The following is a 57,091-nucleotide window of genomic DNA, read 5'->3' on the forward strand; positions in this document are numbered from 1 at the left end:
CTGTTGTCCCCTTTCAGTTTCCCTCCAAGGTTAGCCAAGTGATACTAGGTCTTTTAGGGTTGACCTAACAGCTTGCAATCACCGTTTTTCCTTGCCCCCTTATGGGCGCACAAAACCTCCACCAAAACCACAAGAACCACCGTAACTCATATTTTCTCCTCCTTTTGGTTTGAAAACTAATAGGTAGTTGATCATTTTAACTGGTTCGTATTATACATTATGTATATATCCCTTTTTTGAGCATGTCTACATAAAAATAAGTAAAAGCACTCGTTTAAAGAGTGCTTTAAAATGGATACCAAAAGTTTTGAAATACGTTTAATTTTAAATATACCGCAACAATAAATATGAAAATACCGGCAAATAAAGCGATGAAATCTTCACGTTTCGCCTTACTTGTATAAAACCATGTACGTTTATCCTTCTTTCCAAATCCTCTTAAATCCATTGCATTTGAAACCGTATCTATTCTTTCTAGAGAATGAATGATTAGTGGCCAGAAAATTAAAACACGGTTCTTCATACGAACCCATAAACTTGCTTCTCCTTTTTCAAAAGCCACTCCTCTCGCTTCTTGCGCGTGTTTAATAATTTTATACTCAGACTGGATGTCAGGAATATAACGTAGTGCAATATTTATTGCATAAGTAATCTTATAATGAATACCAAGTTTACTTAAGCTACTTACAAATTCGCTTGGATCTGTCGTGTAAATAAAAAGAAGTGTAAATGGTAATAACGTAAAATACTTTAATGAAAGTGTAGCTGCATAAAATAATGTTTCATATGTAATCGTTGCATATCCAACATGTAAAAACGCGGTATATGATTCAGTTAATTCAGATCCATGAGTTGGTGTAATCAATAAAATCATGACAGAGTTTAATAAACTAAATGTAAATATGACACTAAAAACAATTAAAATTTTACGAAATGGAATTTTAGCAATGCTGAGCCCGATACACCCAATAATAAATAATATTAGCAACACCCGAAAATCAAAAAACAAAAAAGTAAGCGTCATACAAAAAATAAATAAAAACAATTTCACTATCCCATCCATACGATGAAAATATGTACTATGCACCTTCCTCCCTCCTATTACTGTCTAAATAAAGCTCCATAAATTTTTCTGGACATGCAATCCCACTAAATTTAACAAGCTTGGTTAAAGAACTCTCTCTTAAGTTGGCTCTTTGTAACGTTTCTTGATCGCCTAATACATCAAACACTGTATTATCCGCAATAATTTTCCCTTCATGTAGAACTACTGCACGGTCTGTATATTCTAGCGCGAGATTCATATCGTGAGTGATAAAAACAAATGAAATTCCCTTTTTAGCTAGGTTTTTAATAAAAGACATAAATTGTTTATAGTGATAATAATCTTGTCCCGCTGTCGGTTCATCTAATATGATAAGTTTAGGATTTGTTGTTAATACAGATGCGATTGTTAATCTCTTTTTTTGCCCATAGCTTAGTGCTTGAATTGGCCAATTACGAAATGGATATAAACCACAAATTTTTAAAGTTCCTTCTACTCTATTCTTAATTTCTTCCTTAGAAAAATTATGTAATGTTAATGTAAATGAAACTTCTTCAAAAACAGTAGGCTGTGTAATCATATGATTTGGATTTTGCATCACGTAAGATATGATTTCCCCACGTTTACGAATAGACCAAGAACTAATATCTTCACCTTTTAACAAGATTTTCCCATTTTTCATTTTGTTTATGCCTATAAGACTATGAGCTAATGTTGATTTCCCTGCTCCATTATGTCCTAACAGTGCCACAATTTCTCCTTCATATATTGAAAGGTTTACATTTTCTAATACTTTTTGTTTATTAGAGTATGAAAATGATAAATTCTCCACTTTAAGTAATTCCTTGTTTTTAGTATTCCCTTTTAATATGACTTGTTTCTCCATCCACTCTTTTATAACGTTGCTTACCTTTTCTTTTTGAAGGTTTTCCATTGGATATATTACGTCATTATTACTATCAAAATGTAATCTCTTTAATGCTTCGATGTAAATAGGCTCTCTTAAGCCGATACGTGGTAATATATTTGACGCTAAGATTTCTTTTGGTGTTCCTATCGCAATGACTTTACCTTCATCAATTAATATAACTTTGTCTAAATCCAGGTTTAAAATTTCTTCTATTCTATGTTCGATAATAACAATCGTTTTATTATATTGTTCATGTATATCTTTCATAAGTTTTATCGTATGTAAGGCGCTTAGTGGATCTAAATTAGCTAACGGTTCATCGAACAATAATATATCCGCATTTGTTGTTAATAAACCCGCTAGAGAAACTGTTTGCTTTTGACCTCCTGATAATTCATGTGGACTTTGTTTATGAAACGTATGCATCTTCACCTTTCTTAATGAGTCCGAAACAATCTTTTTCATGTCATCTTGCTTTACACATTCATTTTCTAAATAAAAAGCTACATCTTCCTCTACTGTCAGACCAATAAATTGAGCATCTTGATCTTGCAAAATTGTTCCTACCTGTTTACTTTGTTCAAAAATACTTCCTTCCCTCGGATCTTTACCGGCAATTAAAACGTTACCTGTACTATTCCCTTCGTAAGAAAATGGGATTAGCCCATTTATACAATGAGCTAATGTCGACTTTCCTGAGCCACTTCGTCCAGCAATTAGCACTTTTTCCCCAGGGTATATATGAAAGGTAATATCACTTAAAGTAGGCTGCACAGCATGCCCATATTGAAAGGTGAATTGTTCAAACGAAATAATTGGTTGCATGTTAACATCCCTACTTTTCAATTTTTAAATGTGTATGTTTCTTATTGGATTTCGCCAAACCAATTGTAAGTGGCAATCCAAGTACTAAGAAAACGATGACATCGGAAATTGTTGCTCCTAATACTTGTATAACAATTTTGTCAAATGGTTCTCCCATCACAATAATATCGAATGCCCCAGCAAATATAATAGCAATGACAATACCAACTAGCCCAGTAATTGCTAAATAAGAAATATCCCCCTTGTTAAATGACCCGTTTTTCACACTAAAACCAACTCTTTTTTGAATAAGCCCCATTGAAAAACCAATAATACCTGAACTAATAACCCAGCCCCACCAAATACCCCAGCCAGCAATCGTATCTGTTACGGTATGACCGATAAGTCCGATTAACAGTCCTGCCACTGGACCAAATAATGCTCCAAAAACAGTTAATATAGCTAATGCTGGTTTAATAAATGTATTCGGTGCAATAGAAAATCCCCAAAGTCCTAATATCCCGTATAATGCTGCTCCAATACCGATTGCTACTACTAACTTTGTTGATAATTTGTTCATGACAATTCCCCTCTCATATTAGTCAACTTTTATTACTCTATATTTAATTTAAAAATGAATTATGCATCGACACTCCCTTTCTATACAACAAAAAAATGACCTCTTACATAAGAGGTCATTTTCTTTCACATTCAAGAATCCTCTTATCTTTCAAAAAACACATCGTGTCCTCTGCGGAATTAGCACCTTCCTATAAAATTGCATAGGGGTTGCTGAGGTTTCTTAGGGCCGTTCCCTCCACCTCTCTGGATAAGTATTAATTTGTAATTCGTATTATGGCACTAAAGAATGCAAATTTCAACACTTTTCTTACTATTTTTATTTTTTTGTTAAATAGATCATTTAAATCATTGTATTCTTATCGGAATTATGAAATAATAAATTCAAAATCGTTTCGGGAGGAATGCATTATGAAAGTTATTGGTTTGATTGGAGGATTAAGTTGGGAATCTACATCATTATACTATAAACATATTAATACACTTACACTCTCTCAATACGATCAAAATGCAAAGTTAGTTTTATATAGTATGGACTTTGGTGAAGTAACTACTTTATTACAAAACCATCAATATGAAGAAGTGAAAAATGAACTAGTTACAGTTGCAAAGAAAGTTGAAAAATCTGGGGCTGAATGTTTATTAATGTGTTCAAATACCGTACATCTATTTGCCGAGGAAGTAGAACAAGCAATATCTATCCCGCTTCTTCACATTGGTGATGTAAGTGCTAAAGAAATGGTAGAACAGAGTATAAAACGTATCGGACTATTAGGAACAAAACAAACGATGGAGCAAGATTTCTATAAATCACGATTAGCGAAATATAACATTGAGACAATTATCCCAAATGAAGAGGAAAGAACCTTTATCCACCATGTCATATTAGATGAATTAAGTAGAGGGATCATTTCAGAAACATCTAAAGAAAAGTTATTACAAATTACAAAATCATTAATTCAAAACGGCGCTGAAGGTATATTATTAGGCTGTACTGAAATACCTTTACTTATCTCCCAAAATGATCTTACTGTTCCCGTTTTTGATACTGCTTTTTTACACGCAAATACTGCTGTGCAATTTGCTGGATAAGAATATACAAGCATAAAGGTGAGAACCTCTATGCTTGTATACAGTTACGACTATTTATCCCGCTATTTATGGGTAGTAAAATCCCTACCGATTAAAGTTTTACTTTATTTAAAAGAGATTCAATAACTGCAATTGCTTCTTTTGAACCACCACATTCTAAAAAGCTATCATTAAGTTTTCTTATACCATGTTTATACTTTTCATTTGAAAGAACATCTGTTACGGCCTCTTTTAAAGTGTGCACATTAACATGTTCTTTCAATAGTCTATGTGCCGCTTCAAGCTCAGTTAATCTTTGCGCTATCATTGGCTGGTCTTTATCATGCGGTATTATTACAAATGGGACATTATAATGAATGGCATCGTGTACGCTATTCATACCGCCATGTGTAATAAAAACATCTGCTTCATTTAATATTTCTGATTGAGGTACGTATGGAGCAATTATAAAATTATCTGGTGCTTTCTTAATTTTAGAAATATCATTTCTATCACCAATTGCCATTACAACTATCCCATCAAAATCTGAAAAAGTATCAATACAAGTATTAAAGAATGGTTCGAGTCCTTCAAGCAGTGTTCCCATTGAAATATAAATAACTTTCTTTTCTTTAAGTGATTCCAGTGGAAACTTTATATTTGTTTTACGCTTTGAAATACTCGGTCCAATAAAAATGTTATTTTCTCCGAACGATTCGTTATTAGGTTGGAAATAGCGACTTGTGTATACGAGACAAACATCACCCTTATTATTCATAAATTGAAGATTATTCTTTGGTTTTACTCCAAATTTATGTTCCATCTGATTTAGTAATTTTTCAGAGATTTCCTCTGGTTGGAATGGCATATCTGCATTTGGATGAAAAGGTAATGTCTTCAAAAATTCTGGCGGAATTAAAAATATAGGTGAGGACACTACACCTGGAACTTGTAAATACTCCTTTACTAACTCTCCTGCGCCAAATATATCATAAATTACGAAATCAAAATTTATACTTTCACATAATTGTTTCGTAATTTCTAATATATATAAAGAAGTTTGAACATGCACATGAAAGAAAGCATTTAACCCAGATGAGGTTTCAGCATCAATAGAAATCTCTTTTAATAGATCCGGATGAATATGTACAGTAGCTCCTAAATCTTCAATTCTATCCTTAAAGTTTGCCGTTGTAATATAATGTACGTTATCCCCTCGTTTAGTAAAAGCTTTTACTAAATTTAATGTAGGGTTTACATGTCCCTCTGCTGGAAAATTAACCACTAAAATATTTAGCACTTATTCCTCACTCCTTACATTTCATTGTTTTAATTAAGCATACTGTTATTTGTACAAGTAATCTTCCCCTAATAGTCCTAATATGCTTGCTACATTATATTGATAAATAATTTTCAGTCATCAACATAAAAAAAGCATCTACCTATGTAGATGCCTAACCTTGATAAGGAGTGTTCTGTGAGGTTAGAACAAGCTTTTCTGCTTGTCCTATGCTATTAATATATGATTGATTTTATAAAACGTGAATAGTTAATAGAATTATTTTATCCATTTTATATGATCAAATGGATAAAATACCATTTCTTTTACCTATTATATTTGACTCATCAATAAGTCCAAGTGTATTCCTACTATCTTTACTATGATTACGATTATCACCTAACACAAATAATTTATGCGTAGGAACTTTTATTTCTCTAAAATTTGAAAAACGATTGGATACTTGTGACATATCTAAATGTATATACGACTCATCACGCTTTTTACCGTTAATAAATACCTCATCCTTTTTTAGTTGTATTTTATCCCCCGATAATCCAATAATTCGTTTCACATAGTAAGTAGGCTCGTCTTCTTTTTTTATAATGACAACATCTCCATGATGAAAAGACGATAAACAGACATTTACCTTATTAACAAGTATATAATCTTTTTCATTCAAAGTAGGTTGCATCGAAATTCCTTCTACCATACAAAATAAAAAGGACTTATTAATAAAAATAACCCCTATTATAATTAATATGTAGCTACATATGTTCCTCCAATATTTTAGAATAAACAGCTTCATATATACCTCATTTCTAATCTATCCCCAGATAAAAACGCCTCTAGTTTACAGGAATGCTAGAGACGTTTCGTACATTTTAATTCTCTTTAGAGGCATCTGTTTTTGGCGCTTCACCAGTTAACCGCTTATTTTTCAAATCAAAATAAGCATCTAAAACTTCTTTTCCAATATCGGAGTTAATGCCCGATTTATCATTTTCAACCCACGGTACTACAACAGAAAATGCTACTTCTGGATCATCATATGGCGCATATCCAGCTAATGTTAAGTTATAACATTCTCTACGATCGCCTTTCGCATTTCGCCCAATTGCATTTTCTCCACCATATACAGTTTGTGCGGTCCCTGTTTTACCAGCTGGTTTATATGGTGCTTTTTGGAACGCTCTTACTCCTGTTCCATCTCCTTCTTGAAATACTTTTCTAAATCCTTCTTTTACTTGATTAATATATTCTTGTTTCATATCGATTCTATTTAAAACAACGGGTTCTATTGATTGTACTACTTTACCAACCTCATCTTTTTGAACGGTTTGTTCTCTAATCTCTTGAACAATTTGTGGTTTCATTCGATATCCTCCATTTGCGATAGTCGAAATATATTGTGCAAGCTGAAGTGGTGTATACGTATCATATTGCCCAATAGAATAATCTAATAAGAAACCAGGCTGATTATCTTTTTTTCCAATTTGCCCTGCAGTTTCATTTGGTAAATCAATACCAGTTTGTACACCTAGTCCAAATTGCCTGAAATAATACCTCATTTTATCAAAATATTCTTGTTTAATATCTAGTGAACTATTTTTTACATAATCCACGCCAGCAATTTTTAATGCTATATTAAACATATAAACGTTTGAAGAAACTTGTAACGCTCTTAGATCGTCTATATCACCAAAATTTTTCCAAGACTTCTTTTCCTTAGTTCCTTTAAACTTCATAGGTGCATCATAAAAATGTGTTCCAGGAGTTATTGCATTTGTTTCAAACCCTGTTAACACTGTCGCACCTTTAACCGTTGATCCAAGCTCATATGAACTTGTCAGCGTGCCTAAAGCATAATCTTCTACTTCCATTTTCCCGTCTTTTTCTACAAGCCTTTTCCCAGCCATTGATAATACTTGGCCATTTTTAGGATTCATCATCACTACGAAAGCACGGTCTAACATTGATTCTGATCCTTTATATTGTTTTAATATTTTTTCTATGCTCTCCTCTACTTTTTTTTGCAATTCCATATCTATTGTTAAAGTTAAATTTTTACCGCTTTTTCCTTCCGAAACCGTTTCCGTTCTAATAGTATTTCCTTGTTTATCAGCAATGCTTCTTACTTCTTTTTTTGTACCATGAAGTACATCTTCGTATTGCTGTTCGATATAACTTTTGCCGACCCTATCATTTCGGCTATAATCACGCACTAAATAATAATCTAATCGTTCACGTGGCAATCCTTCATCAGCATTTGAAACGTTACCAAGGACAGAACGGAATAATCCATCATTTACATAGATTCTCTCCCAATCAACTGATGCGTCTACTCCTGGAAGGTTCGCTAAATTTTCACTAATCACCGCATATTCCTGTTCACTAACGTCCTTTTTAATAATTTGAGGTGCCATTTGAAAACCTGAGGTCATTTTACTTTTAATAGCTAACACTTCTATATCTTTAGCCGTTAGTTCTTGAAGATTTTTATCTGTAACGCGTTTCCTTTTTAAATCTTCTATTTTTTTGTCTAGCTCTTTTCCGGTAATATCCTTATCTCGGAACTTATCTATTTCTTTTTTTGATACTAAGTCTTGAGCCAGTTCTGGATTCAATTGCATCCAAAAGTCTTTCTTATCAGTCTCAGTTAACTTATCTATATCTTCTTGTGGCATTTCAATAATATCTGCAAGTTGTCTTGCTGATTTTAATATTTCTTCTTGTTTTACACCTTTCACCTTTGTATATGTAATCGTACGTAAAGACTTATTATCAACTACTGGATTTCCTTCACGATCAAATATTTTCCCACGTGGTACAGAAAGGCCCACGGTTGCATTTTCTCTCTTCTCTAATTCATTTTTATATGTTTCTCCATCAAAAATTTGCACTTTCCCTAACTGAATAATAATGCCAGAGAATAATAAAAATACACAAAGGAATAAAATATTTAACCGGAGAGGTACTACTCTACCACTTTTCTTCTCTTGCTTTTTCACCTTGTCATAATCTCCTCCTTACAATATTTCAAATAATAATCACATTTCTATATTAAAAGTAATGTACAATTTCTATACATTGCTTTGTACAAATATTAATATAATGTTTAAAACTTAATAGAAATTAAAACAAAGGTAAAGAAAAGGTAAAGTTTACTAAATTAAATATAAAAAATACCCAATAACAAAAAGCTTAGTTTTCACTAATCGCTTTGTTATTGGGTATTAATTGATTTAAGAATTACTACTAGTGCGTATTGCTATACATTTGTCGTCACAATTAGAAAGAGATTGTTTACTTAGTACTTTCGGTAAGTAAATAGTTACTGTTGTCCCGACACCAACCTCGCTCATGATACTAATTGTCCCTTGATGACTTTCAATAATTTTATAACTTAACATTAATCCAATACCAGTCCCTTTTTCTTTCGTACTATAAAAAGGTTCACCTAATCTCTTAATTCTTTCTTCAGGTATTCCTATTCCTTCATCTATTACATGAATGATGACACCATCATCATTTATTTCTTTTATGTGAATTGAAATTTCCCCACCATTTGGCATAGCTTCGATTGAATTTTGCAAAATATTAATAAATACTTGTTTCAATTGATTTTCTGAGCATTCAATAATTATATCTTTGTCATCCGTAAATAGTTCAACTTGAATATTTGTCATAATTGCTTTTGTATTCATTAACGATACGACATTTTTAAAAATTTGATAAATATTTTTCTTTTCTGTATTTATCTCATCTGTTTTAGCAATTGCCAGAAATTCTTGCAGGATCGCTTCTATCCTTTCAATTTCAGAGAGCATAAGATCAAAATATTTTTCTTGATCTTCTTTATTAATTTGAAATAACTGTATAAAACCTTTAATTACAGTTAAAGGATTTCTTACTTCATGAGCCACGCCAGCTGCTAATTGACCAATTGCTGCAAGCGTATCTGATTTATTTAGCAATTCTTCTGTCTTTTTTCGCTCTGTAATGTCGCGTACAATAATCATAATTTTATCATGTAATAATGGTAAGCACCTAGCCTCAAAGAAATCAATACTTCCATTAAGTGTGAGTGGATATTCTACAATTACATTCGTTCCTTTTTCCTTCACTTGATTAATGGCTTCCTGAAACTGCTGTGCTACTGAAGATGGTAATACTTCGTAAAACTTTTTTCCCATAAAAGCTTCTGCGGGTACGTAAAACTTTGTAGGAGATCCTGCCTTGTAATCTATAATTGTGCCATCATCTTCTGTTAAGAAACATAAATCTGGTAAAGCTTTAAAAATTAATTCCAGTTCAGATGTTTGTTGTTTTAACTGCTCTTCTATCGCTTTTAAATGTGTAATATCTACACCAACAGCCCAATAACTATATCCTGTTACAGGAAACTGTTCTGATATATTCGACCACATTATTGTTTTGATTTCACCATTTTTACATGTTAAGTGCATTTCCCAATCTCTGAAATTTTTTCCACAAGTTAAAAATTTCTTTTGTATTTGATGGCGATAATTATAATCAGGATACAATAATTGCAGTGCATTTGGATTTCCAATTATTTCTTCAGCGGTATAACCTGTTACAATTTCACATTCTCGATTCCACAAAACAAAATCTCCATTATAATCAAGCGCATCGACCATAACAGGCATGTTTTGTAAAATCGTATGTAGTTCCTCCTCTTTCCGAGAAAGCAACGTTGTACTTTTACTTTGAAATACTTTTATTGCGCCATCTAAAATTAAACTTGAGAGCATTTCAAAGTATTTTTGACAACTGAAAATTTCACTTTTTTTGGACCATACAACAAAAGATCCTAAATGTTGATTGTATAAGAAAATGGGGATTTCAATCTTTGGAAGTTTACTCTTTTTTATCTCATTCATTCCGAATGAAAAAACACATTCTTTTTCAGCATCAAGAAGTTGATGTGATATATTAGTTAATTTATAAAATTGTTCTGCCATGGTTTCTATTGTACTCACATCAATAAGTTCCATTAGCCGCGAATTCATTCCTTTTTCACCTCAATATGTAAAATTAATACAAATCTAAAATTCATACTTCTCCATTATACGAAGAAAGCTAGTGTAGGTATATAGCTGTAGAATAATTATTCGAACAAATTTTATTTTTCAATTAAAATAAGAAAAGAATATATATACTGAATATACCTTTAATTAGTATATATTTCGTTGATTCCTCACTTATTGTCTAGTAACTTGAATTCCTCCTTACATTCACTGAATTTTCACTTGAGAGTCATACACGTTACTAATAGCGGTATAAACATGCAATAAGTATAAAGTTCATAAAATATTCACAATTTTTATGAAAAATATAAACATTTATTCCAATATATTCTATATAATAAAATGTAATAAGGCTTCTATGAATCTCATAGAATACCTTACCCCTAATAAAAAAGAAAAAAGAATCCATTTGGATTCTTTTTTCTTTTTTAATTACATTACATATTTATATAAAGCATGTGCCACACCATGTTCTTCATTTGATAACGTTTCGTATTTACACATTGCTTTTATTTCTTCTACTGCATTCCCCATTGCAATTGATATGTTCGCTTTTTCCATCATAGAAACATCGTTTAGCCCATCACCTATCGCTACAGTGTTTTCAACCGGAATATTAAGATGTTCTGCTAAAGTATATAATCCATTCCCTTTTTGAGCATCTCGATGATTAATCTCTAAATTGTGCCAATATGAAGATGTAATTGCTAAATTTGTATTATGAAGAAATGTTTCTTTGAGTTTTTTTAATTTCTCAATTTCATAAGAAAATGGTAATAGTTTATGCACATGTATATCTGTTTCTACAATTGGTTTACAACTTTCCGCACTATGAAACGCTGTATGCTCAAGATATAATGCTGCGATTGTTTCTAACTCTTTCAAGTCGAAATTTTCTTTTGAATTCTTCACATGCTCAATTTCATTACGTACACTCTCTACTCCATAATCCGGTACATACACACCTTTATCAGTATAGAGCTGATAATATAAACCATTCTCTTCAAGATATTCTACAATTTCAAGTGCCTGCATATTTTGAATTGGATATCTCTTCATCATTTTTTTATCTTTATATATAAGAGCACCATTTTCCGCAATGATTGGACACTCTAAATCAACTTCTAACAATAATCGCTCAATGTCAACAATTGAACGTCCTGTACAAATTGCTACAACATGGCCAGCTTCTTGACATGTTCGAATTGCTTCTGCATTTTCTTTACTTATCATTTTATTCCCCGAAAGAAGAGTTCCATCTAAATCAATTGCGATTAATTTCATTATTTCTTCACCACTTTCTATAAATACACGAGTTCTAATTAATTATTAGGTATCGTTTTCATACAATCCTCGTGAGGTACTTCTTATTTATAATTTATGAAAAGCGTTTCAGGTCAAGAAATAATTAAAAATAAAATCCAAAGCTTTTCTTTTTAAAAAAGCTTTGGATTTTAAACTATGAATTATAACTAATGTATTTTGTCTCACACATGTACACATTTTTTTCTTCAGTTGGGATATATACTTTAAACTTTTCTAACCGTTTTCCATAGACATGAATCGTAATAACGCTTTCATTTTTGCTAATTTCAAGAATATGACAATCCGCTGGTGGAATTACTTTATCTGTTTCTCCTTCTCCCAAATAAAGATTTCCTGTATGTGTTAAATAAACAAGTGAATTTCCAAGTTGTTTCGTTTGTATAAAGTTCTGCACCATAATCCTTCCTGAAAAAACGCCTTCTACTCCCCATGTGCCGTCATGATCATGTAAAGGTGTAGATTGTCCATCTTTCCATACGAGAGCTAGTACTTCAAAACGTTTGAGCGGATCTTCATACAATAAATGTCGTGCATATTGAGTCAAATTGGCCTTCTGTTTATCTAACGGAAGCCATGTTTTCTTTTCTAAAAGTTCTTCTAGTAACTTTTCAATGCCACACACTATTTCTTCTTCAAATAAATCGTTTTCCATAAGATCTGTAACACCTTTAATAAACTTTTGAAATGATTTACTTCCATTACAAGTCAACATAAGAATCCTCCTCTACGTTTTATACAATTCCATATTAAGGTGATTACCGAAAACTCACAATTGAGAAACAAAAAACAAGATGCAAATGTATGCACCTTGTTAAGATTTTTATTTAGCTTTCAATCGAATAGGTAAGTATTTTAATGTTTGTTCATTTTCCAATATACATTTTTCTAAACAGAAAGATGGAGATAGCTCTATTTTTTCAAAAGCATTTATAAAGGTAGTTAATGCAATCTCAGCCTCTAAACGTGCAAGTGGTGCTCCTAAGCAAAAGTGAGGACCTTTCCCAAAGGTTAAATGCTTTTCATTTCCTGTTCGATGTACATTAAATTGAGAGGCTTGTGAAAATTTTTTCTCGTCTAAATTCGCTGCACTAACCCACGCAACAATCATCTGATCCTTTTTCATTAAAGAACCAAATATATTTGTATCCTCTGTAATCCTCCGGGCTAATGTAACAGGAAAGCGATAGCGTAATACTTCCTCAATCGCTTTTGAAATTAAGTTAGGTTCTTTTCTTAACTCTTCATAAATTCCAGGTGAATCTACTAAAAAGCAATAAAAGCTATTAATAATTAAATTTGTAGTGGTTTCATTCCCAGCTGCTAGTAAACCTAATGAAAAGGTTACAATTTCTTCATCGGTTAATCTTTCGCCTTCATATTCAGCTCGGATTAAATCAGAAATGATATCATCGGTTAAATGATATCTCTTTTCCTGAACAATCGGTAGAAGGTATGCTTTGAATTCATTTAATGCTATCCCTTTCTCAGCATCCAGATCATTAAACTTTTCTTTACTATACGGCATAAATAAAATATCAGACCATTCTTTAATTTTTTTACGATCTGTTGTTGGGACTCCTAATAAATCAGAAATAACGGTAACAGGTAAAGGTGCAGCAAACTGTTCAACGATATTAACTTCACTACATTTTTCGATATGTTGTACAAGTTCATCTGCGATAGCCTGTATTCGAGGTTTCCACTGTTCTAAACTTCTTGGAGTAAATGCCTTAGAAACAATGGAACGTACATTGCGATGTTCTGGTGGATCTGTAGAGTTTATATTTATTCTAGTTTCTAAAGGAGGGATTGAGAATTGTCTGCGCTCCCTTCTACTTGAAAATAAGCGATAATCTGATAAAACACGATTTACATCATCATATAAAAAAACATTCCATACATCCTGCTCTTCATCATAATGAACTGGGTGATTATCCCTCATCAAACGATACCATTCATATGGATTCCATAATTCTTCTTTTGTTTTCAGCTTTGAAATTTCATGAACTAAAATAACATTTTCAGGTGAAGCCATAGTTCTTTCCTCCCTTTTCTTTTACAATAAAAGTGATAGGTCGGCAGTTCAAAGTTGTATAAACTATCATATGTTATTTTAACATATACTAAAGGGGATTTTTCATTAGAGAACTTGAGAAATATATAAGGGGGATTTTTATGTACGTTGATATTTTACTACTAGCAGAATTAACGACCGGACCAAAACATGGATATGAAATCAAAAAAAATGTTCAAAATCGTTTAGGTGAGAATTTTGAATTAAATCACAACATGCTTTACCCTGCCCTTCGGCGCTTTGAAAATATGGGTGCTATAACGAAAAAAATACATAAACAAGTTGGAAAACCAAACCGAAATATGTACGATATAACAGAAACAGGAGAAGAAATTTTTTCTGAAATGTTACGAGAGTTTCCCGAAAAACTTGCGACAAATAATGCAGAATTTCTTGTTCGTATCGCGCTATTTGAAAAACTTGAATATGAAGCTAGAAAAGAGATTTTGACTGTACGTCAAAACGTACTACATAGTCAACTTACCGCTATTCAGTCTCTAGAAGTTACCTCAGCCTTTATTACTGAAGTCATTGAATTTAGTAAATCACGAATTGAACATGAATTGAGTTGGATTACATCACTTATGAAGAAAATATGAAAAAATAACAAAAAAAGTTAAAATTAATGAATGAAAATGATATTTATTATCAATACTATCATTAATAAAAGGGCAACCACGATTTGGCTACCCTTAAAGAATTTACACTTCTGGATCAAATGTTTTGCAATCTGTTTCTTCCGTTGTAGATGCATGTTTACCTTTATGACTTACTACGTAAATTGCCTCTGCACTACATTTATTACCGTTCGCCCAAAATTTACAGTTGTTTACTTCACATAAAACGTCTTGTGCCATAGTATCACACCTCCTTGTTCTATTATCATTAACAAAATTCGGAGGTATGATACTATTTGTCATCCATTTTTCATTCCCTTTTTAGCTTTCTTAATGGTTCAATATCTCCGCGTACAATAGCATCAATATTTCCAGTTATTTTTTCAATATCAAAATGCCACCATTGAATTTGCAATAATTCTTGAATTATTTCATTTGAAAATCTCTCTTTTATTTTATTTGCAGGGTTTCCACCAACAATTGTATATGGTGCGACGTCTCTAGTCACAACAGATTTAGCTGCAATGATTGCACCATCCCCTATTTTTATTCCGGGCATAATTGTTGTATCCATACCAATCCAAACGTCATTTCCTATAACTGTATCACCTTTATAAGGTAAATCAGACAAACTAGGTGTATACTTCTCCCACCCATTTCCAAATATATTAAATGGATATGCCGAAAATCCATCCATCCGATGATTGGCTCCGTTCATAATAAAGTTAACTCCAGATGCAATACAACAAAACTTTCCAATAGTAAGGCGATCTCCAAGAAATTCATAATGATGTAATACTCGATCTTCAAATGTTTCTCCATCTTTCGCATCATAATAAGAATAGTCACCAACAAGTATATTAGGTTTTGTTATTATATTTTTTATAAATTGAACGTTTTGATTGCCTTCAATAGGGTATTTAACATTTGGATTAGGATTCATTTTGTATAGCACTTCCTTTACCACTTATTTCACTTTCTACCGCTATTACTGGCTTTAAATTGTATATAGGTAAAATAAACAATAATCCAATTATAAAAAGTAAAGCCGTCCCTTCATACATCATACTTAATGAAAACATCTCTTTTAATGAGCCAGCTATACTCATCGTTACTACCATTGAACCGGTAAAAAGCGGACTTAAAATACCATTTACACGACCTATAAAATCGGTATCGCTATTTTGAATAATAAGCGTATTAATACCAATTTGGATACAAGGAAGAGCTAAACCACTAAAAAGCTGCGCTGTAAGTGTCACCCATAAATTTGTAGAATATCCTATAATGCCAATACCAATTGCTTGACCAAGCATACCGATAATTAACATCTTTTGCGGAGCAACGTTTTTCGCAAATACCATTGCTAATGCTCCGCCAACAATCATTCCCGCACCATTTACTGTTAGTAGCCACTGTAAACTCTCTTTTGATAATCCTAACTGCTCAGTCACAATAAATATACCTAATGGCTGAATTAATCCTATACCTAGTCCTGCAGCCATAAAACAAAGCCCTAGCAAAGTTAATGCTTTTTTCTTTTTGACATACTTAATACCATCCTTCATCTCCTGCAACAGAGTGATATCCTTCTTTTCTACGTCGTTTTCAAGATCTTTCGGAAGGAATAACAATACAACTGCCGCAAGTAAAAACGAAATACCTGTTATGATGATTGAAATATAAATTCCAAAACTATGAAAGATAAATGTCCCTAGTATTGGTCCTAATACCATAAATATTGCAAATATCGTTTGATATATAGACATTGCTAATTGAATTTGTTCCGTTGATAAATGTTGTTTAAACAACTTCATTCCAGATGGTTGTGAAAACTGTGAAAGGATTGCAGAGATGAGTGTCACAAAAAACACAATTTTCCACGTTCCAAACATAAGCGTAATTAATACAGCGAATACTGAAATGGAACTTAACGTTTCACACCATATCATTGTCTTCCTTGGCTTCCACCTATCAGCAAAAGTACCGCCAATAAATGAAAAAATAAAAATTGGAGCGAATTCAGCAACTGAAATCATCGAAATAGCAAAAGCATCACCTTTTGTCATTTCCATTACATATAGTAATACCGCAAAGTTTCGAACCCATATTCCTATTTGTAAAAATAATGCTGATGCTAAAATCCCTTGAACAAACCGATTTTTTAATACTTGTGATACCCCATTGTTTTGTTTCGTTACTACATTTGTCGACATAAAAAAGCCTCCTATTTCATGTTCTGAACAGGAGGCAGCACAAATCATATAAAAAGACTATATATTCGCAGAGCGAAATACATCCCTTTTCTATAAATGTACAGACTAACCCTATTCAGAAGAATATTTCGTTTTTTAACGAAGATCTCTTACAAATAGAATTAGTTGATCATTGGGATGTTTTCACCCTTCCGTTTCGAATTTAAATAACACATACATACTCTATGTAAATCATTTTCGATGTATGCATGTCTCCTTTTAACTATTCTAGAAAGTTAAAGGCAATTCCTCTAAAGAACGCATTAAATAGTTACCTTGCCATTTAATTTCTTCACGATTCCCTTTTATTTGTAGTTCAGGCATTCGATTAAACAAAGTAGTAATAGCAATCTTTGCTTCTAACCTCGCAAGTGGAGCGCCTAAACAGAAATGGCTACCATGACCAAAGGCAATATGACGATTATTTTCCCGAGTAATATCGAATACTTCTGGGTTTTCAAATACAGTTTCATCACGATTTGCAGAAGCTAAGGCAATGACAACCATATCTCCTTTTTCGATTGTTCGGTCGTGAATTTGAAAAGGTTCCGCTGCCCATCTTGCAGTTGTAACCTCAACTGGAGAATAATAACGCAATCCTTCCTCAATAGCCGAATCAATTAGTTTTGGATTATCTTTTAATAACTGTAATTGATTTGGATTTTCAAGAAGTGCTAATACCGTATTTGTAATTAAATTCACTGTCGTCTCGTGTCCTGCTACAATTAATAGCATTATCATTGAATATAGTTCCCGAGCGCTAAGTTTATGCCCTTCACTCTCTGCAAGTATTAAAGCACTCACTAAGTCTTCTTTTGGCTCTTTTCGTTTAATATCAACTAAATATTGAAGATATGTAATAAACTCAGATAGTTGTTTTTCGGTCTCTTTTATTTCTTCAGGTGTTTCTGGTGATGCAATAACAGCATGAGACCAAATTCTAAATTTCGCTTGATCTTCTTTTGGAATACCGAGCATCTCACTTATTACAATAATCGGTAATGGAAATGAATAATCATCCACAAGATTTAATGTACCTTTTCGCTCTATATCACTTATCAAATCATCTGCTATTTTCTCAATTCTTTTGTCTAATTGTGCAATCATCTTCGGTGTAAAAGCTTTTTGAACTAAAGATCGTAAACGACTGTGGTTAGGTGGATCTGAATTTAGCATATGTGTTGTTAAGTGGTCACTATTATCAACGGAAAGATACATGTTCTTTATATCTTGAGAAAACACATTTGTCCAATCTTTTTTTAAACGATTATCTTTTAAAAGTGGCAGAGCATCTTCATATCTAGTAATGAGCCATTCTTTACCGATTTCAACTTGGTTTACAAATAATATAGGTTGTTTTTTTCGCGATTCTTTATAAATTTCATACGCATCTTCTTTAAACTGAGCTGAAGCTAAATTAATGCCATCCTCTATGCTTAACCCAACTTTGTTTTTCATTGACATTGTATTCCCTCACTCTCATTTGTTTTTGAAAATCAACCCAACATATGCATTATACTCTAATAAAAAAGTGAAAATTGTAAATTTTTAATCAAAATCTTACTTCGTATATTGAAAAATAAAAAAGTGAGAGAGTAAAATCGTTTCACTCTCCCACTTCTCTTTATGCGAAGCACATAAAATTACTAATTTGTTGATAGCGATAACTTACTTTACGACGACGACCACCTTGCCACGTGTAACCTGACACTCCATTTCTTCTCACTTCAGTCGGGAAGAACCATAAATCTCTTCCGAAAGGACCAGGACGATGTAAGCGTAAATAGCCCCATCTTCCTAGACAGTTACACATCCATGATTTCATATTACCTGGTTGTGCTGGAGAAGCAAATGTAGACGGTAACGACGGCGCTTGTGACGGAGGTGGTGACGTTGGAGCATCTTCTGCATCATCTGGTCTGTAATCTTCTTGTTCAATATCTCTCACTTCATTTGTAGGTTCATACCCGTAGTCATGTGGATTATAATACATCGCTTGATCATATGGATAATTTTGTTGGTTATACATATTAACAAATCACCTTCTTTTCATTCATTACCTTTACCATTCATATGTGATATGCCCTCTCTGGGAAGCTTATGTATAGCCCAAATTCAACTTAAAAAGCTCGTATTATTAAAAATACGAGCCTTTCAAAAATAGAATGTGTTTATTATTTCCTTAACTTCACACTATAAAAACGCATTTCATCTAACGAACCTTCAAATTCAAATACTTCTTGTTTAATTAATTGTTTCAAGCGATATTCTAAGAAAGTATCTCCAACTAACTGTTCAACAAGACCAAGTGCTTCACCAATTACTCTAGGAGCTTTAAGGAACTCTCGATCAGCACCCACACTTTTCGCGCATTCAATTATAAATTGATCAAAATAATCTTCCTGTACAGAATGCACTTCATTTTCTTTCCAAACTCTTAAACATTCTATGCTTTCCGATAATCTATCCCACTCATTTTCAAACTTCATGCGCTTCTCTTCAGTTAAATAAGGTAGCTTTATAAAACTTTTTTGGAATAGAGCTAAACTTTCAGGTGGTAATTCTCCCGTTCCACGAATATCATACTCTTGTTTTAATATTTCTCTACTTGCTTCAGACGTATTAATAACTCGAATGTTTTTCTTATCCTTTAATTGTGCCATTACAAAACTTAGGCCTACATGTTCATGTGCATTATCAGCCTTCCAAATTGTAATAGGCGTTTCAACAGGAATAGTATGTAGTTCTTCTATAGTTGCTATAAATCTTGATAAATATTCTTCTTCAAAATAACTATCATAAGCAGTTAAGTTATTTATTAACCACTTCTGTCTTACTAGTTGCCCCTCATTCGTATGCAACCTATATATCGGTCCAATTGAAAAGAATTCCGAAAAAGCAACAACACTCTCTTCAAATAATTCTTCTTGACTTAACATATATTTTAAGCAACCAGCCGTTGAATCATCAAAAGCAATATGTACGTGCGTACTTTCTTTTACATTCCCTTTATAAGTAGGATTACTCGTTAATTGTTTCGGAATATCCATCAAATTTTTAATTGTATCTTCACTATAGTTTTCTTCTAATAAGTTTAACTGTATGAGAATACTTTGAAGTAAATCTTTAGCCTCATCTTCGTACATATCCTCTACAGCATTTTTAATTTTATCTATCACACAAATCCCTCTATTCATTTCAAAAATAACGTAGATTATAGTGTATCATTTTAGTATAGTTCTTTAAAGTCAAATCCAGATTGCTACAGCAATCTGGATTTTCAACAAAAGCTCTCCTTATATTTTTGAATTGCTAAGTATTTTACTTTGAAAATCTTTGTATCTAAATGTATAATTATATAAAAACAAAGATATAGGAGCTATATTTATGGAGAAAGTACTTACTAATTATAAACATTACTTAAAAAATTGGAGATTTATATTTATTTGCATACTACCTGCTATTGCCTTATTCGTTACTTTCTATGTCATCTTCGAACTACTGTTTCATCAAAATTTCTACTTATCTAACTTAATTTCTGCTATCATATTATTTTTAATATTTATTAACGTTAAAGATAAATTTAACATTAAAGGCTAAAGAACACTATTTCAAAATAGCCCTTTATTATTGCATCCTACTATAAAATAAGACTCGTAGTAGATTTTCATAAAAAATAAGAGCACCCTGCAATTGGATGCTCTTATGTGATTAGAGGTTTTTTCTGAGTATTAAGTAGGACACGAAGATCTTGTCCTACTATATAATATATGCTTGTACTTATTATTTCGTGCATGTATTAAGAACCATGTTCAGGTACTTAATATATGCATAGTCATTGCTATAAAATCTACTCAAATATTTACTGTACGATTATCATATTTATAAATTAAAAAACATCCCTAATGGATGTTTTTTATCTAACATTTTAAGCTTCCATAAACTTAGCCGGTACACCAATTTTTTCAACTACAGAAGATATATTAGTAGGATTAATCATTACATTTTCAATACATACTAATTTATTTTCTAATATCCCATTCTCTGTAGTAATAAGTTCTTTAAACCGATCTAAAGTCATTGAGAATTTATGTTCACTTCCACCATTCATACTAACTTTTACATACTTCATAGTGTCACCGCCTTTCATAATAATTTACATTTCGACAAGAAGGCGCTTACATCCTTTTTATTTACTCTTAGATTTCTCACGTTTACATATATGTTGAGAAAAGAAACTACTATTATTCACTCACAAAATTATCGCTAATAGGAAAGATAAAGATAAAAATGCACAAAGTGGAATATATAAACCGGTATCCATTCTTGCAAAGTGCGTATCTTTTTGTCGTTTAAAGATACCAAAATAGTTAAACTCACCAATCACTCTAATAGAAAAGACAATCATACAAATCCAGGAACCGACTTGAATAATAACATTAGGAACTGCAAAATGAACAATATTTGCTTGTTGCAACAAAATTATTGCTGCCATACTTAATAATAATGCAATGAACAATGTCATTCGGGCGCGAGGTGTAAACGCCTTTTCCCCTGATTTAGTTGGAATAACACTATTTGTCCCCCAATTACCTCCGAAAGCCCAATATACATGTAAAAAGCTAACTAAGAATAATATGCAAGCAGATATATATGTAATGATAAGCATTTTATCCTCCCCTTATTTTAGTTCCTATCTATAAAATATGCTATTCCCCTCCGCAATAGCAACCTTCATTTCATTACATAAAAAAACCGTAATGATTTATCAATATTAAGATAAGTCATTACGGGGTTATTAAACTTCATTATGCATTATACCTATTTCTTCGGCGTTCCATCCTTGTTTGACCTTGAACTGCATTTTCTTTGTATGGATCTATTTTCTCTGTCATTTCATACGTTGCAACTGGTTCTTCGTACTTATATTCATGGATTTTTTCTGGCATTTTACTTTTAGATTCTTTCCCACCAAACTTAAATAGTTTCATCTTTAATTTCGGTAATCTTGGAAGACGAATCTTAAATGATAATCTTTTGCGTTTCTTTTTTGGTCCAAGTAGATTTATATTTTCTTTATTATTATCTTTCTCTTTGCGGTGAATGAACATCGCAAGTAATCCTCCTATTACAAGTCCTCCAATTAATAGTAATATATATACATAATGGCTTGTCATTAAACTCGTTATGCGTTCAAGTATGACTAACGACTGTACTTCTTTTATATCCCATAGTAAAGCGGCCCATAATGAGAATAAGCCCAAAGTAAGTCCATATGTACGAAAACGGAATAAACATGGAATTAACGCGACACATGCAGCAATTTTCGCATTTGCTATGATTGAGCTTGTTGAAATATCTTGATGCCAAATAACTAACAGTAATGTTATAAATGGCGCATACGCTATCCAACTGCATATACGTGAATACATCTTTTTAGCAAAATAACTACCGAAACTAGTAAAAAATAAAAGCCCTCCAATATATATAGATTGTTCTAGAGGGATTTGCTTTGTAAGTCCTGCAATTGGAAAGAGGCCGCTCAGTAGCATTAAGAGCACATCTAATTTCTTCACAATTCCCCATTCCTTTCAAATTTTTTCAATTAATAAAAATCGTTTTTCCATATGAAATAGTTTTTGTATTTCTAAAAAACATATTAATCCTGTCTGCACATAAAGTAAATATGTAAACGAAAAGATACTTGACAAAGGATATCCTTATTTACATGAAAAAATGACAAATCCTGATCGATATAACGAGCAGGATTTGTTTACTAGTATTTAAAGTAGAATAATTGAATCTTTCTTTTCTACTTTTACTACATCTACATCCAATTCATCATCAAATTCTTTAAACTCTCTTGCATCTATGTCAGTAATATAACTCTTTATTACCTTTTCCATATGCATGGAATATGTCATGTGTACATTCTTTTTCGAAAGCATACTAGAATTACAGCACATGTAATGTATCATTTTAGCGATATAATCCCTTTCTACAGGTTTTACACCTAATGGTAGAATTTCAAGTATATATCGCTGAAAAATCCCACTACAATTAAGTGAATATTCACCAGTGCTATAATACATCCCTTTTTGATCTGCATATAAGCCAATGCTATCTAGAGCATCATCACATTCTATTACACCGTAACTTGGTACATCAAAACCTGTATTTATTCTAATAATATTTAAATTTGGAACCTTTAACACCTCTGGAACAATATCAGGTAAAATATCTGTATTAATTTCTTTATTTTGTAACTTTTTTATCCAATACCTTCTCAAATTTGCATCTACAATGAAGTAAACTTGTTCATTTTGTTCTTTTGCATATTGTACAATTTCCATTAATGTTTCGGAAACATATTGTTTAAAAAGAGCTCCCATATCATTTCTCTTTGATGGTTGTGGTAAAAATGCATTATGTTTATTTATATTTAATAATACGTAATCAATCGTTTGCCATTCTGTATTCCCATATAATTTATATAAAATTTCTTTTCCTTTTATTTTTGAAAGAATAGGTAAGAAATCAAATTTCGATATTCGTTCAATTGATAAATTCACATATATACAAGGTAAATTTATCTTATTCCAACTACGCTTCAAAAATCCTTTTTGCTCTAATAAACTAAAAACACTATTTACAATTGTTTTACGCGATACACTTTGGCCTATAAATAAATTAATAAATGTTGAAATACGGTTTGCTCGTGCAAATCCCTCTCTAATGATTTGTTTTGGATCAATTTTTTCTCGTCCATTACAATTTTTCAATGCGATTAATGCTAATGTCGCATCACTGCGCTCGCCCGCGGTAGCATAGACAGCTTTCGTAACATCATCTACAAGATTTGTTTTATATTTTTGGCAATATTGCATTTTATATGGATTTTGTAACACCTTTTCAATATTGTATCTCACAACCTTTAATAACACTGGAAAATCTGTATTCAATACGTAAGTATTTTCACCAACTTTAGTCAAAATAATTTCACTATCAAGTAATGCTTGTTCTATTTCCAGCATTATATTTTCAGACCAAACCTCTAATGTTAATGTCTCTAATCCTTTTGGTGCAAATAAAGGAAATAATTCATTTTTGTTATTTGTTGCTACCTTTTTACATTCTGGAAGTATTGTGAAATAAGAGAATTTACGCTGAAATTCTTTAAATAAATACTCTCTTTCCTTTACTTTTATACCCGGTTCTATTTTAGTACCTTGAACTTTATAAATTCTCTCATTGTATGGAAATAACACCCTTTTATTTTCCCCTACAATATAATCTTTCGGATATTGGAGAATATGGTCTAAATCCACCTCTCCCCCTATTTGAAAATCATCTTTTAAATTTCTAAATATTTTAATCCATTTCATACCGGTTGTAGCTTGTTGTATTTTTAGTTTTACAAACCGTATTTTTTTATTATTTGACGCAAACTCTGAGGTAGAAATCAATATCATGCCTCGTTTCCGTCTTAAAAGTAAAGGAATATCTGGATGATTATATTCTTGATAAAATCTCCGAATCCCTATTGAAATATTTAATAATGGAGCGTTCTCACCACCGCGGGTTATGCATTGAAATCGATATACATAGGAGAAAAAATCTTGTGTTTTTTCATCTTTTATCGGCTCTGACATCGCCTCACAAATATTTTGTGATCTCAGAGGAGAAAAATAGAATTCTTCTTCATTTGTATTTTCTAAATATATAGGACGCTCACAAAAAATATGTGAGATTAAAGCGGGTATCCACTTAGAATACGTTTCATTATCATGTAGTACTGGCAAATTAGAAATCAAATCGGATTGCCATTCATATTTTGGTGGTTCTACTAATCTATTTGGCTTCCAATCATGAATAATCTCATACCAACTTTGAAAAATATAATCGAGCTGCTCTTGTTTAATAGGTTCTTTTGATACAATCCATGGTGTATTTTCATTTAATACGTACGGATTATGCTGAATAAACAATATATCTGAAAACATATCATACAATCTTTCATTCAAACGTTTCAACTTACTCGTTAATAAAAATGTCTTATAATGTATCTCTACGATGTCCAGCCATTCAATAGGAAAGTATATAAATGATACCTTTTCATTTAAAAGGGGTTCTACTATATTTTCAAATGTTAGCAGCCTTAATTTTTTCATAAAATGATTCCTTCCTTTCTTCAGTTGTCTTGATTATCAAAAAGCTAGAACAATAGTTACTTAATCTAATCCATTTAAATCAAGTATTTAAAAGAAAAGTAAAAACTATTTATCTGAATAAAACATTATCAAATCGACTCTTTTAACAATTAAAAGTAATTATCATATACAGCACCTCATTATATTTATATTTTAATACATCTAAATTATACAATTTATATAATGTATTGTACTTATCATTTACAAAAAATTTACAAAAAACTAAAAAAGAACACCTTAAATCGGCGCTCTCTTTACAAATATTAAGCGTTATGTAATTGAACATATAGATAACAGTAATCCTCCAAATGAAATTGTTCCTAGTAAACCTACTACAAATCCTGTTAAACAAATACAATCAGCAAGACAAATAGAAGACTGCGATAACGGAACGAATGACCTACTTGTACCCGAACCATATTGTTTTATCTTCTCATAATTCATATCTAACATTAAATGTAGACATGTTACACCATCCTCAATAGTATGTACAGATTCTTTTTCTAATCGCTCCAATAATTTACTATCAAAAGCAACTGCTAGAGGGTACTGCTTATCCGATTTCATATTTTGATAAATTAGTTGCAAACGAGATAATATATTATTTTTCTTCTTTTCAGATGTTACTGTACATTTCATATTATTAAATTCATTTAATAACAGTGATAATTCATCTCTTTTTCCGTATAAATCTTTAGCTATTTTTCTCTTTAGTTTATACGAATGGAAAATAGATTTTAGTTCAACCATATTCATACACTTCCTAATTACATAGTATTTACCCTATTATTTTGTAGATAAACAGTACTTTTTAATCTTATTTAAAATACACTTAAGCAACTTATTTTACTATCGATTAACATTACATTAACCTTACACGGTTGTAATAAAATCATTAGCTAGAAGGAATCAATGCCCAAACTAGACAGATATTTAATGATAAAACCATAAGAAAAAAACAATGATTAGATTTTAAATCTAGTCATTGCTTTATCCATCACATCTTGATTACATCTATATATCTTATTGTTACTCTTTCACTTGAATGATTGAATATATCCATTAATAATGGCTATATTCTTTGTCGGCACGTACATATAACTAATGTTTTTTAATTGATAAAGTGAAACTTTAATCAGCTCTCACCAATCGGGCTTTTATGGGCAGTCCGCCACCTAACTTCTCTTTGCTCTCGCTGAATTTTTTTGGGGATGTTACTGCCCGCAACTAGCAAGATAGATGTTATCAATATTCATACGTTACAATAGTACCGGTAGTATCAGTAAAACCATCAAAACAGTTAGAGCAACCACCACAGCCGCCACAACCGCCACAGCCTCCGCAACCAAAACAACCGAAGCAACCAATACAACGGAAGCCACCACAACGGAAGCCGCCACAACGACCTCCACCACAACCGCCACAACGACCACAACCGCCACAGCGACGAGCAGCATCTTCAATATAGTAATATGGATATTGGTTTTGCTGGTCCCAATAGACAATATTTCCAGACCGGTAATCATTAAGGCTTAACGCTTGTAGTTCTTGTTGAAACTGATTCATTTTCATAACCTCCGTTTATAAAATACAACCTCATCGATACTTCCCTATATTCCTGTTCGTTACATCTAAGTAGAAATAGCGCTATAAACTAAGTTCAATACGTACACCAACAAAGTATGACTTATCACTAGATGATGCACCTTGTTCATATACCTATTTTTACTATGGGCTCATTTTTATAAAGTGAAACTTTAATCAGTGGGGTTTTGTTCATCCCCTACCTAACTTCTTTGCTTCCGCTGAATTTTGAGGTGGGGGGCTTACTGCCCGGCAAATAGCGGGATAAATAAAAATTAAAAAATATGAATTCTAGCGTCATATCTTCATACTTACTAAGTTCAATTAATTTCTCAACAATTATGATGCCATATCCTATATATTTTCGTCTGCTGCTTAGATTTTTCTGTACTGTAAATGGCTTTCGCTATAACACCTCCAAGTGACCGGTTTCTATGACGGTTAAGAAATTCCAACAAAAAAAAGCCCTAATTAGGGCTTTTCATTCTATTTCTCCAGCAAATCTCTATATGAAATTGCTAATTGAAAAAAGACACATTTAGATTGATGCGTCTTTTTTTGATGCCTCTTTTGTGAAATCATATAAAGCAATTGCGCCTAAAAGAACAAGTATCCCTTGAGGAACATCTAGCAAAATAGTTTTCCAAATTTCTGGAATTACCCATTTAATATCTGCTGCTGTTTCAAGATATGTTTGGAAATAGCTGATTGTAAAATTAATTATCCCTAAAAATACAAACAACGATAAACCAAATCGAATTAATTTCTTATTTGTAAACATATAACACCTCTCAAAATTCATTGGATATTCCTGCTTTTGCTTCTTTATATTTCCATATCTCTATATCTAATTTTAACACATAAAGAACTCAAAAAAATACGATATGCATATTTGCATATCGTATTAACAACACTCCATGATAATTTAGAAATTCCTGCAAAGAAAAAACAACTCCGTTACAGCTAACAGCTCGGGTTTCTTTTCTTATTTAACTTCATACCACCAACATTTACGTTCTTTGATTGTAAAATAAATGTGACAGAAGTTTATCCAGTTAATGCGTAGACAAGTAAATGAGCTAAATTATCGATATTCTATTTCGCCATTTCCGTAGCACTAATGACTTTACGCAAATTTGACAAGAAAAAATATATAGCTAGGTATGATCCATACCTAGCTATAACATTACTTCTATTCTTTATCCAATTACGTCTTTTACGTCTGTATCCACTGGCCACTTTTCTAATGTATAAGCCATTTCCCAAAATGAATATTCATATTGACTGCTAATAATAAAATGCTGTTTCATACGTTTGCGATCTGCCTCTGTTACTTTTTCAGCGATATTATCTAAACGTGTAATTTGTTCTTCAACTAGCGTACGGAACCAATCAGATCCATAAGCAGAAATCCATTCGTTATAAATTGGCTCTTCCGGCTGGCACTCTTTTAAGCGTTCGCCAATTTCATAATACAACCAATAGCAAGGTAAAATTGCTGCAATGATATCTCCTAAATGCCCTTCATACCCAGCACGATACATATGTGAAGTATACGCATATGCAGTTGGCGCAGGAATAAAATTATCTTTTTCTTCTTTTGTTATCCCTAATTTCTTCGCAAAATTCTCATGTAAAGATAACTCTGCCTCATATGTATTTTGAGCATGATGTGCCATACGAGCTGTCGTCTCTAATTCAAGAGCTTTCGCAGCTCCTAAAGTTTGTACTCTAGCAAAATGGCTCAAATAATATGAATCTTGAAGCACATAATAACGAAAACTAGCTAAATCTAACGTTCCTTCACCAAGTTTTTTTACAAAAGGATGGTTAAAACTCGCTTCCCAAATTGAATCTACTTCTTTACGTAACGATTGTGAAAAAGTCATTTAAATCCCTCCAATAATGTATAAAATATAAGTATTTATCCACAATTATTAAAGCTGTAAAATAAAAAAACTTTCTTTACAGGCGTAAAGAAAGTGAAATCGACAGTATTTATTTACTCATTAAATAGCAACGTCTTTCCCACTTCCCTACGCTGGCATTAACCAGATCAGGTACTAAGAGTCTCAAAATCACATTTGATCTCAGCCTATAAAAGGCCCCCCTAGTGGATAAATATTTTGTTTTTATAATGTATTCATCATAGCATACTTCGTGAAACTGTCAAAAAATTAGTTATATAATTCCCTTAAAACCCTTCTTCTTTTCTAACTTTTAATGATGTTTCAATAATCATATCTAATAGTTCGCTATAACTAATTCCCGCCGCTTCTGCACTTTTTGGCAATAAACTTGATTGTGTCATCCCTGGTAATGTATTAATTTCCATTACATATGGAATTCCGTCCTTCACCATCATATCAACTCTTGCATAAACACTACATTTTAATGCTTTATAACAAGCAAGTGACGCTTTATTTACACGTTCATTAATTTCTGCTGGAAGTTCGATAACTTCCTCAACTGTACTAGTATCATCATATTTTGCATTGTAGTCAAAGAACTCGGCTGCATGTCGAATTGAAACTATAGGTAACTGTTTTCCATCCAGAATTGAACATGTAATTTCATCACCTTTTATATACTTCTCAATTACTACTTCAGAATCCCATTCGAATACAGTTTCTAGCATTGAGATCAATTCATTTTTATTATAAACGATTTTCACTCCGACACTCGATCCGCCAGAGTTTGGTTTTACTACTAATGGAAATCCTAACTTATCTAACTCATCAAGATTTAGATCCTCCATTTTTGTAAGTTCAATCCAATCTGGTGTTTCTACACCTTCATAACGTAAAATCTTTTTCGAAATATTTTTATCCATACATATACTGCTAGATAACATATTACTTCCGCTATAAGGAATCCCTAAACTCTCCAGTGTTCCTTGAACTGTCCCATCTTCTCCGTATTTTCCGTGTAACGCGAGCAACGCAAAGTCAATGTCTTTCGCTTTTTCAATTAAATCCACTTTTTCATTTAATGTAATTGGAACTATTTCATACTTATTTTTATCTAAATGAGCAATCATTTCATTCCCCGTCATAATTGAAACTTGTTTTTCAGACGATACCCCGCCCATAATAACACCGATTTTCATTTTCTCAACTCCAAATTTCATTTTTTAATGTATCACCAATTATTTTAATTCCCCGAACTATTTCTTCTTCTTTCAAGCGCGAAAACCCTAATCGGAAAGTGTTCGCTCCTTCTCCATCAGAGTAAAAAACATCTCCAGGTGAAAACGTAACGCCTTTCTCATAACACTTTTGTAAAAGTGTGCGGGCATTCATATGCTCTTCTAGTTCTATAAATAAATGAAGTCCACCATCTCCAGTCATTCTTTTGAAATGAATGTACTGGTTACATGCCCCGACAGCTAACTCATATTTTTTCTTATAAACAGATCTTGCCTTTTTTAAATATTTCTCAAAATATCCCTCATGTAAATATTGAAACAGAACAGCTTGATCTAGCGTAGATGTGTGAATCGTTCTTGCTCTTTTTACGCTTTCTAAATAATGAATCAGCTCTTTATCTGCAATAATCCAGCCTACACGTAAACCAGGGAAAAGTACCTTTGAAAAGCTACTAATATAAATCACATTATTGCCAGCTCCCGCAAAAGTTAATAATGGAGCTAAATGTGAACCTGAATAACGTAATTCTTCATTAAATCCGTCCTCTATAATAGGAACGTTGTATTTTGAGAATAACCTCATCAATTCCGTTCTTTTCTCTGAACTCGTAACAATACCGGTTGGATTATGATAAGAAGGAATTAAATAAGCAAAATCAAAATCTTTTTCACGCAAGCTTTTTTCAACTTTATTCGTATCAATACCATCCTCATTCATATCAATCCCATGAACTTCAAGTCCATGTAAACGGAACAGCTTTAGTGCAGCGTGGTGAGTTGGATTCTCACAAATGACACGACCAGATTTTTTTGATAAAGAAGAGAGTACAATATCCAATCCTTCTGTAAATCCATTTGTAATTAGAATATCTTTATTCGAAATGTCTACACCTTTCATTTCCATGTAATGAAGTAAATAATTCATTAACGGTCTATATCCCTTTGCATATCCGTAGTTCAATACGATGTCTCCTTCAATGGACATACGAGTAAGAAAAGCTCTTTTGAAATTTTCAACATCAAATAGCTTCTCATCCGGGGCTATACTATTAAAGACAATCATTCCCTTTTCCCAACGAACACCATGTTTCATTAAATCTAATTCATCCGCTAATGCGGTCACTGTATTAAGTTTATTTTTCCAATCTATTTCAACAGACGAAGTGTTAGATATATCCACCTTCGCAACAAAGTTCCCTTTTCCTTTAACTGCATAAATGAGTCCTTCTTGCTCTAAATCTGCATAAGCAGCGAGTACAGTGTTTCTACTCACACTTAGTAATTCACTTAGTTCCCTTGTTGATGGGATTTTTTGATCCCCGAGCAAATGCCCTTTCATAATCATCTTCTTCAAATAATCTTTCAATTGAATATAAACAGGACGATCTTTAACAACTTTAAAATCCTTAAACAATTCCTTACCCCCTGCAATCATTTTTGCATATTTATTTCATTCTCAAAAGGTCCACGACATATGTATTTTTTATAAAGGGCGGTACGGTCTTACAAATCTTTTCGATATAAGTTAATTACATCTTTTAAAGCTGCAGCTGCAGCGCCTCGTGGATTAGAAGCCCCACCAATTGTAGTAACTTGTCCCATCGTATCTGTAAAGAACGTAATTCCTTTTTCGGTCCCATTTACTTTTGCTAACGGATGATCTTTCTCTATTTCGCACGGTTCAACATTTAAATTGACATTGCCACCCTCATCCTTATATGTTGATGCTATTAATTTAATAATTTTATGTTGTTCCTTAGCATTTCTAATTTGCTGTTTTGTAACGTGCTCGATTCCTTTTATATGTATATCAGTAAGTGTTTTCTCTGTTTCCATTAAGCTGTTTGTCAAAAGTAACAATTTACACGCACTATCTGAACCACTTATATCTAATATAGGGTTTGTCTCAGCAATTCCTTTATCTTGTGCTTCTTTCAATGCTTCTTCAAATGTCATATCTTCCTCATACATTTTCGTAAGAATATAATTAGTTGTTCCATTTAATATTCCTTCTATTTTTTCAATACTGCAACCGGCTAAACTAAATTGTCCGATATCTAGGGTCGGTAATGCAGCGGCTGTTGCACCGCTATATCGAATTCGTACATTGGCGCCTCTTGCTGCTTCATTTATTTCTCTCCAGTTTGTAACGAGCGCCCCTTTAGAAATTGCTACTATATCCATCTGTTTCTCAATCGCTTGTTTCATATATTGTTTCCCTGGATTTCCATCTTTAAGATTTGTAACTGTTGATTCTACCAATACAGTACCACTTATGCTAGTTGTTGCATGTTCCTTCGGATGATACTCTAAATATTTTTCAATTGCAGCGGTACCGCCACCATACATCAATAAATGATGAAGTGATAAGCCGTCTTCATTATGTATTGCAATATTTCTCCCTAATACGCCACTTACAACTAATTGAATCCCATATGTTTCATATATATATGAATATTTTTCATTTAATAATTTTATAAACTCTCTGCCTACTGTTCCGTATCCTGATAATACAACTTGAATTTTCATAATATCCCCCCATATTTTTCTACCAAATCCCTCTTTCAATATAATATAAAGCGCTCTCGAATTCCATCGAGAGCGCTTTATTATTACCTATTTCGGTAAACGTGATAGCTTTTCAGCAATTGTTCTATAAAACTCTTGAATGCTAGAAAAACCTAATGAGTCTGAAACACTTAATCCTACCATATCGAGATGATCCCAATTCGCTTTCGTTTCGATATGATTCCATTTTCCAATCTGTAATGACCCATTATTATTTACAGCAACATTAGAAGATGGTGCAATCATAGAATTCGTATTTACTACACCATCATTTTGCCACCAAGAAGTATCAACTAACGGACGGTTTTCTTCATATCTCGCATAAGAACCTAAGAAAAATGCATTCCCCATCAACACTTTATTCATCGTAATATGCGGTAAATGTAAACCTGTTATAGGTGCTGCTTGTGATGCATGTCCACTATAGGATAAATAATACACATCTGGTTGCGTCTTTACCCAATTATTTAACTCCTTTGCACCATCTGTACTTAAATCCCATTGACTTATATCTTTTGTATTTTTCCAAAGTGAACTATTTAGAATACGATTACTATATTGGAAAAAGGACTCTCCAGCATTTTTCTTTATACCCCATTGATCCAATTTAAAATCATATAATGATAAATTATTGTTTCCTCCAAAGCTTGCAGCTGTAATGAGTAAATCTTTAACGAACGGCAGTAGAAGACTACCATCCGCAAGTGTTGTACCGTTGTGAGGGGTTGCTAATGTTGTAACACTATGAACATATGATTTTCCGCCTTCAAATAGTGGTGATATTTTGATGTCTGGGTGATTTTTCACATAATTCTTTTCTTCAAAACTACCTTCTTTTAATAGCTGTACTAATGTTCTAATCGTTTGTCCACCCATGCTATGTCCAACTAAATGAACTTTATTTGTTTCACTCCAATTCGGCGCAAAACCACTATAAGTTCTGCCAAAACGATTATGTCCATGTTTCTCAGCATGTACGGCACCATAGTCTACTGTCCCACCGCTAATTTGTGCATACAATTCACATGCACGATCCCAGTTACTAGAAACAGGTCCAACAGCTGCGGTATGTACCGTATAACCATTGCGTTTCAAATCTTCCTGTATATCATGAACACCACCCCAATATTTTACGCCAAGCATTTCTTCTCTACCCCATCCAGCAAATCCATTCACCAATATGATTGGATAATTATTTTGTTGCCTCTCTTCAGCGTATGATATTTTCGCTGCGAATGAACATACGGTCACTAATGCGAAAAAACATATTTTTAAAAATAACTTCCCCATACTTTCTCCCCCTAATAAAACGTTTACATTTTTCTTTTTTTAAAAAATTAACAGAATACTTTAACAACTTAAACATAATGTAAAGTATTTTATATACGTTGTATATATAGAAAACATATACAAATGTTGATAAATATTAATTCAAGTAAATATTTACTTTTTACAATACAACTTGTAAATCTGTTTATTTGAATTTATAATTAGATATAGTTGCCTCATGTTAAAAAGATTTAAAAACCATAAGAAAACTAATCTCATTGCTTGAAAAGGAGGAAAAAGCATGCAAATCGGATCAAATATTCATACATTATCTCAACCTACTAAAATAACTTCATCTACTCTTGAGCATAATACTATCTCTTCTACTAAACTTGAAAGTAAGAAAATAAATGATCCTATCAAGTTTGATATTCGTTCATCTGAAAAAGAAATGAAACAGCCTGAGCATAAATTTAATGAATTAGATTTATGGAAGATGTTAAAGGATAAAGGTGTTCCTTTATGGATTATACTTGAAATGCTACAAAAGGCTCGTAAAGAAAAAGAAGCACAAAATAATTCAGTTCAAAATTCAAATGCGATTGAAGAAACGAGTGAGACTCGATTAAATGAAGTAATGTAAAGCATAATAATTGATTTGTCTATAAACTAAAAAGAGTTCGAAGCTGATGAAATTTTTATCAACTTCGAACTCTTTTTTAAGGTTTTTCGCCAATCGTTACAAAGTGAAAAGATACTTCTCCTTCCAAACCTTTAATTAACTTTTTTACTTTGACATTTTCATTAACCAATGTATTATCTGTCGACATTTTAGGTTTTTCGTCACCTAGTGATTTTTTCAAATGAAGAAGATGCATTTTCATTTCATTTGCCTTTATTTCTTTATAAACACTATTTTTTGCTACAATCATATACCATTCCGTTGAATATTTACGATTGTTACCTATCCAAGCATCACTATCGTATGTAACAGGAATCTCTTCCTCTCCTATTTTAATACTTTTCATAGTCTTATTGTCTTCACTTGTAAATAATAGCGCCCCTTCTTTGGGGAATTTCGGTAACGTATCTATAATATAATTGGAGCCATTATCTTGTTTTCGAAAAAGTTTTTCTTTAATCAATGCTTGTGCTGTAGATTCATTTAAAATTAAGACATTTCCATTTCCAACTTCCCCTTTTTTCACAGAAAACACTTCATTTTCTTCCGTAATTTCCTGATAACGATTAATAATTGGTGAAATATTATTTTCATCTCCAATAATTAATACACCGTTTGCAGGAAATGGATTTTCCTTTTTAGAACATGCACTAAAACTTATTAATAATAGTATCGTTAACATAAAAATAGTTAAAGTTCTTTTCATCTCGTTTCCTTTCATCATACAGTTCATTTTTCTACATACTTTATTGTAGTCTTACAAGCTAATAAATTCTATTGCTCCATAACCTTATAAAGCTTTTGCAGATAACGCCAACGGGTTATAAAGAAATATAAAACTTGTATACATATAAATGAAATTAAAATAACGATAGAGCTATTTATGATAGAAAAATCGACTAATTGCTGTAATGCTATATAAGCGACTACAGTATGAATCACTGCAACGACAATTGGTAAAAAGAACATTAATAATAACTGTCTCGTTACAACTTTTTTTAACTCACCTTTACTTAATCCCATTTTCGAAATCATTTTATATTGCTGCTGATCGCGATCCAAATCTGTATATAATCGGAAATAAATAAAACTAGCAGCGAATGTAAAGAAGACGATTCCGACTAAAATACTTACCATAAGTAATAAACCATTCTTTTGCTTTGCTTCCAACAAGTTTAATGTTAAAGCTTCAAAGTAGAAATCTCTGTCCCTAAGATCTTTATCGAATATACTCTTTAATTGATTGGAAATCTCTTTCGTTTTTATCCAATCATCTACAACAAATCCGTAAGTACGATATGGAATTTCTTTATTAACTGGGTCACTAGTAAGAGGCATTCCATCATATACCTGATCTTGAACAGCGATATAAATAGTTCTAGAATCGTGTGGTAAAACTAAATTTTCTACAGCTTTTTTCACATGAAATGTCTTTGTCCAGTCACCTTGAATGACTTCTATATTCTTTTTATACTCGCCATTTTTAAATTCTTGTTTTTGTGATACGACTCCAGGAATTAATAAAATTTCATCTTCTTTTTCAATTTTTTCTTGTTGATAGCCTAGTGCTTTAGCAAGATCGTTGTATTCACTTAACTTCATTACATTTACGCCATTTTCTGTGTATATATATGAAGATGAAGCCATTCGATACGGAATATTAGCATCAGAAAGGTGCTTTTTTATAATAGAAAGATTTTTATTCAATACTTTGTCATTTTCAAGACTTCCATACAAAAATGTATAGGGATTTGTCATCCTTACTAAATCCCTATTTCCAATTGCGGCTGTTGTACCAATTGCTGTAAATGCAACTGCTGAAACAATAGATACTATAAAAAACATCGTTGCATTATCTTTCATACGGTAAATTAATTCAGAAAATGTTAATATATTTGTTCTCTTTAAAAAGAAAGATTCTCTCCTTTTAGCAAGGCGCAATATATACACGCTACACTGTGTATATAAAAAGTACGTTCCTATAATTACTAGGAGCACACCTATTCCAAGCGTAATAAAATTGGTACTTGGTATGAAGCGAAATACTGAAAAATATCCATACCCTATACTAATTAAAGAAAGTAGCGATAATAAAACTGAAGATTTCGGTTCAGGTTTTGGCTTTTCCTCTGCTCGAATAAGTTCCACAAGTTCCGTTACTTTTATCATTTTAAATGTAAATAATGAAACAATTAAAAACAAGAAAAGAAATGTGATAACAGTTAATAATACAGCCCGCACTGGTATATAAAAAGGTAAACCATTATTAATCATTAATACACTTGCACTTATCAATAAGACTAGTTTAGAAAATATGAGTCCAATGAAAATCCCTATACAAATTGAACCAAGTCCAATCAACATATTTTCAATTAATAATAATTTCTTAAGCTGTCTCATTGACATACCTTGCATCATTAAAATGCCAAATTCTTTCTTACGCGTTTTTAAAAACGAACTAACTGAATATAAAATGAAGAAAAATGAAAATACAAAAATCAATCCTTGCGAAACTGAAAATCCCAATGTACCAAATGCACTTATTGTTGCACTTGTCGATTTCAACTCACCTTGTAAATCAGGATGAAATAATAAAAGAGCATACGTAAAGAAAATCATAATAGAAAATGCACTACTTAAAAAATGGGCAGCATATGTACGCTTATTGCGAAAAATATTATTAAATGCGAACTGACGAAAAGTCATGCCTTTTCCCTCCTAACAAAGAAAGGACATCCATAATCTTTTGATAAAAAGTTTGCCTACTTTCACCACAATAAATTTCGTTATATAGTTGACCATCTTTAATAAAGATTACTCGGCTGCAAAAGCTCGCTGCATACGGATCATGTGTAACTAACATCATCGTTGCTTTTTCTTCTTTATTTAGAGTATCCAGCATCTCCATTACATCATTTGAAGATTTAGAGTCCAAGTTCCCTGTTGGTTCATCTGCAAGTAATAATTGCGGCTTATGAACAATTGCACGAGCGATTGCTGTTCTTTGAGCTTGTCCCCCTGATATTTCAAACGTTCTTTTATTCAATATATCTGTAATATTTAGCTTCTCTGCAATCTCTTCCAATCGCTTGTTCATTTCTTGAACGGAAACACCATCTAAAGTCATCGGCAATACGATGTTTTCTTTTACAGTAAGTGTGCTAAGAAGATTAAATGATTGAAAAACAAATCCTAATTGTTTTCTGCGGAATAACGCTAATTCTTCTGATGATAATTGAAAAGGATTTGTGCCATTAATAAATATTTCTCCCGATGATGGAGAATCAATAGTAGATACCATATTCAATAACGTTGTTTTTCCGCTACCTGATGGACCCATAATTCCTACAAATTCACCTTCTTGAATTGATAAATCAATATCTACTAATGCTTTATAAGGTACTTTCCCTTTATATACTTTACTAATACTTTTTGCATGTAAAATTTCCATGTATATTCTCCCTTCATTTCCACTGCTCACTATAAAGTGTAAATGAATTGTCTTACAGCTCATATTGATTCATCTTTCATTTACCTTACACGCTTGTAAGATTTCTAAAAAAAATGACAACATAATTATTTCAAACTAAAATTAACGCATAACTATCTTATAATAATTGTATAGTAGTAGGAAATATAATGTATAATAAATCTTTATTATATAAATGAGAAAAGACCGATTGCTATCGGTCTTTTACTACCAAACGTTATATTTTTATCCACTCAGATTTTCTCAATATATAATGATTATATATTTGATTTTCTATCCTCTGTTGGCTCTTATAAATAAACCCGCATTTTTCAATAACTTTATTTGATGCTACATTGTTAATTAAAGCAATTGCGTTAAGGACATTTAAATTTGTTTCTTTAAACAAATAGTCAATTAAACCTTTAGTCGCTTTTGTAGCATAGCCATGATTTTGATATTCATTTGAGATAGCATACATTATCTCTCTGTTTGGTGAAGGGAGTTCTTCTTTCATACCTGTGCAGCACCATCCAATGAGTTCATTTGTAGCTTTCTTAAATATTCCTAGCTTTAACATATGATTATCTATGTTATTCGTAGTTTTCACTGCATCAAGAAATGCTTTGTTTGCTGGTATTTCATAATCTGCAATCCAATCCACCCTTTGTTCTTTCGTTGATTTCCAGTCTGGTAAAAATTTTGCTATTTCCGGTTGATTTGCTATTTTATAAATACTCTCTGCATCTTTGACCGTAAACTCTTGCAAGTATATATCTCCACAATCTATTTTAAATAACTTAGTGAATCTCTCTTCTCCCATGTTAATCCCCCTTATTTACGTTATAGCTCCTTAATCTGCTTCGTAAGTTCCATAAACCGTTCATCCAGTGCTTTATATTCTTTGTCTTTAGAAGTTAAAAAGCTTAATTTTCCTAATACTTCTTGTCTCTCTGTTTCTAACGTTAAACGTAGCTCTTCAATATCATCTCTTGTTTTAGTAGGTTCTTCTAGCTGCTTTTGTATCGTATTGTTTGAAAACACGAGTTTTGTGTTAGTTGTTTTCTCCAGAAAATATCGATCGTGAGATACAATTACTAATGTTCCGTTATACTCAGCTAATGTATTTTCAAGTTGTTCACGTGAAGGTAGATCCAAGTGATTCGTCGGTTCGTCTAAAATGAGTACATCTTTTTCATCTAAAATATAAGCCATTAGCTTACACTTTACTCTTTCTCCCATACTCATATGCTCAATCGGCTCTTTCCATTGAGACGCTTGGAATCCTAAATGTTTCATTAAATTTTGGACTTTTCCTCTTTCTTCAAACGTCTCTTTAAAAAATAAATTTTCTGGTGTTTTATCAAGCGGTAAATCAAAAACTTCTTGTGTTAAATAGCCGATGTTTGCTGAAGGTGAAATCCATATTTCTCCTTCAGCAGTTTCCGTTCCCATAATCATCTTCAGTAATGTTGTTTTCCCACTACCGTTTGGTCCAACAATCGCAACTTTCTCACCGTGCTGAATTGTAAAATTAACGTTTTCAAATAATACTTTCCCATGAAAGTCTTTTTTTAATTGCTTTACTTCTAAAAAGCGTTTTCCTACTTTTTTGTTCGCTTGAATAGAAAACTCAACTGAATACTCTTCTTTCACACGTTCTACTTTCGTTTTCTCCAGCTCTTTTTCAAGTCGTTTTCGTTTTGACTTCACTTGTGCATCCATTCGCTTCGCTTTTACACGATAGAATTCTTTCACACCTTCTTGTTTTGTAGACTGCGCGTGTGCCTTTTGTGACCATGAACTCAATTCTTTTATATGTGTTTCTACTTGTTCTATCTTTTTTTGTTGTTTTTCATATTCACGCTGCTGCGACTTTCTTTTTTGCTCACGTGCTTTCATGTAGCTCGTATAATTACCACTATGCTCAATTAATTTTTTGTCCTCAATTGACCATATTTTTGTTGCGACAACATCTAAAAAATATCGATCATGCGATACAACGATAACTGTACCTTTCATGTTTTTTATTTGTTTAATGAGAAATCCCGTACTGATCTCATCTAAATGATTTGTCGGTTCGTCTAATATTAAGACATTAGGATTTTCAGCAAATCCTTTTGCTAATCGAATTTTCAGCTTTTCACCACCACTTAAAGTATGAAAATCGTTCGTTGGCACGCCCCATTTCGCAAGAAGTTCTGCTTCTTTTGCAATTACATCATTACTAATAAAAGATTCTATTTCTTGCTCAACATATGCGGTTGTCATATTCATTTGCTGCCATTCAACAATCCCTTTTGAAGGCTCAATCTTTCCATTTATTAATTGAAGTAACGTTGATTTACCAGCACCGTTTTTACCAATTAATCCGATAACATCCCCTTGTTTTACTGTCACATTCATTTTCTCTAACAACATATTTTCTTTTATTTCAACATAAACATCATTTAATTTTAATAGTTCTTTCATAATACCGATCCCTTTCATTAAGGGAGAATAAAAAAATCCTCCCAAATAAATTTGGCAGGATTAGTCGTTAAAATATTTACACCCAAATAAGCTATTACATAACATAAATAGCAATACCGTTCTATGGAAATTGGGCAGACTAATCCTATTTTTTAGAAATTGAAATTTATTGAATTTCAACATTTAAAAATAAGATTAGTTAATCATCGTCCACCCATCATTCCTTTCTGTCATTAATAACCATATTGTACCATGATAATACTGTATGCGTAAATATTATTATTTGTACTTCAAAAGCAATTATTTTTCTTCAAGTTTATTTTTACAATTTCATGTGCTCATATCTTTAATTTTTACTAATTTGTATCATTTATTCATATGAAAACTTTTTTAAAAATACAAAACAAGGCTAAAAAACTTATCTCCAACGTTCTTTAGCCTTGATCACTTTTTACACATTAAAAAACATTACTCGTACTACCGTACCTTTATCAACTTCTGAATGGATTGCTACACTATGTCCTAATTGCTTCGTAATTTCATATACGAGATATAGCCCCATTCCTGTTGATTCTTTAAAATCTCTACCGTTTTCTCCTGTAAAGAAAGGTTTGAAGACTCTTGGTAAATCTTGCTTCGGTATACCTACGCCATTATCAGCAATTTCAAGTATAACGGTATTACCTTCCTTACAAGCTTTCACTTTAATCTTTTCTCTACTACCTGATGAATATTTAATCGCATTCGATAGTATTTGCCCAATTAAAAATTGTAACCATTTCGCATCACTTTCTACAGTAATGTCCTTATCAATTTCAAGCTCTGGATATACAAAATTCCGGATAAAGAACCGTTTATGCTCATGTACCGAATCATTCACTATTTTATGTAGTTGTACTCTTTCTACATAAAAATCTTGTGTAAATGCTTCTAAACGTGCGACATACAGAGCCATTTCTAATCCCTTTTTTAATCGATCAGTTTCCTCATTTATACTTTCAAAACGTGAATCTACTTCATCCTGTGTAATTAATTCTATTACAGATAAAGGTGTTTTCATTTGATGAATCCACTGATTCATAAAGGTTAAATGGTCATTATTTTTTCTCTCTTGCATTTGCAGCTGATTTTGATAATGTCGATATTGCACCTCAAGTAGTTCTTGAAGAGCAGCCGATACAGCTGCAAAATCAGATTTTTGAACAGATTCATCCAAAGATTGCATCGGGTTTGCTAAGCGCTCATAAAAAGAACGATGTGTAAAATAACGAAACACTAAATAACTTCCCATAAAGAAAGCCCCTAGAAACATTGCATATAACGCCGTTGTAATATGATTATGCCCATCAAACCAATATACGAGAAATATAGCTAGTAGTTGAATTATAGTAAAGCAAATAAGTGGTATATGATCACGTATAAACAACCTTATCATTTTTCTATACCAGTATCCCAAGTAATATGCAATCTATATCCAACACTACGAATCGTTTCAATCGCACCTTCTATATGTAACGTTTGTAACTTTTTACGCACACGTGTTGTATTTACACTTAATGTATTATCATCAACATAAGATTCACTATCCCATAATTTATTAAGTAACACTTCTCTACTCACAACACGCGGATAATTTTTCATTAATGTCTCTAATAAAATAGCTTCGTTTCTCGTTATATCAATCTCTTCATTTCTAAGTTTCAATACAAGTCTTTCAGGATATAAACAAAGGCCTTGTTGCTCAATCATTCGCTCTTCTAGTTTCGGTGCATAATCTCCATATGCACGTCTTAAATGACTACGAATTTTCGCCACTACAACTTCATAATGAAAAGGCTTCGGAATAAAATCATCGCCACCATTTTCTAACGCCATAACTTGATCCATCGTGCCTTCACGGGCCGAAATGAATAGTATCGGACATGTAGAAACTCCGCGAATTTGACGACACCAAAAGTACCCATCAAAACTCGGTAAATTAATATCTAATAAAACTAACTCTGGTTGTTCTTCTAAAAAAATGTTTAATACATTTTGAAAGTCCGATACAATAACTCCTTGATAACCATATTTCCCAACATGTGTCGATAATAGTTCTGCAATTTTCATATCGTCTTCTACAATCATAATTTTGACCATTATTGAACTCCTTTTTAATCCACAATCTCAAATATACTTATATAAAATAAATACTACCTCTTTTCACAAAATCCGTAAATTAAAAAAGGATGCTTTTATACAAAAGTATCCTTTTTCGTCCCTTATCTATTTAATATGAAATTTACTAAAAGTAAATCCTAGTTTCTCCACATAATCCATCCCTAATTCCATACGCGCCGTTTTCAACGGATCCACAACTTGGCAAACTTTTAAATTACCTGCTGCCGATAATAAAAGCGTTGCATCAGCTTTAGACATTGCTAATTCTTCATGTAAAAATGTCACCATATTACGTACAGCACGATTTGCTGCATCATCTAGCAATTTTTCTGAAGCAATCGTCATTACTTTTTCTTTTTGAATAGCCATTGGTAGTGGCCATTTTTTCCCTTTTATAATTTGAACTGTTACAGTTACCTCACCAGCAACCTCTACTCCACTAACCCCAATTTCACCATCCCCCATTGCTGCGTGTAAATCACCTAACGCTAATAGTGCTCCTGGGACATTAACTGGTAGTAGTAATGTTGTTCCTTCTTTAATTTCTTTACAGTCCATATTCCCGCCGTGATCATGCGGTGTGCCACATGAAATGCTCTCTTCTTTCGGTGCAATACCAATTACCCCAATCATTGGATTAATCGGGATTTGTAGTTCACTTGAAAACAAAACATGTTCATTATGTATTGGGACAATTTTCACTGTATTTTCATTTAACTCATTCCCTATTACACCAAGGTTTGCACCTGTAGTTAAAACGCCCTGCTCTGCAATTTTAATCTTTTCAATCGTTACGGCTAATATATCGCCAGGTTCTGCTCCTTTAACATATACAGGTCCAGTCGCTGGATTAATTCGGTTCCAATCTAATTCTTGAAACACAACATCTTCAGAATCGATTTGATTTTCAAAGCAATCATATGTTTCAAATACAAGACTGCTCCCGATTTCCACTTCCATACAAGGTTTATTTTCTGGTGACATTGAGTAAATGATATGGTCTTTATGAATTCGATACATAATACCTCTCCCTTTTATATTTATCTACTATTACTAATTAGCTCTTTTTATACAAGCTCCTCTTAAAATTAAATGTTATTTTTATGTAAAAAAGCACGCAGATTGTTTTATAACATACACTCTTTACTATAACAGAAAGGTGGTATCACTATGCCCCTTATTCCATACAACGAAAGTGATGTTGATTTACTAGCTCGTTTAATTCGTGCTGAAGCTGAAGGCGAAGGTCGCCAAGGTGAGGAGTTAGTTGGATGCGTTGTAGTAAACCGTGTATTTTGTGATTGCTTAGATTTTAAACAACTCCGTACCGTACGCGACGCTGTATATCAAAGCCCCGGCGGATTTGAAGCAGTACAATATGGATATTTTTATCAACGCGCTCGTGAATCAGAAAAAGAAATTGCACGAAAAGTTTTACAAGGTGAATGGCGCTGGCCTGCACGATGGGCTCTTTGGTATTTCCGTCCAGTTGGAGCTTGTCCACCTGAATGGTATAATCAGCCATTTGTAGGACAGTTTAAAAGCCATTGTTTTTATGAACCGAGTGGTGATGAATGTCCAAAAATGTATTCACGCTAGCAAAATTTGAAACGCAAGTACTTAGAGGTCTAAGTACTTGCGTTTCTTTTAGCTTTATTTTAGAAATCTAGTAATGAGATGAATTTTTCGATGCCCACCACATGTATTAATAACGATATACGTGGGCCACTAGACTGATTCATAATGAGCTTATAAATAATAATAAATAATTGTTTTTGATTTTCTTTCATTATTTTTTTATTGTCATGATGGCAAATCGAATAAAATTGCTCTATTAAGTTAGAGTAATCTTTGTTAGAACGAAGTATATTGCAAACTTTTACTAACCATTCTTTCTGTCTTTCATCTAATGTGTTGTAAAACTCTGTATTTCTCTCTCGATTTACCGCAATTAATTTTTCAGATTGAAAGTTTTTTATCCAATACTCTGCGCGGTTACATATCGCTATCATAGCATCTAATGTATAACTTCTATCTATTTTTTCTAATGTATCTTGTAAAATAGATGAATCAAAATTTAATAGCGGTAACGTTCCTGCTACTTGATTAAATCTCGGATATTCTTTAAACTGCCTATCAACTTTAGAGAGTTTAATTGCATCAAATAAATCTTCATTTTTGAGCGTTTTATTTTCATAGCTATCTTTCAATCGTTCATACTCTGTATAATTACGAATCACATCTTCATCCAACCCAATATGAAAAGCAGCGCCTGGTTTGTATTTGGCAAACATAAAGAGAATTACTTCTGGTATATACACTTTCAATAAATCGCTTGGTGTAATGCTATTCCCTGAAGAACTAGACATTTTTTCATGATTCCCTTTAATACCAATGAAATCGTAAGCAACGTAATGAGGCGCTTCACGATTGAATATTTTCCTTGCAATTTCTTTTGATACATTATAACTACCCGTTTCTGATGAGTGATCTCTTCCACCCGGTTCAAAAATAACATCCTCTATCATCCATCTCATCGGCCAATCGATTTTCCAGTTTAGTTTCATTTTATTTGTATTTAATACGGATAATTCTTTTTCATTTCCGCATTCACATTCATACCGGACTGTTTTTAATACTTCATCAAAATGTGTAATAGTTGTTGTATCTTTTCCACACCTCTCACAATATAATGTAGCTGGATAAAAATTGTTTCGCTCTTCTTCACTACACTCTCCAGTTTTAAAATCCATTAAAATATCATATATTTCTTTTCGTTTATACAAAGCCTCTAAAATATTTTTGTTATACCTTCCACTTCTATATTCATCATGTTGATAAATAAATTCTACTTCAATTCCAAATGCTTGAAGCGATGTTTCAAACTCTTTTTCAAAATGCTCCGCATACGAGTTATGACATCCATACGGATCTGGAATATCACAGTATGGCATACCAATATACTTTGCAAAAGATGGATCAATATTTTTTGGAACTTTTCTAAATCGATCATAATCATCCCACGAAAATATAAAACGAGTCTTTTTCCCTAAACCTTGAAGTGCTCTTACTACGAAATAAGTCGTTACGATTTCACGAAAGTTCCCAATATGAACAGAACCTGAAGGACTAATTCCAGATGCACAAACAAACGTTTCTTTATTTGGATGTTTCCTAATTAATTCATGTGCTACTTCATACGCCCAATGCATTTATTGCTCACCTCAATTATTTTTTGTTTTCGTATTCTCAGTTTTATGCAATAAAAAAACTCCCACCCCCAAGATTATTCATCTTGAGGACGAGAGTTGTTAGCTTCGCGGTACCACCTCAGTTTGTTAATATGTCACCATATTAACCTCTTCAGGTACGGCAAAATATGCTTATACCCTATCTCTATAACGGGAGAACCCGTCGCACCATCCCTAAATAAATTAGTTCCTTGCGCAGCTCCAAGTCTTTTTTCGTTAAGATGTATACCGCTCTTTCTCAGCTACCAGAGCTCTCTGTACGTATTCTTTCTTAACTACTCTTCTCTTCCATGCCATTTTAAATATTAGTTTTTTAATATGATAATTTATAACACTTTTATTGTCAAACTTTTCCGAATCAAAAACATATAATTACCTAAAAAAAATTCTTTATCGCTTCTAATTGAATTTTGTGACTACACTCATCACAACAATATACCCCTTTTGGTTTTTCTTTAAATCGCTTATATTTTTCACTGCCTTCGTAAACACGAAATATATTCTTACAAGAAAAGCAAACAATCTCATAAAACATCATATGCATTTTCCTCTCCTTGTTTATACACTTTTTTAATCACTTGTGAGAAGGTCATTTTTCTACAGCATAAATTTTAATATCCTTTGACTAAAAGGTTTACCTCTATTCTTATCGAATTATATTAATATCTTATAACGCGAGGTGAACATCTTGTTCAGTAATATAGAATTAGTTTTAGATGCTAAAGCAAGTTTAGCTGAAGGACCATGTTGGAATGAAAAAAAGCAACTTTTATATTGGGTTGATATTATGGAGAGAAAATTATGCATATACAATCCTACCGCTAATACGAACCGAGTAATTTCACTCAATCAACAAATCGGCTGTGTTGTTCCATATTTAGAGGATGTACTACTCTTAGCTATGGAAAAAGGCTTTTATTCTATTAATATAAATACCGAAAAACTGACACATATTTTTGACCCTGAACCACATTTAATAGAAAATCGTTTCAATGATGGAAAATGTGATCCAGCTGGTCGTTTCTGGGCAGGTTCTACAGATACATACGGTATGAATACTGCAGGTTCCTTGTATTGTTTACATCATAATTTAAGTGTAGAGAAAAAAGTTTCACATGTAAATACATCAAATGGAATTGCTTGGTCACCTGATCATACATACTTTTACTTTATAGATACACCTACTAAAAAAGTGGTTCGCTATCAATATAATATACGTACTGGAGACATTCATAATCCAATTGATGTAATCATTTTCTCTGAAAATGATGGTCTACCTGATGGTATGACAATTGACGAAGACGGCTGTTTATGGATTGCACATTGGGGAGGTTCAAAAATAACTAGATGGAATCCCTCTACTGGAGAAAAAATATTAAGCATTCCAATTCCAGCTTTATATGTAACATCATGTACATTTGGAGGACCTAATTTAACAGATTTATATATCACAACAGCCAGAACAAGAATGACTAATGACGAATTAAAAGAGTATCCACATGCTGGTGGTATTTTTCGAATTCAAACAAATGTTAAAGGCTGTCCCACCTATTCATTTTGCAATAAAAATATTGGAGCTGAAACAATGTGAACCGTATCGATTACATAAGACAAGAAGAAAAGAAATATCACGGCCTTTGCTATGAACAATATAAACTATTTGAAATTGGCTCTTGGCTGTACAAACCGGTTAAAACAGTTATGGACTTGATGGGTCACTTTGAAGGACAAAACAACTTGCAAGTACTTGATCTTGGCTCTGGCATCGGTAGAAATAGCATTCCAATTGCACAAAAGATAAGAAATACTAGCAGCACTGTTACATGTGTTGAGTTACTTAATTCCGCTTTAACAAAGCTACAAACTTATAGCAAAGAACATGATGTATTCGAGGTTATAAAAACAGAACAAGCAGCAATTGAAAACTATCATATTGACTCTAACGCTTATGATTATATCGTTGCAGTATCCAGTTTAGAACATATCAAATCAGAAGAAGATTTTAAAAACGTACTTCATTCTATGAAAAAAGTGACAAAAAACGGCGGTATTAATTGTTTGATTATTAACTCTAACATACAAGAAATTGATTTAAAAACGAATGAAGAATTAGAAGCTTTAATTGAAATTAATCTCTCAACCGAAGAACTGATACGTCTATTAAAAAACATTTATAAAGGATGGAAAGAAGTAAAAGTTGAAATAAAAGAATTAGCTTATAATATAGTTCGTAATGAAAGACACATTCAATTAAAAACAAATTCTATTACTTTTGCCTTTCAGAAATAATACTATAAAAGGTAAGGATATTTTCTCATATATTCATAGGAACACCCTTACCTTTTATCTTCATAATATTATTTCGTTATTAGTTTTCGTATCATCTAAAATATAATTTTCATTCGAAATACTAATCAGCTATTAATTGAATTCATTAACTGGAAGAAATATTCCGCTTCATGAGTCTCATTCAGTTTATACCATGAATGAAGTGTATCCGGCGCAAATACATCTAATTTTCTCAATACCTCCATGGCAAATTCTAGAGGAGCTACACCCGATGCGGTAATAAAGTTTTCACTGGATGATACAGGTCCCTCTTTATAAAAATTTTCTCCTTTATAAGTAGGACAAACCATTTTCATATACTCTAAACTATTGCTTGTGTGATTTATAGAATCCAAGTAACCGTAATTTGCAAGACCTATAGTTGCACCGCAAATGGCAGCCACAATTGTACCAAGTTTTAAAGCCTCATCAACTTTTTGCAAAATAGGTTTATGTATTTCTTCACTCCAAGTATTCCCTCCAGGTAAAATTAATAGATCGTTACTCTCAAGGATACATTCATCTAGGGAAATATCCGGCTGTATATTCAAGCCCCCCATTGAAATAACCATTTCTTTATTTATTCCAACTGTGACTACTTTAAAAGGCGCTACATCTTTTTTAAAATATCTCCCTGTATTAAGTTCAGCAATTAAATGTCCGTACTCCCAATCCGACATCGTGTCAAATACATATAGATAGGCTTTTCTTGTTTGCATTCAATAACACTCCATTCATATACTACAGTTTTAATTACAAAAATTGCTCTTTTCATTTTAACATTTTATTCAATATTTATGGTTTAAAATTCCAAATAAAAGAGCACTTGTTTCCGCAAGTGCTCTTTTTGGGGATTTTGAGATATCCTATTAAAGAAAGTTAAGGTTACTTAAAGTTAATAGGTACTTCTATTATATGCTTGTCCTTTTTATTTGTGCATAATCAATATATAAACATCTTTAATAATTCTTAATAACTTTTAATTATAGTTCTCTCTTACATTTTATCGTTAAAAAATTGGCTTTTTCTCACGAGAAATTATCTTTTTATATTGTACCTATCTAATACTTTTTCTAACATTTCTAAAGTTATTGGTTCTGCTTCTTTTATTAATCGATAACCAATACGCCCATTCGGTTCCGCTGTAACTTGCTGTAAACTCTTTACATCATGGATCCCTTTTTCTCTTAATTGCATATATAGTTGTTGCTCCGACATTTTTGCCTGCATCAAATTCTCTTTTACAATCTCTCCGTTTTCAACAATTATAATGCTACTTCCATTTAGAAATTGTTCCACCTTCTTTGATTTCAATTCAAAGAAATGAATAATAAGTAGTATGCTTGCAAATATGATGGCCGCAAATATAGATGGGACTACTTTTCTACTTAATACAGGTTCTACAATAATACGGCCGATTGATACAACTATAATGATTTCAGCTCTTGTCATTTGGCTGACAGATGCACTACCTGTCATTTTCAAGACAATTATTCCAGTAAAAGTTAATATAATAATTTCCCAAATTATATTCATAATAACCCAATCCTTTAATGGTGTATTTTACTATCATTCCCATTAAAGTTGTGTTTTACTTACCTATTAAGTTGTTAAATCCTTCAGACCATGATGGAAATAAAGGTATCCAACCATACTCTTTACGTGCCTTATTATTGGAAGCTCCTCTTTCCCAACTATTTTTCCCATCTTGAACTTTAGGCTTAGGTGCCCCTATCGCTGCTGCATATATTGGTAACCATTCTTTACTAGTTGCTGGATAATTATCTACAATATTTACGATTCCTGAAGGCCAATTAAGGGCTAGCATAGTAGCTCTTGCAGCATCTTCGACATGTATAAACGAGCTTATCCCGTCTGATGCGATAATCTCATTATTACGAACTTGATTTGCTATTAATCCGTTTTCCGCATACCATGTTCCTGGTCCATATAATGTGCCATAACGAAGTATAACCGATTCAGGTAACTCAGTAACAGCTTCTTCTAATTTTAATATGCCATTAACAGTGACTTGCCGAGGCGCGGAAGCAGTAATATGTAGTGAATCTTTTTCAGTCGCAAATGTATCCCCTGGTTCATACGCCCATGAAATACTTTGAGCGATTATTTTCTGTACCCCTACATTTTTAGCTGCATCGACAAGGTTACGAGTGCCTTTTGTTCTAATTTTTGCATTATCCTCAAAATTCCATGATGACAATGACGTTAATTGATGAATAACTACATCGGGATTTGTTTCTTCTAATACAGAAAATACAGCCTCTCTATTAAATACATCAGCTATTACTGGTATGGCACCAACCTTTTTCATTGCTTCTACTTGCGAAGTAGTACGGATCATCGCAAACACCGTGTGCCCATTTTTTATTAACAGTGGTAATAAAGAACGTCCTATTACACCAGTTGCACCTGCTACAAATATTTTCATATATGTTCCTCCTCATTTAGTAATCATAAATGTGACGAAACATTTGTGAGGTATGTGACAATTATTTAATCTGTGTATTCATTTTCATGTAAATGTGAATTAAAATCCCAATATCCCTGGAGGTGACAAGGATTTATGAATATTCATATTTATACACTTACGCAATACAGAGCTACACTATATAGTAATTAAACACTAATAAAACCTATTTTTTTCTCAGAACCTCCTCATTTGTACACTCTTTTTTTATTTTCAATTAACGTTTAAATAAAAAAACGTATAATCCGCATCATTGCCAATTTTCATATATTAAATGCCTACTTCATACAGTAATAAATAATGATAAAAGAAAACAGAGGGTGGTTGTATATGACAATGACGGATATTTATAACTTTATGATTAAACATGGACGTATGCCACACTTCCACGATGAATTTCCGTTAATTTTATTCTGGAGCCAAAAAAGTGGCTGCACTTCACTAGCAAATTGGTTCTTTTATCAAATTGGATTATATGAAGAAGCGATTAATTACGATCCGTTTATTCATAACTACGAGTATGATATATACAAAAATTCTTTTTTTTACTATATACAAGTAGCTACAGAATTAAGGCTTAAACAAAAACACGCGTACAAACTTGTTAGAAACCCTTATAAACGAGCTGTCAGTTCTTTCTTATCACTCCTTTCACCACCCCATATAGAACATCCGGAATGGAGACCTATTCGTCAATTTCTGTACAGGGATGAGAATTGTAATAAGAAAATCTCCTTTAAACTTTATCTATATTATTTAAAATCTTTTGATTCTAATTCAGACATAATAAACCCGCACTATGCTCCACAATATATACAAGATGAAGAACGTTTTGTAACTAATTATATCTACCTAGAAAACTATTCTAAGGAAATCGCGAAACTAGAAGATCAATATGGATTAAAAAAATCTCCTTTAGATTTATTGGAAAAATCATGGCACCATCAGAACGACTATGCTATTTTTAAAGGGGACTACGCAGACGCTAACATAATAGACCCCTTATTTCCACGGCTCCCAACATATGATAGTTTTTATGACGCCGAAACTACTCAATTAGTTGAAGACATATTTAAAACAGATTTTACCATATACAAATACCCCTTTACGCCACTTTAAAATATATAATTTCTTGAATTTATATATTCAGAATATACATGCTAATTAAATGGGATGGAGCACATATAAAAATGTGCTCTTTTATCAAGGATTTATTAAAATCTCATATTACAACCAACATAGTGAATCCGAATATTATATATTTAATGCAGAATCTTAAAGCTTTTCCTTATAATGAGTAAACTAAAAGAATCTCAATCGGTCATTCTAACTAGCCAACCATCAGTCTTAAATACAAACTTATCTCTGCCCTTCTCAATAAGTATATTATTGGGGTAGAGACAATATAAGAGATTAAGAATGTGTAATCTCATCCAAATATAATCGATGTCTTTAAAATCAGAAGATGCTCATAATTTCTAATTAAAAAGAAGGAAACTTAATATTCAAAATCAGAACACTTAAAAACCAATCTTTTAAATGTAGAAGTTGTAAATACTCCCCCTTTTTTCTTTATTAGAAAAATATAGATAACCTATTCTATTTCACTATTGTTTAACAGCATTATTATTCTGATAACATTTTAAGAAAAGTTGTTGCCGCCCAAATGAAATACGCAAGTTGCGTAACGATATACATCGTAATTTCAAAACCTGTAAGCTTTCTTTCCTTTTTTATTTTCTTTAAATATCTATAAAAACAAAATGAACATAAAATCAGTAAAACAATAGACATTTGATATAGATTTTCCACTAAAAGAACTGCCATTTATTTCATCACCTTTCCAATAAAGTGAAACTTTAATCAGTGGGGGGGTTGTTCATCCTCCACTGATTATCAGCCCTCACCAGTCGGGATTTAACGGGATAAAAAATATATAGTTCAAGCATATCATTTTAACGGAACTAATTACCGGAATTTTCAAATTAAATGAACTTCCTAAGTAAAAGAAGTAACTTTTTGGAAATGTTTCAATACAATATTATGTAATTCAATACGCTCTATATAATATTAGATTAGGTTTTCTTTTACTGTACATGCTTAGGAGGAAGTTTTACATGCAATTGATTCATAACATACAAAAAACGTTTAATAACCTATGTAACTACGATACGGTCAATTTAATACACGCTATTCAATCATTAAATATTTCACTTCATAAAATATCTCCTTTTATTACTTCACCAGTTAATCTTGAATACGGACGGAACGTTATCTATCAGTCTGAATTTGTAGAGATTTTAGTATTAAATTTCCCCAGCAAAGCAAAGACTTTTGTGCACGATCACGGAATATCTGTAGGATGTATACTAATAGTCAATGGTACGCTACAAAATATAACGTACGAAAATAATAGCGAGCGGATTGAAGAGTTTACAGAGGGAAATATTTTCACAGTAAAAAAAGATACTGTGCATAAAATGTATAATGCTACAGATTCGGCAGTAATAACTTTCCACGTATATTCCCCCCCATTAAAAGATGTCCAAATATATGAATAGTCTTTAGAAGGAGGAAATATGCAAAATTTGAAAGATTACTATATAAAGAGCTTACAAGATGGTCGTAACGTTTGGCTCTATGGACAAAAAGTAGATGTAACTACAGACAAACATTTTGCAGGAACATTAAGTACCATTTCTAATTTATTTTCATTGTTTGATGATCCAATACGAAGAGATTCTATTGGATATGTTAGCCCAAAAACGAAAGAATTTGTCCATACGGCCTTTTTAATTCCGAATTCCTATAACGAATTATTAATGAGGAGAACCGCTTTTGAAACGTGGAGTTATGCTACAGACGGTGTAATGAGTAGACTATCTGATTACGCAAGATCGAGACTTACCGGCTGGTACGTATCAAAATATTTTTATAAAAAATTCGATGTACAGTTTCCAGATAAAATTACATCTTATTATGAAGAAGCGAGAGATAATCACTTGTTCTTAAGCGTAGTTCAACGTGATCCACAAATAAATCGATCTACAGAATCAATGTTGAATACAAATGACTTAGGATTACTAAGAGTTACGAAGAAAACTTCTGACGGAATTTATTTAAGTGGTGCTAAAATGATCGGTACTGCTTCTCCTTATTCACATGATTTATTAATCTATCCATTAGCAAAACTGACTGATACTCAAAAAGATTTAGCTCACTTTCTCATTGTGGCAGCCAATTCTCCTGGATTACATATGGTTTGTAGAGAACCATTTGCGAATACACATTCAATTACAGTTGATTCCCCTCTTAGCTCACAGTACGATGAAATGGATGCACTATTAATCTTTGATAATGTATTTGTACCATGGGAACGTGTCTTACTATATAACAACCCTGAAGCGTTATGGGCAATAAAGTCAGATATAGCTTCTAGTAGTTTAGCTTATCACCAAGCAATTGTACGATTAGTAGTAAAGCTAGAATTTATAACTGCAATTGCTTGTGAAATTGCTGAAGCAATCGGTGCTACTACTTATTTGCATGTTCAAGAGAAGCTTGGGGAATTAATTATGCAAATCGAAACAATTCGCGCACTTTTAATTGCTGCAGAAGTTGAAGGTACTACAAATGAAACAAAAACTTATTTGCCGAAATTTAAATATATCGAAACTGCAAGGAATCTTGGTTCCAAATATTATCCCTGTGCAATAGAAATTTTACAATTAATTGGAGCAGGTGGTTTCATTCAACTTCCTTCGAGCTCGAATGACTTCCAGAGTCCAATAGATGATTTATTGAAAAAGCACTTTAAAGGAACAAATATAGATGCCGAACAACGCACAAAATTATTTAAGTTAGCCTGGGATATTATTGGAAGCCCATTAGGATCAAGACACGAATTATACGAAAGATTTTACGCGGGAGATTCAATACGAAATACAGCTACGCAATATGTAAATTATGATAAAAATCATTTTAAAAAGATGCTAAGTAAATATTTACATTAATGAAAAAGAGCACTTTTTGCTAAGAGTGCTCTTAAAAAACATATAGTTATTCAGTTACATATATAGTTGCTCCGGCCACAACTGCTACTTTTCTCCGTAATCGTTTCATTTTATTCAGCTTTATAACCTCTGGTATATGCTTCCTATCATATTTCCTCATATAGGCTTCTCCATCTGGAGTAACTAATTGTAAAACAATCTCACAACAAACCTCCTAATTCAAATTATTCCTTTCTAAACTGAAAATCCAACTGTCTTGATTGCTTGATTTCCTCAATTACTTTACGAATACCTTCTTCAATCTTATCTTCTTTTACATTCGAAACATTTAATTTTAATAGTTTTTCTTTAGGAAAATCCCTCATATAATTCTTATCAATAGTATCGACACTTATTTGAATGTCACCTAATTTTTGTATAAGTGTTTCTGTAACTATGTTTTTCTGCATTTCTAAACACGTGTGTATTCCAAGTGTGTTTTGTCTATTATATGTAAATAATGATGAATTTTTATTTTGCACTTTTTCTAATGTTTCTGCTAGTTTTATTGATCTATTGTAGTAGGAAGAATTAATTTTACTTTTATGACGTTCAAACATACCACTCTTTATATAAATTTCTAAAGCCGCTTGAGAAATCATCGGACTATCAATATCTAGTATTTTTTTGTATGTATAGAAAGCATTTGCAATGGATCGTGGGATGACCGCAACTCCAACCCGTAAACCTGGAAAAATAATCTTCGAATAACTTTTCAAATATATGACATGACTACAATTATCCAAGCTATATAACGGATCTGCTTTTGAATCAGTTTCTAAATCTGCTAAATAATCATCTTCCACTATAAATACATTGTATTTCTTAGCCAATAGTGTGATTTTTTCTTTCTCATCTTTAGAATAAGACGTTCCAAGCGGATGATGATATCTCGGTATCGTATAGAAGAATTTTATTTTTCCGGTTTGAAATATTTGCTCCAATTCATTCAAATCGATACCTTCATTCGTACGTTTAATACCGATTACAGGAACTTTATTTATTTCTAGATAATCAATATATAGATGATATGTTGGTTGTTCAATTAATACAGTTTCATTTCCATTCGGAAATGGTATAGAAGTTAATATAGCAAGTGCCTGCTGAACACCTGACGTTATAAAAATATTTTCTTCTTTTGTAAAGACTTGATAATTTGCTAGTTGTTTTTGAATAACTGGTATTAAAGATGGTAACCCTTTCGGCGTTCCATATACAAACAAATCATTTTTATACGTATCAATAGCCTTATTAATACAATGTTGAAAATCTAAATATGGGAAAACATCTGGATCTGGTGCTGAGGAAGCAAAATCAATTATCTCGTTATTTTCTATGGTACTCCCAGATTTCTTAACAACGTAATATCCACTTTGAGGGACAGAATATATAATATGACGCTTTTCTAATTCATGAAGCGCACGTATAACTGTCGCCTTATTACATTCATATTGCGTAACGAGTGACCGTATAGTATGAATAAATAAAAAGTGAGGGATATATAATGCAACGTGTAAATACGATTGATATTAGTAATGTACTACAATTGGAAAAAACTCTTTCGACTTTATTAAATAAGATGATTTCTTCAAAACTAGACCTTGAAAATTGGTTAAAAGAGCAGTCAAAAGTAATTTGGGAAATCGAAGAACAATTAAGATTACATTACATCGCCTTTCAATGTAATACGGATGATGAAGAAATAAAGGATACATTTGAACATGATCAACAATTTGTAAAGCCACTTTTAAAGCGGTACCAAAATTTATTGGATAATAAATATTTAGAGTCACCTTTTCGAATGGAATTAGATTCTAACGTATATGGTTTATTAGATACAAAAATAAAAAATGCTCAAAGGTTATTTTGTGAGGAAAATATTGAATTAGAAATACAGGAAGACAAATTAGTCACAGAGTACTTTGAAATCACTGGAGGATTAAGTGCCATTTGGGACGGAGAAGAAAAAACGATAACAGAATTACAATCCTATTTACAAGATTCGAATCGTGACATCCGTAAAAAGGCAAAAACTATTATTTCTGAACAATTTTTATCTGTTGAAAAAGAACTCCAAAACATATTAAATCAATTAGTTGAAATTCGCCATCAAAAAGCAAAAAATATTCAACTAGAGAATTATCGCGATTATATGTTCAAAAAATACGAGCGTTTTGATTATTCAGCGATAGATTGCTATGAACTAGCCGAATCCATACGTAAGTATGTTGTGCCTCTTAAAGATAAAATAATGCTAGAGAAAAAAGAAAAACTGCAAGTAGATACACTTGTGCGTGATAGGTAAAGCTTTGATATCATCTCCACCTTTTCCCCCACCTAACACCGTACGTGACAGTTTCCCGTCATACGGCGTCCCATCATTTTCAGCTAATTGATAT

Annotated in this window: 51 protein-coding genes, 4 pseudogenes, 2 riboswitches and 1 other annotated feature; of the genes and pseudogenes, 11 read left to right on the forward strand and 44 right to left on the reverse strand. The window is 32.3% G+C overall.

Annotation, left to right across the window (positions count from 1 at the left end):
* Window positions 1-286: 286 nt before the first annotated feature.
* From ACS2CR_RS20585 to ACS2CR_RS20595, 3 genes are read right to left on the reverse strand one after another with little or no spacing between them, the layout of a single operon-like run.
* On the reverse strand, window positions 287-1,087 hold the full coding sequence (locus tag ACS2CR_RS20585; RefSeq protein ID WP_000556363.1) for an energy-coupling factor transporter transmembrane component T family protein: 801 nt from the start codon (window positions 1,085-1,087) through the stop codon (window positions 287-289).
* Window positions 1,080-2,780: an ABC transporter ATP-binding protein gene (locus tag ACS2CR_RS20590; RefSeq protein ID WP_053513675.1), complete on the reverse strand. Its 1,701-nt coding sequence runs from the start codon at window positions 2,778-2,780 to the stop codon at window positions 1,080-1,082. Before ACS2CR_RS20590 ends, ACS2CR_RS20585 begins: the two co-directional genes overlap by 8 nt.
* A 10-nt stretch (window positions 2,781-2,790) precedes the next feature.
* Complete coding sequence (locus ACS2CR_RS20595) at window positions 2,791-3,339, reverse strand: ECF-type riboflavin transporter substrate-binding protein (protein WP_001038210.1); 549 nt, start codon at window positions 3,337-3,339, stop codon at window positions 2,791-2,793.
* A 140-nt stretch (window positions 3,340-3,479) separates the two neighbouring features.
* A riboswitch (SAM riboswitch) is annotated at window positions 3,480-3,595 on the reverse strand.
* Window positions 3,596-3,749: 154 nt separating this feature from the next.
* Between ACS2CR_RS20595 and ACS2CR_RS20600 the strand changes: the two genes are divergently transcribed.
* A complete protein-coding gene (locus tag ACS2CR_RS20600; protein ID WP_000864399.1) occupies window positions 3,750-4,430 on the forward strand; it encodes an aspartate/glutamate racemase family protein in 681 nt (226 codons plus the stop codon).
* A 91-nt stretch (window positions 4,431-4,521) separates the two neighbouring features.
* Here ACS2CR_RS20600 and ACS2CR_RS20605 read toward each other — a convergent pair whose 3' ends face one another.
* From ACS2CR_RS20605 to ACS2CR_RS20635, 7 genes and pseudogenes are all read right to left on the reverse strand, one after another.
* Window positions 4,522-5,709 carry a macrolide family glycosyltransferase gene (locus ACS2CR_RS20605; RefSeq protein ID WP_000932165.1) on the reverse strand — a complete coding sequence of 396 codons (1,188 nt, stop codon included), beginning with the start codon at window positions 5,707-5,709 and terminating at the stop codon, window positions 4,522-4,524.
* A gap of 258 nt (window positions 5,710-5,967) precedes the next feature.
* A pseudogene (lepB, locus tag ACS2CR_RS20610) lies at window positions 5,968-6,496 on the reverse strand (signal peptidase I).
* A 76-nt stretch (window positions 6,497-6,572) separates the two neighbouring features.
* Window positions 6,573-8,699, reverse strand: coding sequence for a peptidoglycan D,D-transpeptidase FtsI family protein (locus ACS2CR_RS20615; protein WP_000743767.1), 2,127 nt, complete (start codon window positions 8,697-8,699; stop codon window positions 6,573-6,575).
* A gap of 234 nt (window positions 8,700-8,933) precedes the next feature.
* A complete protein-coding gene (locus ACS2CR_RS20620) occupies window positions 8,934-10,721 on the reverse strand; it encodes a PAS domain-containing sensor histidine kinase (RefSeq protein ID WP_016110062.1) in 1,788 nt (595 codons plus the stop codon).
* A 450-nt stretch (window positions 10,722-11,171) separates the two neighbouring features.
* Entirely contained in the window at window positions 11,172-12,023 is an 852-nt protein-coding gene (locus ACS2CR_RS20625; protein WP_053513665.1) for a Cof-type HAD-IIB family hydrolase, read from the reverse strand.
* 175 nt (window positions 12,024-12,198) lie between these two features.
* The gene (locus ACS2CR_RS20630; RefSeq protein ID WP_053513663.1) at window positions 12,199-12,777 is read right to left on the reverse strand and encodes a cysteine dioxygenase family protein; all 579 of its coding nucleotides are present in this window, start codon (window positions 12,775-12,777) and stop codon (window positions 12,199-12,201) included.
* Between the two features lie 108 nt (window positions 12,778-12,885).
* Window positions 12,886-14,100, reverse strand: a complete 1,215-nt coding sequence (locus tag ACS2CR_RS20635; protein ID WP_000168014.1) for a cytochrome P450 — start codon at window positions 14,098-14,100, stop codon at window positions 12,886-12,888.
* A 140-nt stretch (window positions 14,101-14,240) separates the two neighbouring features.
* On the opposite strand from ACS2CR_RS20635, the gene ACS2CR_RS20640 reads away from it, so the two are divergent.
* Window positions 14,241-14,738, forward strand: a complete 498-nt coding sequence (locus ACS2CR_RS20640; protein ID WP_000289122.1) for a PadR family transcriptional regulator — start codon at window positions 14,241-14,243, stop codon at window positions 14,736-14,738.
* Window positions 14,739-14,840: 102 nt separating this feature from the next.
* Here ACS2CR_RS20640 and ACS2CR_RS20645 read toward each other — a convergent pair whose 3' ends face one another.
* The 6 genes from ACS2CR_RS20645 to ACS2CR_RS20670 form a co-directional block, all read right to left on the reverse strand.
* Window positions 14,841-14,996, reverse strand: a complete 156-nt coding sequence (locus tag ACS2CR_RS20645) for a DUF1540 domain-containing protein (RefSeq protein WP_000046095.1) — start codon at window positions 14,994-14,996, stop codon at window positions 14,841-14,843.
* 70 nt (window positions 14,997-15,066) lie between these two features.
* Window positions 15,067-15,699 carry a Vat family streptogramin A O-acetyltransferase gene (locus tag ACS2CR_RS20650; RefSeq protein ID WP_001069249.1) on the reverse strand — a complete coding sequence of 211 codons (633 nt, stop codon included), beginning with the start codon at window positions 15,697-15,699 and terminating at the stop codon, window positions 15,067-15,069.
* Window positions 15,689-16,972: an MFS transporter gene (locus tag ACS2CR_RS20655; protein ID WP_016110061.1), complete on the reverse strand. Its 1,284-nt coding sequence runs from the start codon at window positions 16,970-16,972 to the stop codon at window positions 15,689-15,691. The genes ACS2CR_RS20650 and ACS2CR_RS20655 overlap by 11 nt, the downstream gene beginning before the upstream one ends.
* 267 nt (window positions 16,973-17,239) lie before the next feature.
* On the reverse strand, window positions 17,240-18,475 hold the full coding sequence (locus tag ACS2CR_RS20660; protein ID WP_000062125.1) for a cytochrome P450 family protein: 1,236 nt from the start codon (window positions 18,473-18,475) through the stop codon (window positions 17,240-17,242).
* A gap of 160 nt (window positions 18,476-18,635) precedes the next feature.
* Window positions 18,636-19,040, reverse strand: a complete 405-nt coding sequence (locus ACS2CR_RS20665; protein WP_000282680.1) for a hypothetical protein — start codon at window positions 19,038-19,040, stop codon at window positions 18,636-18,638.
* Between the two features lie 145 nt (window positions 19,041-19,185).
* Window positions 19,186-20,190 carry a DUF1835 domain-containing protein gene (locus ACS2CR_RS20670; protein ID WP_000565679.1) on the reverse strand — a complete coding sequence of 335 codons (1,005 nt, stop codon included), beginning with the start codon at window positions 20,188-20,190 and terminating at the stop codon, window positions 19,186-19,188.
* 208 nt (window positions 20,191-20,398) lie between these two features.
* Here ACS2CR_RS20670 and ACS2CR_RS20675 point away from each other — a divergent pair, with 208 nt between their 5' ends.
* Window positions 20,399-20,611, forward strand: coding sequence for a hypothetical protein (locus ACS2CR_RS20675; protein WP_000416828.1), 213 nt, complete (start codon window positions 20,399-20,401; stop codon window positions 20,609-20,611).
* A gap of 328 nt (window positions 20,612-20,939) precedes the next feature.
* On the opposite strand, the gene ACS2CR_RS20680 is transcribed toward ACS2CR_RS20675, so the two are convergent.
* The 13 genes and pseudogenes from ACS2CR_RS20680 to ACS2CR_RS20740 all read right to left on the reverse strand — a co-directional run bounded on the left by ACS2CR_RS20680 (window position 20,940) and on the right by ACS2CR_RS20740 (window position 33,811).
* Window positions 20,940-21,143 carry a hypothetical protein gene (locus ACS2CR_RS20680; RefSeq protein ID WP_000878372.1) on the reverse strand — a complete coding sequence of 68 codons (204 nt, stop codon included), beginning with the start codon at window positions 21,141-21,143 and terminating at the stop codon, window positions 20,940-20,942.
* Window positions 21,144-21,263: 120 nt separating this feature from the next.
* Entirely contained in the window at window positions 21,264-21,680 is a 417-nt protein-coding gene (locus ACS2CR_RS20685) for a DUF3995 domain-containing protein (protein WP_000905575.1), read from the reverse strand.
* Between the two features lie 139 nt (window positions 21,681-21,819).
* A complete protein-coding gene (locus ACS2CR_RS20690) occupies window positions 21,820-22,587 on the reverse strand; it encodes a DUF3959 family protein (protein WP_000732183.1) in 768 nt (255 codons plus the stop codon).
* A 207-nt stretch (window positions 22,588-22,794) separates the two neighbouring features.
* Window positions 22,795-25,182 carry an RNaseH domain-containing protein gene (locus tag ACS2CR_RS20695; protein WP_153602632.1) on the reverse strand — a complete coding sequence of 796 codons (2,388 nt, stop codon included), beginning with the start codon at window positions 25,180-25,182 and terminating at the stop codon, window positions 22,795-22,797.
* 309 nt (window positions 25,183-25,491) lie between these two features.
* On the reverse strand, window positions 25,492-25,977 hold the full coding sequence (locus ACS2CR_RS20700) for a hypothetical protein (RefSeq protein WP_002063155.1): 486 nt from the start codon (window positions 25,975-25,977) through the stop codon (window positions 25,492-25,494).
* Between the two features lie 209 nt (window positions 25,978-26,186).
* A pseudogene (locus tag ACS2CR_RS20705) lies at window positions 26,187-26,321 on the reverse strand (site-specific integrase); the annotation flags it as partial.
* Window positions 26,322-26,466: 145 nt separating this feature from the next.
* The gene (locus ACS2CR_RS20710) at window positions 26,467-26,787 is read right to left on the reverse strand and encodes a heterocycloanthracin/sonorensin family bacteriocin (RefSeq protein ID WP_001071364.1); all 321 of its coding nucleotides are present in this window, start codon (window positions 26,785-26,787) and stop codon (window positions 26,467-26,469) included.
* 556 nt (window positions 26,788-27,343) lie between these two features.
* Window positions 27,344-27,607 carry a DUF3937 family protein gene (locus ACS2CR_RS20715; protein ID WP_002101034.1) on the reverse strand — a complete coding sequence of 88 codons (264 nt, stop codon included), beginning with the start codon at window positions 27,605-27,607 and terminating at the stop codon, window positions 27,344-27,346.
* A 397-nt stretch (window positions 27,608-28,004) separates the two neighbouring features.
* Window positions 28,005-28,694, reverse strand: coding sequence for a thiaminase II (gene tenA, locus ACS2CR_RS20720; protein WP_053512855.1), 690 nt, complete (start codon window positions 28,692-28,694; stop codon window positions 28,005-28,007).
* 127 nt (window positions 28,695-28,821) lie between these two features.
* A riboswitch (TPP riboswitch) is annotated at window positions 28,822-28,927 on the reverse strand.
* A 72-nt stretch (window positions 28,928-28,999) separates the two neighbouring features.
* Window positions 29,000-29,914 carry a D-alanine--D-alanine ligase gene (locus ACS2CR_RS20725; RefSeq protein ID WP_002063153.1) on the reverse strand — a complete coding sequence of 305 codons (915 nt, stop codon included), beginning with the start codon at window positions 29,912-29,914 and terminating at the stop codon, window positions 29,000-29,002.
* A gap of 4 nt (window positions 29,915-29,918) precedes the next feature.
* Entirely contained in the window at window positions 29,919-31,367 is a 1,449-nt protein-coding gene (locus ACS2CR_RS20730; RefSeq protein ID WP_000471614.1) for a PLP-dependent aminotransferase family protein, read from the reverse strand.
* A gap of 89 nt (window positions 31,368-31,456) precedes the next feature.
* Complete coding sequence (locus ACS2CR_RS20735) at window positions 31,457-32,482, reverse strand: homoserine dehydrogenase (RefSeq protein ID WP_053512856.1); 1,026 nt, start codon at window positions 32,480-32,482, stop codon at window positions 31,457-31,459.
* 87 nt (window positions 32,483-32,569) lie between these two features.
* Window positions 32,570-33,811 carry an esterase/lipase family protein gene (locus ACS2CR_RS20740; RefSeq protein ID WP_000517066.1) on the reverse strand — a complete coding sequence of 414 codons (1,242 nt, stop codon included), beginning with the start codon at window positions 33,809-33,811 and terminating at the stop codon, window positions 32,570-32,572.
* A gap of 280 nt (window positions 33,812-34,091) precedes the next feature.
* On the opposite strand from ACS2CR_RS20740, the gene ACS2CR_RS20745 reads away from it, so the two are divergent.
* Window positions 34,092-34,433: a DUF3914 domain-containing protein gene (locus ACS2CR_RS20745; protein WP_001165522.1), complete on the forward strand. Its 342-nt coding sequence runs from the start codon at window positions 34,092-34,094 to the stop codon at window positions 34,431-34,433.
* Between the two features lie 76 nt (window positions 34,434-34,509).
* On the opposite strand, the gene ACS2CR_RS20750 is transcribed toward ACS2CR_RS20745, so the two are convergent.
* From ACS2CR_RS20750 to ACS2CR_RS20785, 8 genes are all read right to left on the reverse strand, one after another.
* Window positions 34,510-35,196: a lipoprotein BA_5634 family protein gene (locus tag ACS2CR_RS20750; protein ID WP_000975419.1), complete on the reverse strand. Its 687-nt coding sequence runs from the start codon at window positions 35,194-35,196 to the stop codon at window positions 34,510-34,512.
* 50 nt (window positions 35,197-35,246) lie between these two features.
* Window positions 35,247-37,178 carry an ABC transporter permease gene (locus ACS2CR_RS20755; protein WP_000144153.1) on the reverse strand — a complete coding sequence of 644 codons (1,932 nt, stop codon included), beginning with the start codon at window positions 37,176-37,178 and terminating at the stop codon, window positions 35,247-35,249.
* Window positions 37,153-37,923: an ABC transporter ATP-binding protein gene (locus tag ACS2CR_RS20760; protein WP_000404276.1), complete on the reverse strand. Its 771-nt coding sequence runs from the start codon at window positions 37,921-37,923 to the stop codon at window positions 37,153-37,155. Before ACS2CR_RS20760 ends, ACS2CR_RS20755 begins: the two co-directional genes overlap by 26 nt.
* Before the next feature lie 256 nt (window positions 37,924-38,179).
* A complete protein-coding gene (locus ACS2CR_RS20765) occupies window positions 38,180-38,764 on the reverse strand; it encodes a GNAT family N-acetyltransferase (protein ID WP_000503527.1) in 585 nt (194 codons plus the stop codon).
* A 20-nt stretch (window positions 38,765-38,784) separates the two neighbouring features.
* The gene (gene abc-f / locus ACS2CR_RS20770) at window positions 38,785-40,413 is read right to left on the reverse strand and encodes a ribosomal protection-like ABC-F family protein (RefSeq protein WP_016110058.1); all 1,629 of its coding nucleotides are present in this window, start codon (window positions 40,411-40,413) and stop codon (window positions 38,785-38,787) included.
* A gap of 451 nt (window positions 40,414-40,864) precedes the next feature.
* Window positions 40,865-41,848 carry a sensor histidine kinase gene (locus tag ACS2CR_RS20775; protein WP_002101031.1) on the reverse strand — a complete coding sequence of 328 codons (984 nt, stop codon included), beginning with the start codon at window positions 41,846-41,848 and terminating at the stop codon, window positions 40,865-40,867.
* Window positions 41,845-42,552: a response regulator transcription factor gene (locus ACS2CR_RS20780; protein ID WP_000239000.1), complete on the reverse strand. Its 708-nt coding sequence runs from the start codon at window positions 42,550-42,552 to the stop codon at window positions 41,845-41,847. Before ACS2CR_RS20780 ends, ACS2CR_RS20775 begins: the two co-directional genes overlap by 4 nt.
* A gap of 126 nt (window positions 42,553-42,678) precedes the next feature.
* Window positions 42,679-43,593, reverse strand: coding sequence for an acetamidase/formamidase family protein (locus ACS2CR_RS20785; RefSeq protein WP_000285663.1), 915 nt, complete (start codon window positions 43,591-43,593; stop codon window positions 42,679-42,681).
* A gap of 150 nt (window positions 43,594-43,743) precedes the next feature.
* Between ACS2CR_RS20785 and ACS2CR_RS20790 the strand changes: the two genes are divergently transcribed.
* Window positions 43,744-44,172, forward strand: a complete 429-nt coding sequence (locus ACS2CR_RS20790) for a cell wall hydrolase (RefSeq protein ID WP_001128398.1) — start codon at window positions 43,744-43,746, stop codon at window positions 44,170-44,172.
* A 59-nt stretch (window positions 44,173-44,231) separates the two neighbouring features.
* On the opposite strand, the gene lysS is transcribed toward ACS2CR_RS20790, so the two are convergent.
* Together lysS and ACS2CR_RS20800 are read right to left on the reverse strand one after the other, a co-directional pair.
* The gene (gene lysS, locus ACS2CR_RS20795; protein WP_053512857.1) at window positions 44,232-45,785 is read right to left on the reverse strand and encodes a lysine--tRNA ligase; all 1,554 of its coding nucleotides are present in this window, start codon (window positions 45,783-45,785) and stop codon (window positions 44,232-44,234) included.
* Window positions 45,786-45,867: 82 nt separating this feature from the next.
* Window positions 45,868-46,124: a binding site (T-box leader), on the reverse strand.
* 76 nt (window positions 46,125-46,200) lie between these two features.
* Window positions 46,201-46,368, reverse strand: a complete 168-nt coding sequence (locus ACS2CR_RS20800) for a DUF2197 domain-containing protein (protein WP_000551045.1) — start codon at window positions 46,366-46,368, stop codon at window positions 46,201-46,203.
* A 144-nt stretch (window positions 46,369-46,512) separates the two neighbouring features.
* Here ACS2CR_RS20800 and ACS2CR_RS20805 point away from each other — a divergent pair, with 144 nt between their 5' ends.
* The gene (locus ACS2CR_RS20805; RefSeq protein WP_053512858.1) at window positions 46,513-47,415 is read left to right on the forward strand and encodes an SMP-30/gluconolactonase/LRE family protein; all 903 of its coding nucleotides are present in this window, start codon (window positions 46,513-46,515) and stop codon (window positions 47,413-47,415) included.
* Window positions 47,412-48,113, forward strand: a complete 702-nt coding sequence (locus ACS2CR_RS20810; RefSeq protein WP_053512859.1) for a class I SAM-dependent methyltransferase — start codon at window positions 47,412-47,414, stop codon at window positions 48,111-48,113. Before ACS2CR_RS20805 ends, ACS2CR_RS20810 begins: the two co-directional genes overlap by 4 nt.
* Before the next feature lie 125 nt (window positions 48,114-48,238).
* On the opposite strand, the gene ACS2CR_RS20815 is transcribed toward ACS2CR_RS20810, so the two are convergent.
* The 3 genes from ACS2CR_RS20815 to ACS2CR_RS20825 form a co-directional block, all read right to left on the reverse strand.
* The gene (locus ACS2CR_RS20815; protein ID WP_001194775.1) at window positions 48,239-48,871 is read right to left on the reverse strand and encodes a type 1 glutamine amidotransferase family protein; all 633 of its coding nucleotides are present in this window, start codon (window positions 48,869-48,871) and stop codon (window positions 48,239-48,241) included.
* 319 nt (window positions 48,872-49,190) lie between these two features.
* The gene (locus ACS2CR_RS20820; protein ID WP_016110054.1) at window positions 49,191-49,688 is read right to left on the reverse strand and encodes a DUF421 domain-containing protein; all 498 of its coding nucleotides are present in this window, start codon (window positions 49,686-49,688) and stop codon (window positions 49,191-49,193) included.
* A gap of 55 nt (window positions 49,689-49,743) precedes the next feature.
* On the reverse strand, window positions 49,744-50,601 hold the full coding sequence (locus ACS2CR_RS20825) for an NAD-dependent epimerase/dehydratase family protein (RefSeq protein WP_016110053.1): 858 nt from the start codon (window positions 50,599-50,601) through the stop codon (window positions 49,744-49,746).
* 369 nt (window positions 50,602-50,970) lie between these two features.
* On the opposite strand from ACS2CR_RS20825, the gene ACS2CR_RS20830 reads away from it, so the two are divergent.
* Window positions 50,971-51,759, forward strand: a complete 789-nt coding sequence (locus tag ACS2CR_RS20830) for a sulfotransferase family 2 domain-containing protein (RefSeq protein WP_016110052.1) — start codon at window positions 50,971-50,973, stop codon at window positions 51,757-51,759.
* A 507-nt stretch (window positions 51,760-52,266) separates the two neighbouring features.
* Here the strand turns inward: ACS2CR_RS20830 and ACS2CR_RS20835 are convergent.
* Window positions 52,267-52,467, reverse strand: a complete 201-nt coding sequence (locus ACS2CR_RS20835; RefSeq protein WP_000279694.1) for a hypothetical protein — start codon at window positions 52,465-52,467, stop codon at window positions 52,267-52,269.
* A gap of 290 nt (window positions 52,468-52,757) precedes the next feature.
* On the opposite strand from ACS2CR_RS20835, the gene ACS2CR_RS20840 reads away from it, so the two are divergent.
* Both ACS2CR_RS20840 and ACS2CR_RS20845 read left to right on the forward strand, forming a co-directional pair.
* The gene (locus ACS2CR_RS20840; RefSeq protein WP_001176004.1) at window positions 52,758-53,201 is read left to right on the forward strand and encodes a cysteine dioxygenase; all 444 of its coding nucleotides are present in this window, start codon (window positions 52,758-52,760) and stop codon (window positions 53,199-53,201) included.
* Window positions 53,202-53,219: 18 nt separating this feature from the next.
* Window positions 53,220-54,653: a 4-hydroxyphenylacetate 3-hydroxylase family protein gene (locus ACS2CR_RS20845; protein WP_153602631.1), complete on the forward strand. Its 1,434-nt coding sequence runs from the start codon at window positions 53,220-53,222 to the stop codon at window positions 54,651-54,653.
* Between the two features lie 224 nt (window positions 54,654-54,877).
* On the opposite strand, the pseudogene ACS2CR_RS20850 reads toward ACS2CR_RS20845, so the two are convergent.
* Window positions 54,878-56,167, reverse strand: a pseudogene (locus tag ACS2CR_RS20850) (PLP-dependent aminotransferase family protein); the annotation flags it as partial.
* Between the two features lie 29 nt (window positions 56,168-56,196).
* Here ACS2CR_RS20850 and ACS2CR_RS20855 point away from each other — a divergent pair.
* A pseudogene (locus tag ACS2CR_RS20855) lies at window positions 56,197-56,982 on the forward strand (M3 family oligoendopeptidase); the annotation flags it as partial.
* Window positions 56,983-57,091: the final 109 nt, after the last annotated feature.

Source organism: Bacillus cereus group sp. BceL291 (assembly GCF_051776705.1).
Taxonomy (GTDB): domain Bacteria; phylum Bacillota; class Bacilli; order Bacillales; family Bacillaceae_G; genus Bacillus_A; species Bacillus_A cereus.

Excerpts from the sequence above, each read along its gene's own strand:
- ACS2CR_RS20635 (WP_000168014.1), bottom strand. The coding sequence starts at position 14,100 with ATGGCTTCACCTGAAAATGTTATTTTAGTTCATGAAATTTCAAAGCTG.
- ACS2CR_RS20745 (WP_001165522.1), top strand. The coding sequence starts at position 34,092 with ATGCAAATCGGATCAAATATTCATACATTATCTCAACCTACTAAAATA.
- ACS2CR_RS20660 (WP_000062125.1), bottom strand. The coding sequence starts at position 18,475 with ATGTCAATGAAAAACAAAGTTGGGTTAAGCATAGAGGATGGCATTAAT.
- ACS2CR_RS20625 (WP_053513665.1), bottom strand. The coding sequence starts at position 12,023 with ATGAAATTAATCGCAATTGATTTAGATGGAACTCTTCTTTCGGGGAAT.
- ACS2CR_RS20765 (WP_000503527.1), bottom strand. The coding sequence starts at position 38,764 with ATGGGAGAAGAGAGATTCACTAAGTTATTTAAAATAGATTGTGGAGAT.
- ACS2CR_RS20645 (WP_000046095.1), bottom strand. The coding sequence starts at position 14,996 with ATGGCACAAGACGTTTTATGTGAAGTAAACAACTGTAAATTTTGGGCG.
- ACS2CR_RS20595 (WP_001038210.1), bottom strand. The coding sequence starts at position 3,339 with ATGAACAAATTATCAACAAAGTTAGTAGTAGCAATCGGTATTGGAGCA.
- ACS2CR_RS20640 (WP_000289122.1), top strand. The coding sequence starts at position 14,241 with ATGTACGTTGATATTTTACTACTAGCAGAATTAACGACCGGACCAAAA.
- ACS2CR_RS20760 (WP_000404276.1), bottom strand. The coding sequence starts at position 37,923 with ATGGAAATTTTACATGCAAAAAGTATTAGTAAAGTATATAAAGGGAAA.
- ACS2CR_RS20590 (WP_053513675.1), bottom strand. The coding sequence starts at position 2,780 with ATGCAACCAATTATTTCGTTTGAACAATTCACCTTTCAATATGGGCAT.
- ACS2CR_RS20835 (WP_000279694.1), bottom strand. The coding sequence starts at position 52,467 with ATGGCAGTTCTTTTAGTGGAAAATCTATATCAAATGTCTATTGTTTTA.
- ACS2CR_RS20740 (WP_000517066.1), bottom strand. The coding sequence starts at position 33,811 with ATGGGGAAGTTATTTTTAAAAATATGTTTTTTCGCATTAGTGACCGTA.
- ACS2CR_RS20725 (WP_002063153.1), bottom strand. The coding sequence starts at position 29,914 with ATGAAAATCGGTGTTATTATGGGCGGGGTATCGTCTGAAAAACAAGTT.
- ACS2CR_RS20775 (WP_002101031.1), bottom strand. The coding sequence starts at position 41,848 with ATGATAAGGTTGTTTATACGTGATCATATACCACTTATTTGCTTTACT.
- ACS2CR_RS20840 (WP_001176004.1), top strand. The coding sequence starts at position 52,758 with ATGCAATTGATTCATAACATACAAAAAACGTTTAATAACCTATGTAAC.
- ACS2CR_RS20735 (WP_053512856.1), bottom strand. The coding sequence starts at position 32,482 with ATGAAAATTCAAGTTGTATTATCAGGATACGGAACAGTAGGCAGAGAG.
- tenA (WP_053512855.1), bottom strand. The coding sequence starts at position 28,694 with ATGACTTTTTCACAATCGTTACGTAAAGAAGTAGATTCAATTTGGGAA.
- ACS2CR_RS20630 (WP_053513663.1), bottom strand. The coding sequence starts at position 12,777 with ATGTTGACTTGTAATGGAAGTAAATCATTTCAAAAGTTTATTAAAGGT.
- ACS2CR_RS20710 (WP_001071364.1), bottom strand. The coding sequence starts at position 26,787 with ATGAATCAGTTTCAACAAGAACTACAAGCGTTAAGCCTTAATGATTAC.
- ACS2CR_RS20675 (WP_000416828.1), top strand. The coding sequence starts at position 20,399 with ATGGAGAAAGTACTTACTAATTATAAACATTACTTAAAAAATTGGAGA.
- ACS2CR_RS20830 (WP_016110052.1), top strand. The coding sequence starts at position 50,971 with ATGACAATGACGGATATTTATAACTTTATGATTAAACATGGACGTATG.
- ACS2CR_RS20820 (WP_016110054.1), bottom strand. The coding sequence starts at position 49,688 with ATGAATATAATTTGGGAAATTATTATATTAACTTTTACTGGAATAATT.
- ACS2CR_RS20815 (WP_001194775.1), bottom strand. The coding sequence starts at position 48,871 with ATGCAAACAAGAAAAGCCTATCTATATGTATTTGACACGATGTCGGAT.
- ACS2CR_RS20825 (WP_016110053.1), bottom strand. The coding sequence starts at position 50,601 with ATGAAAATATTTGTAGCAGGTGCAACTGGTGTAATAGGACGTTCTTTA.
- abc-f (WP_016110058.1), bottom strand. The coding sequence starts at position 40,413 with ATGAAAGAACTATTAAAATTAAATGATGTTTATGTTGAAATAAAAGAA.
- lysS (WP_053512857.1), bottom strand. The coding sequence starts at position 45,785 with ATGCATTGGGCGTATGAAGTAGCACATGAATTAATTAGGAAACATCCA.
- ACS2CR_RS20845 (WP_153602631.1), top strand. The coding sequence starts at position 53,220 with ATGCAAAATTTGAAAGATTACTATATAAAGAGCTTACAAGATGGTCGT.
- ACS2CR_RS20620 (WP_016110062.1), bottom strand. The coding sequence starts at position 10,721 with ATGAATTCGCGGCTAATGGAACTTATTGATGTGAGTACAATAGAAACC.
- ACS2CR_RS20700 (WP_002063155.1), bottom strand. The coding sequence starts at position 25,977 with ATGAATATGGTTGAACTAAAATCTATTTTCCATTCGTATAAACTAAAG.
- ACS2CR_RS20780 (WP_000239000.1), bottom strand. The coding sequence starts at position 42,552 with ATGGTCAAAATTATGATTGTAGAAGACGATATGAAAATTGCAGAACTA.
- ACS2CR_RS20785 (WP_000285663.1), bottom strand. The coding sequence starts at position 43,593 with ATGTATCGAATTCATAAAGACCATATCATTTACTCAATGTCACCAGAA.
- ACS2CR_RS20715 (WP_002101034.1), bottom strand. The coding sequence starts at position 27,607 with ATGAATTTTGAGAGGTGTTATATGTTTACAAATAAGAAATTAATTCGA.
- ACS2CR_RS20685 (WP_000905575.1), bottom strand. The coding sequence starts at position 21,680 with ATGCTTATCATTACATATATATCTGCTTGCATATTATTCTTAGTTAGC.
- ACS2CR_RS20800 (WP_000551045.1), bottom strand. The coding sequence starts at position 46,368 with ATGCATATGATGTTTTATGAGATTGTTTGCTTTTCTTGTAAGAATATA.
- ACS2CR_RS20655 (WP_016110061.1), bottom strand. The coding sequence starts at position 16,972 with ATGTCGACAAATGTAGTAACGAAACAAAACAATGGGGTATCACAAGTA.
- ACS2CR_RS20665 (WP_000282680.1), bottom strand. The coding sequence starts at position 19,040 with ATGTATAACCAACAAAATTATCCATATGATCAAGCGATGTATTATAAT.
- ACS2CR_RS20680 (WP_000878372.1), bottom strand. The coding sequence starts at position 21,143 with ATGAAGTATGTAAAAGTTAGTATGAATGGTGGAAGTGAACATAAATTC.
- ACS2CR_RS20600 (WP_000864399.1), top strand. The coding sequence starts at position 3,750 with ATGAAAGTTATTGGTTTGATTGGAGGATTAAGTTGGGAATCTACATCA.
- ACS2CR_RS20790 (WP_001128398.1), top strand. The coding sequence starts at position 43,744 with ATGCCCCTTATTCCATACAACGAAAGTGATGTTGATTTACTAGCTCGT.
- ACS2CR_RS20650 (WP_001069249.1), bottom strand. The coding sequence starts at position 15,699 with ATGAATCCTAATCCAAATGTTAAATACCCTATTGAAGGCAATCAAAAC.
- ACS2CR_RS20695 (WP_153602632.1), bottom strand. The coding sequence starts at position 25,182 with ATGAAAAAATTAAGGCTGCTAACATTTGAAAATATAGTAGAACCCCTT.
- ACS2CR_RS20750 (WP_000975419.1), bottom strand. The coding sequence starts at position 35,196 with ATGATGAAAGGAAACGAGATGAAAAGAACTTTAACTATTTTTATGTTA.
- ACS2CR_RS20755 (WP_000144153.1), bottom strand. The coding sequence starts at position 37,178 with ATGACTTTTCGTCAGTTCGCATTTAATAATATTTTTCGCAATAAGCGT.